This window comes from Vibrio sp. 1401 (assembly GCF_033340295.1).
This window is the reverse complement of sequence record NZ_JAWOWF010000025.1, coordinates 8,088-65,758: the sequence shown is the minus strand read 5'-3', so window position 1 is coordinate 65,758 and position 57,671 is coordinate 8,088. Positions and strand designations below refer to the sequence as shown.

The following is a 57,671-nucleotide window of genomic DNA, read 5'->3' as shown; positions in this document are numbered from 1 at the left end:
ACGACATCAAGACCAGTACGAATACCAGAGTCTACGAAGATCTTAAGATCACCTTTTACCGCATCCGCAATGCTTGGTAGTGCTTTAGCACTTGAAAGTACGCCATCTAACTGACGGCCACCATGGTTAGATACCACAATGCCATCTGCGCCGAAACGTACCGCATCTTTCGCGTCTTCTTCATCTAGAATGCCTTTGATAACCATTGGGCCATCCCAAAAATCACGAATCCACTCAAGATCTTTCCAGGAGATAGAAGGGTCGAAGTTTGCGCCTAACCAGCCGATGTAATCTTCTAGCTTTGTTGGTTCGCCACGATAAGTTGAGATGTTACCTAAGTCGTGCGGTTTACCAAGTAGACCCACATCCAGCGCCCAGCTTGGGTGGCGCATCGCCTGGAATACACGACGCATGGCCGCGTTAGGGCCACTCATACCTGAGTGCATGTCACGGTAACGTGCGCCAGGAACTGGCATATCAACGGTAAACACCAGCGTTGTTACGCCTGCTGCTTTTGCACGCTCAAGTACGTTTTTCATAAAGCCACGATCTTTAAGCACGTAAAGCTGGAACCACATTGGACGTTCAATTGCAGGTGCGACTTCTTCAATCGGACAAACCGAAACAGTTGACATAGTAAATGGGATGCCTTTTTTCTCGGCTGCTTTTGCTGCTTGCACCTCGCCTCGGCGCGCGTACATACCAGTTAGACCAACAGGAGCTAGCGCGATTGGCATTGCCAGTTTCTCACCGAAGATCTCGGTTTCGAGGCTCAAATCTGTCATATCGCGTAGGACGCGTTGGCGAAGAGCGACATCACCTAAATCGTCAGTATTACGCTTCAGCGTGCGTTCGTCGTAAGAGCCGCCATCAATATAATGGAATAGAAACGGGGGAAGCTTGGCTTTCGCGGCAGCGCGGTAGTCAGTAGAAGCTGAGATAATCATAATGGTGTCCTAGCGGTTATTCTAAGCAAAGTTGTGGAGCAATTTGCTCTTTCGTTGAGTCTTCATCGCAAAGCAGTGAAGACATCAAAATGAGTATAGTTACCTATGGTTCACTTACGTTTGAATCGGTGATGTTGGTAACCCATTTACATAATTGGTTGAAAAATTTTATCAAATCACTCAATCAGTTATGCAAACTGGAAAGGGTGACACAGCTGTCGGGGGAATTGATGTAGCAAGCTAAATCAACATGTCGGGGTAGTAGTGCAGACAGCTGTGTCAAATTAGGCAGGGCTGTAAACCCTGCATTTCGCGTTACTTCATTAAGACATCTGTCATTTGGAAGCCATAAATCAGCACCAATCCAATAATGCCTGTCATTACAATGTAGTAGAACGTAGGGATAATCGTCTTACGCAATGTTGCGCCTTCTCGACCAAGCAAACCTACCGTGGCTGATGCGGCAACAACGTTGTGAATCGCAATCATGTTACCTGCGGCAGCACCGACGGCTTGGAGTGATACAACAATCACGCTCGAAATAGACAACGTTTGTGCCACTTCGAATTGGAACTGGCTGAACATCATATTTGATACCGTGTTTGAGCCAGCGATGAACGCACCCAGTGCACCAACGGTGGCACTCAGCGCTGGGAACGCAGAACCAACAAGGTCAGAGGCGAAGTTTGCGGTTGTGACGGGCATACTTGCTAGGTCAGCACCGTTGATGCCTGAGTTGATAAAGATACGAACCATCGGAATGGTAAATACCAAGACAAAACCCGCCCCAATCAGTGTTTTGCTTGACTCGCCAAATGCTTCACGCAATGGCTTTACGCTGCCGCTTTGTAACATTGCAGCAAGTAGTGCGACAAACACCAGAATGCCACCAGGAAGGTATAACGGCTGAATCGCAGCGCTAACGCCAGTCTCACCAAGAATGTTGCTGAACGACAAACTTACGCTTTGTACAAAGCCTTTCAGTTCTGGGCTTACGCGGCTTGCGACGAGAATAACTGCCAGCATTACATATGGAACCCAAGCTTTTACGATGCTCATTGGCTTGCCCGGATTGTCGTTTAGATCGACTTTTAGCGAACCTAACCACTCTGCAGGCCATTTGTCTTCGCTTTCGAAATCCCACTTAGTCTTTGGTACTAAGAAGCCTTTTTTCGCTGCGGTAACAACGATAGACAGACCAACCAAACCACCGATAAGTGAAGGGAACTCTGCGCCCAAGAATACGCCGGTTAACGCGTATGGAACGGTGAAAGAGACACCAGCGAATAACGCAAATGGTAGAATATCCAGGCCTTCACTCCAGCTTCTGTTCTTGCCGAAGAAACGTGTTAACATCATCGCCATTAATACCGGGATCATCGTACCTACGACTGCGTGAATGACAGCAACGTGTGCTGTGATATCTTGCAGGTACATTTCCCACGTTGCACCTTGTGCGGCCAACGACTCACTGATGTTATGCGTGTCTAAACCTTTGTTTACACCTACGATGATAGGCGTGCCTACCGCGCCGAATGAAACAGGCGTAGACTGAATCATCATGCCCATAAGGACAGCGGCTAGCGCAGGGAAGCCGATTGCAACCAGTAGTGGTGCAGCGATTGCTGCCGGGGTACCGAACCCAGATGCGCCTTCAATGAACGAGCCAAAGCACCAAGCAATGATGATGGCTTGTACACGGCGGTCAGCCGAAATATCGGTAAATCCATTACGGATTGTGGTGATCGCTCCAGTGTGTTTTAAAGTGTTGAGCAAGAAGATGGCACCAAACACGATCCATAGAACAGAGACAGTAATGCCGAGTCCTTGGAATACGGAGGCCAGTACGCGATTGGCTGACATATCCCAAAACATAAGTGCGATAGCGACGGTTAGACCGAACGCAACAGGCATGGCTTTTTTAGCAGGCCAGTTGAGACCAACCAATAAGATGGCGGCAACAACAATTGGCGAAAATGCCACTAGGGCAAGTAGGGTTTCACTCATTTGTACATCCTTCGTACGCTGACTTCTCGAACGGTGTCAATCCGCTGTAGAGGTGACTTTTTGTTGTAATGGTTTTGTTAATTTGGCGTGAATTTACTCCTTTATTTTTTGTTGATATAGGGAAATAATGAAAATAATTAATTCCAAAAGTGACATAATGGTATGAGAGCAGACGACTTAATCCTATTTTCTCAAGTAATCGAACTTGGCAGCTTTAGTAAGGTTGCAGAGGCAAATAACCTTACAAATTCGGTAGTTAGCAAAAGAATGGCGAGGTTGGAGGAAGAAATAGGGGCTCAGCTATTATATAGAACAACGCGCAAATTAACCTTGACCGAGGCAGGTAAGGTGTTACTCCACAGTGCTAAAAATGTGAAGCAGGCCACTCAGGAGGCTATGGACGCTGTTGCAGGCTTTGGAGAGAATGTGAGCGGTCATATAAAAATGTCCGTGCCGTGTATCTCTGGAGATTTGATACTTGCTGATGCTGTTGCCGAATTTTGTAACCTTCATCCGGGTCTGACCGTGGATATGTCATTGGATAATCGCTTTGTCGATTTAGTGGCTGATGGTTACGATTTAGTCATTCGAACTGGCTACCTAGCCGACTCCAGTTTGATCGCACGACATATTCTCGATTCCCAATGGGTGGTATGCGCGTCACCTTCTTATATTGCGAAAAATGGGAAACCGATCGAGCCGATTGATCTCACCACGCACAATTGTCTGCAATACGCTTACCAAACCACAGGTGCAACGGATTGGGAGTTTAAAGGAGAAGATGGCAATTACATCGTCAAAGTATCGGGCTGCTTTTCTACTGATAACGCGACCGCATTACGTAAAGCCGCTCTGGGCGGCCATGGTATTGCTTACGTCCCGCGCTGCTTGGTGTATCACGATATTCGTAATGGTCAACTGGTGGATATTTTTCCTGAATTAGTAGGTAAAAAGTTGGGTATCTACGCGGTGTATCCGTTTACTCGTCAACCACCGAACAAAGTGAAGCTGCTTATTGAGCACATTCGTGACCGGTACTTAACGATATCTCATTATTTCTAGGTTCTTCATAGATTTAAAACAATGTCGTTGAAATCAAAATTGGGTGCTCTAAGGTAATCACCGCAATAAAACGATTGAAGATAAACAACTTAATAAAAACAACGGAGTAACACGGACGTTATGCATTACCCAAAAACACGTAAAGATTCTGTCGTGGATACTTATTTTGGTCACGACATTGCCGACCCTTATCGTTGGTTAGAAGATGATCGCAGTGAAGAAACCGCACAATGGGTTTCGGGTCAAAATTCGGTCACCTTCGATTTCCTTGGTCAGATACCGTACCGCCAACAAATCCGTGACTTAGTGGCGAACAGTCAAAACTACGAAAAATATTCCCAGCCATTTGTACGTGGTGACTACACCTACTTCTACAAAAACAACGGTTTGCAAAACCAAAGCGTATTGTATCGACGTAAAGGCGAGGGAGAAGCCGAGGTTTTCCTTGATCCAAATACTTTCTCCGAAGAGGGCACGACCTCTCTTGGCGAAGTCAGCTTCTCTAAAGACTACCGTTTGGTCGCGTATTCCATCTCAGAAGGGGGTAGTGATTGGCGTAAGATCTTTGTCATTGATACGGAAACCAAAGAACAGTTAGAGCCTGAGATTGTTGATGCGAAGTTTACGTCGATTTCTTGGCTGGGCAGCAAAGGCTTCTATTACTCAAGCTACGATAAGCCGCAAGGCAGCGAGTTGTCTGCTCGAACTGAGCATCACAAGCTTTATTATCATGAACTTGGTACCCCTCAATCTGAAGATAAAGTGATTTTTGGTGAGTTGGATACGCAAGTTCATCGTTATGTGTCTGGTACGACGACGACAGATGATCGCTTCCTCATTATCTCTGGCGCAGAATCTACATCGGGTAATCGTCTGTTTTATATCGATTTACAGTCTGACTCCCAAGCAATTGTGACGCTGCGCGATACAACGCAAGGCGACACCTACTTAATTGATAGCCAAGACGCAACCTTGCTGCTTTACACCAACCTAGACGCGCCGAACGGCAAAGTTGTCAGCTACAACACTCAGACAGAACAATGGGCTGACGTGATTGTTGAACAAGAACAGCCGCTAGAAATCAGCAAAGGTGGCGGTTATCTGTTTGCGACTTATATGGTGGATGTGCTTTCTAAAGTGCAGCAGTTTAACTACCAAGGTGAGTGGATTCGAGATGTAGAACTGCCGGGAGAGGGCACGGCTTACGGTCTAGCGGGTAAAAAAGAAGAAACCACGCTGTATTACACCTTTACTAACTACGTGACACCACCGACGATCTTCTCATTTGATGTCGAATCTGGTGCATCGACGCTTTACCAAGAATCAAAAGCGCCGTTCGATCGCAATGAGTATGAGTCAAAACAGGTGTTTTACACCTCAAAAGACGGCACGCAAGTTCCGATGATCATTTCATACAAGAAGGGCATTGCACTTGATGGTAGAGCACCAACCATGTTGTATGGTTACGGCGGTTTTAACATCAGCCTCACTCCAATGTTTTCTGGCAATGTAGCCAACTGGCTAGAGTTGGGTGGTATTTACGCTGTCGCCAACATGCGAGGCGGCGGTGAATACGGTAAAGCCTGGCACAACGCAGGCACTCAGCAGCAAAAGCAAAACGTGTTTGATGACTTTATTGCGGCGGCGGAATACCTGATTGAAAACGACTACACGAGCTCGGATCGCCTAGCGATTCGCGGTGGTTCTAATGGTGGTTTGTTAGTTGGAGCGTGTATGACGCAACGCCCTGAACTATTCAAAGTCGCGCTGCCTGCGGTTGGCGTGCTTGATATGTTGCGTTACCACACGTTTACGTCTGGAGAAGGCTGGAAGTATGACTATGGCACGTCGGAGCAAAGTGAAGCGATGTTCCAATACTTGCTTGGTTACTCTCCTGTTCACAATGTAAAAGAAGGCGTGCAATATCCTGCTACCTTGGTGACAACTGCTGATCACGACGACCGAGTTGTGCCAGCACATTCGTACAAATTTATTGCGAAGCTGCAAGACAAACAGCAAGGCGCTAATCCAGTATTGATACGCATTGATGTCAATGCAGGTCATGGTGCAGGAATGCCGCTGAGTAAGCAAATTGACCTCACCACAGACGTGTATGCATTTACGTTACATAATATGGGTATTGAGTCGATTTAATGCCCTAGTTGTTCGAAGCTTCTGAGAATAAAAAAATGCCGCGACAGTGTCGCGGCATTTTTCATGGTTGGGGGAACTCAATTCATACTGTATGCCAGTATTTGAGCCAGGTTGACTAAGTCTGACTCTTGAACCAACCAGTCTCGGCGGCCAAACCGAAAGGCAGCTACGCCATTCTTAAGACAAGATGAATTTATCACCTTTTCTTAATCCTAGTTTATGAATATGAAACTGTGATGAACCTAAGCCGCATTGTGCTGATTTTCACTGTTTTCAAGATCAAATGAGGCATCTATCAGTTTTTTCGTGTAGTCATTTTTAGGGTTTTGGAAAATCTTTTCGGCCGTACCTTGTTCCATGACCTCGCCCTTTTGCATGACTAGAACACGATCAGAGAGTGCTTTAACTACTGATAGATCGTGGCTAATAAACAAGTAGCCAATATTGTGTTTTTTCTGCAAATCTTTCAGAAGGTCAATCACTGTCAGTTGCACCGAGCGGTCTAATGCAGAGGTTGGCTCATCAAGCAGAATAAACGAAGGTTCAAGGATCAGTGCTCGCGCGATAGCAATACGCTGACGCTGGCCTCCTGAAAACTCGTGCGGATAACGGTTGATGGACGCGGGATCTAAGCGGACCTCACGGAGCACGTCGCGCGCTTTCTGCATACGTTCTTTTTTACTCAACATTGGTTGGTGGACAGTTAATCCTTCTGTGATGATCTCGCCGATAGTCATACGAGGAGAAAGCGAACCATAAGGGTCTTGGAATACCATCTGAACGTCTTTTTTCAGCTCAAAACGTTCTTTGTTTGTCAGCAAGGCCATATCTTGGCCTTTGTATTCTATTTTGCCAGTTGAGGGCAGTAGACCTATCAAAGCTCGGCCGAGTGTAGACTTACCTGAACCGGACTCCCCAACGATCCCGAGGGTCTCTCCTTGTTTAAGCTCAAGAGAAATGCCTTTTACCGCTTCGAAGTACTCATTCTTGCTCGCAATAAAATGCGACTTTACCAAGAATTTGACTCGTATATCGTCGGCCTTTAAAAGCTGTGTAGCACTTTCGCTAATAGGCTCCTTACTGCCTTTAGGAATCGAGTTGATTAGCATACGTGTGTATTCGTGCTTTGGGTCCTCGAAGAGTATTTGCGTTTCGCCTTCTTCGACGACTTCTCCTTTACACATCACAATGACACGGTCTGCAAAGTGTTTTACGACGCCTAAGTCATGAGTAATAAATAGGATTGCCATGCCCATCTGAGCCTGAATTTCTTTAATCAGGTGCAACACTTCTGCTTGAACCGTGACATCCAACGCCGTTGTTGGTTCGTCGGCGATCAAAATATCGGGCTCGTTAATCAGTGCCATCGCAATCATGATGCGTTGCAATTGACCACCAGAAAATTCGTGTGGGTACTTGTTGTACGCTTTTTCTGGGTTTGGCATATGAACCAATTCAAACAGCTCTAACACCTTTTCTTTTGCTGTTCGTCTGTCGACCGGGCGGTGACACATTATGGCCTCAGCGACTTGGATACCCACCCGCATGTACGGGTTTAGTGAGGTCATCGGCTCTTGAAAAATCATGCCAATGCGATCACCGCGAATAATTTGCATTTCACGCTCTGTTTTATCCAAGATGGAGCTACCCTCAAACATGATGGATGAGCTTTCATGCAAAATAGCGTTGTCTGGCAGTAGTTTCATCAGTGCATTGGTTGATACTGACTTGCCAGAGCCAGATTCGCCAACGATGGACAGCGTCTCGCCTGCTTTTAAATCGAAGCTAACATTCTTTACTGCATCGACGATCCCATCGTTTGTCGTAAAGCTGACTGATAGGTTGTTCACCGAAAGAATGGTTTTAGAAGACATCACAGATCCTTGTGGTTGATAAAGCAAATGATACTCAAGCAATGGACAGTACAAACCTAGCTGGCCTCAATGCTTGAGCTTTAGATTAATTATACAGGTGAGAAGGCGAAGCTTTTGCCGAACTCATTGCTTGCAAATGTAAGAACTGCTCATGCGCGCGCGTTACGTGCTCGAGTTCTATCATCCATTGAGCATTACGTTGGGCAGAGCAAAATGCCGCCATGTGAGCTAATAAGTCTTCGCTCTGTTGACCAAGTAGGTGACCTACGCGCTCAATCAGTTCATGGCTCTCTAGCTGCAAAAATTGAAATAGCGCGTAAGTTTGATTGAGTATTGAGAACGCATCATGCTGTAAGCCGAGTTTGTTGAGAATCTCTGATTGCGTCACGCTAGCATCTCTAAGTCCCGTAATGAGACATACAAATTGGCAAGGTTTAGTTTGTGCATTTTCTAGCGCTAAATGAATGTGGTTGGGTAGATTGTTGAGCACGTCGTCATATAAACGATGAGCTTCTGGCCAATGGCCTTGTTCCATCAGTTGCTCCGCTTTTAAGTAGCGCATCCAGCATTGCTCAATATTCATATCCATCTCCACAACATTTGATTTGTTTAGATATTAAATGAAATTGATTATCAATTGCAAGTGCGTGTTAATATCACTTATGTGTTCATAAAATGTCCAATCAATCTAGGGTGGAAGGTAAATCACTTAAAATTAAGCAAATAATCTCTACACTCAAATAACGAAAATAAGAAAAAAGGAAGTGGATATGGCAATACTAAGATTGGAAGCTAAGCAGCTATATTCTGTAGCAGATCTAGAGAATATGCCATGTAAGTCGACCAAGGAGTTACCTCCAATTGATGAAATCGTGGGCCAAGAGCGCGCGCAAAAAGCGGTCGAGTTTGCGATGTCCATCAAAGAGAAAGGGTATAACATCTACGCCATTGGTCAGAATGGGCTAGGTAAACGCACCATGATCTTGCGCTATCTGAATCGTCACCAGCACGATGCAGCAGCCCTGTTTGATTGGTGTTACGTTGCGAACTTTGAGGATACCCGTACACCAAAGGTATTAAAGCTGCCTTGTGGTATCGGAAATAAACTACGTGTTGATATTGAAGCTTTAATGGGCAAATTATTGAATGCTTTACCCCTAGCATTCGACAATGAAATGTACTTTAGCCGCGCTGAGCGATTAAAAAATCAATTGGCAGCTAAGCAACAAAACGAGCTGGATCGTATTAGTCGAGAGGCAAAAGAAAAGGGCATCAGCCTAACACTGACTACGCAGGGGGATTATCAGTTTGTCGCCATGAACGGTGATGAGCTTCATACGGAAGAGTCTTTTGATGTACTAAGCAAAAAAGAACAAGAGCAATTCAGCGATGCTATTGATGAACTCGAAGTGCGATTGCGCTCGATGGTTCGTGAGCTTACGGAGTGGGAAGAGACATACAGCGATAAAATCAAAAAGCTCAATGATGAAGTGACGCTTGATGTGATTACTCACTTCATCAAAAAACTCAAAGTGGATTACGCGCAATATTCCGAAATCAAAACCTACTTAACTGAGCTGCAAAAAGATATTGTTGAAAACGCAGATATCTTCCTTGACCAAAGTGGCGAGCAAGGCGAAATTGCGACGGCATCCTTGGATAAAAAATTGCCACGTCGTTATAAAGTGAACGTCTTGGTAAGCCGTAAAAGCAGCGAATTTCCTATCGTTGTTGAAGAAAACCCCAACTATCATTCACTCTTCGGGTCGATTGAGACTGCCACTTTCAAGGGAACGGTGTTTACCGACTTCTCGCTGATTCGCGCAGGGAGCTTGCATAAGGCGAATGGCGGCGTTCTATTAATGGATGCTCAGAAAGTACTTGAACAGCCTTACGTTTGGGATGGTTTGAAGCGCGCATTGCGTGCTCGTCAATTGAGTTTTACGTCTCTAGAAAAAGAAGTCACATTGACGGGGGCGGTATCACTCGATCCTGAACCGATTCCGCTTGATATCAAAATCATCTTATTTGGTGATTACCGAACTTACCAATTACTCCAACATTACGATCCAGAGTTCAGCGAGTTGTTCCGCGTGACGGCAGATTTCGAAGACGAAATGAAACGTACGCCGGAGTCTGAGCTGCATTACGCGCGCTTTATCTCTAGCGTGGTGCATGACAACAATATGCTGCATTGCGATCGCAAAGCCATTGCTCGAATCATCGAATACAGCTCACGTTTGTCTGGCGACCAATCCAAGCTATCTCTACATTCGGCTAATATCGCCAACTTGCTTCGAGAGTCGAACTACGTAGCTCGTCAAGCCAACTCCAACATGATTCGTATTGGGCATGTTGAAGAGGCGCTCAATAACCAAGAAATGCGAGTAAGCCGATTACGCGATAACGTAATGGAAACCTTTATTAACGGCACAACGCTGATTCGCACCGAAGGAGAAGCCGTAGGCCAAGTGAACGCACTTTCGGTATTGAGCACTAGTGACTACATGTTTGGTGCACCGAATCGCATCACAGCGACGACGTGTTACGGTGATGGGGATGTTATCGATATCGAGCGCAGCGTGGATTTGGGTGGCAGTATTCACTCTAAGGGCGTGATGATTTTGTCTGCCTACTTATCTTCCGTATTTGGTAAAACGGCACGAGTGCCATTAACGACAACCATTACCTTTGAGCAATCTTATGGTGGTGTTGATGGTGATAGTGCCAGCATGGCTGAGTTATGTGCGGTTGTGTCTGCTTTTTCAAAGCAACCAAACCGACAAGACATTGCGATAACAGGGTCGATGAATCAATTTGGTCAAGCTCAGCCTATTGGTGGCGTAAACGAAAAGATCGAAGGATTTTATGATGTGTGTGTAATTAAAGGTCGTCATGACGGGCAGGGGGTCATTATTCCGCGCTCTAATGTTCACAATCTAATGCTTCGTTCCGACATCGTGAAAGCAGTCGAAAAAGGCGAGTTTAATATTTGGGCGATTGACCATGTTACTGAAGCTATCGAATTGTTTACGGGGAAAGTTGCTGGTGAGCCAACTGATGAAGGTTCTTATCCAATCGATACCATTTTTGGTCTTGCTCAAGCTAAGCTCAATTCGTTGAGAAAATAGGCTGAAACCGTCCTAAATGTGAATGTATCTCATCATAAGTGATCATAATTTATCATAACGACAATATCCCGACGCCACTGTCGGGATATTGTCAATAACAGATTGAAAATGGAGAGTTTTTGTACTAGACAAAAGTGTGATCGACCTCTAATATTCGCCACTTGTTTATTCGTCTGGGATTTATCCCGTCGCAAGGAAGCATAGATATTCAAACTGCCGAAAAGTAACGTTGTTATAGGCACTGCTCGAGTTTGTTTGGATATAGACATCACGCATACAACTGAGGCCCTGTCATGCAGTTATCACTGAAAAATTTGTCAGTACGAACGCAAATTTTGGTTCCGGTATTATTTACCGCGATTGTTTTGTTTATTGCTCTTTGGATTACTAAAAACAATCTTCAAGCAGAGCAAGATGTTATTGCTTCCAACCAAGAATCTTTGGTTTTTCACAAAGACACATTGGCGAGTATTGACGACCAAATTTACCCTCTGCGCATAAGCGCGGTTTACGCTATTTACGATGCTTCTCGTCGTGAGAATTTTCTAACCGAATTGAAAGAAGGCTTAAAGCAAGTTGATGCCGATTTAAGCGCAATTGAAGCCCGAAACCTATTCCGTGACGATGCCGTTAAAGTTCGCCAAGCAATTGAATCCTATGTGCGATATTCAGAGCGCTCAGTTGATTTCTTCAACCAATACGATCAAGGTTTGAAATCGGATAGCGAGTACCGTGCATTTGTCAAAGAGTATCGCAATGTTGGCCGAGAAATGGTCCAACAAATTAACACGCTATCAAAGCATGTAAACGAGCAAGCTGAACAATCTACTATCAGAAGTCATCAGCAAAATGAACGTGTGCAAAATAACGCTATGTTGACGGTTTTAGCGGTATTTGCTTTCTCATTGATAGGCGCTTGGTTCCTATCTGGCATGATTGTTACACCAATCCAAAAGCTGCAAGAAGTGATGCGTCAGTTAGCAATGGGTAATCTATCAGTACGTGCAGATGTCGATGGGGACAATGAGATCTCTAAGCTGAGCAAAGATGTAAACCAAACCGCAGAGCAGTTATACAACACTGTGGACCAGTTAACCCGTATTAGTGAGGAAGTTGCATCTGCATCGACCGAATTGGCTGCGGTAATGACGCAAGCGGAAGCGAACGCTCAACAAGAGTTGGCGGAGATCGAGCAAGTTGCATCTGCGGTTAACGAGCTTGCAAGCACTGCGAATAATGTGAGTGATAACGCGACCTCTGCTGACGCAACTGCGCGTGAAGCTGATGGACTTGCTCAATCAGGTTTGGCTATCTTCCAAGAAAGTGCGGAAGCAAGTGCGCAAATGTCTCAAGCATTGAACGATGCAGCGCAAGTTGTTTTGCGTCTAAAAGAGCAATCTGTACAGATCAACGATGTTATTGAAGTGATTCGCGGCGTATCTGAGCAGACCAACTTGCTAGCATTGAATGCTGCGATTGAAGCGGCGCGAGCTGGTGAATCTGGTCGTGGTTTTGCGGTAGTAGCTGATGAAGTACGCATGCTAGCGGCGCGTACTCAAGACTCGACACAAGAGATCCAAACGATCATTGAAGAGCTTCAAGCGCAGTCTGGGCTGGCGAATGACAGTATGCAAGTCAGCCTTGATATGCTTAGCCGCAACAACGAGCTGACGCAACAAGCGAATGAAGCGTTGGTTGGAATTACCGAGTCGGTCGCCAACATCAACGATTCAAACACGCAAGTAGCAACCGCAGCCGAAGAGCAGTCTCAAGTTACTCAAGATATCAATCGCAACGTGGTTAACATGTCGGAGCTTGTAAACCAAAACGTAGCGGGCATCAGCCAAAGTGCAAGTGCGAGTACTGAGCTTTCATTACTTGCAGAGAAGCAGAAAGAGCAATTAAGTTTCTTTAAGCTTTAATTCATCATCTACTTATCAAATCTCTAAATCCCTGAGTGAATGCTCAGGGATTTTTTTGTTTGTAATAATCGGATTTATTATCAATAAGTCTATCTAAAACAGTCAGTTAACAAGATTTTTTTGCGGGCAATATCACGTTTTGTGATATTGTTTTTACATTTTTTTCGTCAATTTTTTTTTGACGCGAACATTTTTTTTAACTCAACCGATAACTTGATGGTTGAGAGGTATTCATATCGTCATTTTAAGTGGTGTTTTCTTCTATAAGTGCTGTTTATTCAACACGTTGCGTGAAAAATAACAGCTGCTACTATGCCGCCAGTTTTCTCGTTGGTACAGAAAAGTCCTGTTTTTCTGGTGAGAAAACACATATAAAACAATGATATGGAAAATAACAATGAAATTAAAAACTTTAGCTGTAGCAGTGGCGCTAATGGCATCAGGATCTCAAGTTGTCGCTTCAGAACTATACAACCAAGATGGCACTTCTCTTGAGATGGGCGGCCGCGCTGAAGCGCGTCTTTCTATGATGGATGGTAAGGCAGAAGACCGTACTCGCATCCGTCTTAACTTCCTAGGCAAACAGGAAATCAATGAAAACCTATACGGCGTTGGTTTTTGGGAAGGTGAGTTCAAAACAAAAGAAGAAGGTGCCGTAGATAACAATAGTGATCTTGAAACTCGTTACGCTTATGCAGGTCTGGGTGGCAAATACGGTGAAGTAACTTACGGTAAAAACGACGGCGCACTAGTGGTTCTTACTGACTTTACTGACATTATGGCTTACCACGGTAACACAGCAGCACTTAAACTGCCTGTTTCTGACCGTACAGATAACATGCTGTCTTACAAAGGCCAATTCGAGCAACTAGCTGTACGCGCTAGCTACCGTTTTGCTGATCGCACAACAGATGCACAAGGCTTTACAGACAACGAGGAAGATGGCTTCTCTCTATCTGGTGTTTACGCGTTTGCTAACACTGGTTTTGAACTAGGTGCTGGTTACGCAGATCAAAACGACAGCGATGAGTTCATGCTGGTAGCTGCATACTCTGTAGGTGACTTCTACTTCGCTGGTAACTACACTGGCGCGGATATGGATGTTGCAGGTAAGACTTTTGATTACAAAGGCTACGAACTAGCCGCTGCTTACACTATGGGTCAAACTGTATTCACTTCTACGTTCAACAAAGGTGAACTAGAAGACGCAGATACTGTAGAAAACCTAGCTGTTGATGTAACTTACTACTTCAAGCCTAACTTCCGTGGCTACGCATCATACAACTTCGATCTAATGGATAACGAAGGCGCGGCTGAAAAAGATGAGCTAGCGCTAGGTCTACGTTACGACTTCTAAGTCATGACTCTTATCTAAGATACTGCCTTATTCTTAGTAAATAAAAACCCCTTACTGAAAAGTAAGGGGTTTCTTGTTTTCTAGCACTTCAAAGCTTCTTGATAAGCGATAGGGGTGATCAAATCTATCTTTTTAGTGTGAGCTTAGTACCATCAAATTTGAGGTGACTGAGGAGGTTTTTAGCGTTGTTTTTACCAACCTCATCAAACTCCATTCCGTAGCGAGCATAGTGCGTTGATTTTTGTAAATTACAAATACGACCTCGCAACGGCGCTAGCATACGACTTTCTCCGGGCATCGTTAGATCCAATGAAACGTGGTCACCAACCTGAAGTGGTCGGCTCATTGGTGATGTTACAAAACGACAGCCACTACGAGATAAATCTCTTATTTCACATTCAGTTCGATAGGCTTCTAAACAAACACGCGCTCTCAAATTTACTTCGTAACGCACTTCTTTGCGAAGCTGAAAGACCTGCATAGTGTTAGGTAGGTCTAGCACCAAAATTGGGTACGGATCGCCTAGTCGATGCTGTAATTGGGCCCGAAATGGGATAACGGCCCCTTCACCTCGATGAGAGTAGGCTTTTACATTGATCCAAAAGCCTTCTTGAAAATAGAACTTCAAGTCTTCATCGGAGATGTTCGGAACCTCTATCAATGCAGTATTATTTGAGTGACAGCCAACAAATGTGCTGGTTGTAATAAACTTTGTACCAACGGGGGTGGTGACGTTTAAGCTCACTTCACTGCCATGTTCGACCATTGCCATTGCATCGGTGCTATTTAATGTACTTGCCTGACGTTCTGGTGCCTTCTTGCTTTGCAGAGGTAGCTTGCCGTCTCTGGCAATTGGGCTCATATTTCTCATTATAATTGTCGTACCTGATGTAAGAAGGTAATCGCGTGAGGCGAAGCAGCACTCTCGCATGGTATCGATTTTATTCAGTGATATAGTTTGATTCAATCAATCTGTAACAAAAATTAGAGAGCAAGATATGCATAAAGTAACTCATGAGACCACGAATAGTACATTCTGGGTTGATTTAGAGCAGGGTTATAAAGCCAAGGTGATTTATCAGCTTAAGGGTAATGTCATGCACATTACATCAACGGTTGTTCCTGAAGCACTGCGAGGTAAGGGGTACGGAAAAGTGATGATGGAAGCGGTGTTGCCAGAAATTGAGTCACTCGGTTATCAAATCAAACCAGTTTGCCCATATGTTATTCACTACATGGAGAAGAACCAAACGTGGTCACATCTGCTCACATGATGAGTAACAACCACCAACGCTACCAAAATATTGGCCAGGAACTCAATCTCGGTAATTACCGCTCTGTAGAAGTCATACAATCGCTATGGGGAGGCTATGGGGAGTTAGTCCGAGTTACTTATTCTACTGGTTCAGTGATCATTAAGCATGTAAAACTCCCTAAGCCTTCAGAGCATCCTAGAGGCTGGAATACGGACCGTTCTCATCAAAGAAAGTTGCACTCTTATCAGGTGGAAGTGAATTGGTATGAGTATTTTTCCGGAGGGGTGGATACTCGCTGCCGAGTACCACAAGGTCTAAAAACGTTCCAATCGGAGAATGAATGGCTCATTGTGATGGAAGATCTCGCCGAGGTGGGCTTTCCAAAAGTCATCACAGATGCACAGCTAGAGCATCTACAAGCCTGCCTCACTTGGTTGGCGAACTTTCATGCGCGATACATCAATGTTCGTTCTGATAAGTTGTGGCATATCGGTACATACTGGCACTTAGCAACCAGACCCGACGAGCTTGAAGCATTGCAAGACACTGAGCTACAAAATACGGCTCAATTGATTGATCAAACGCTTTCGCAAGCTAAGTTTAAAACACTAGTACACGGTGATGCCAAATTGGCGAACTTCTGTTTTGATGAAGAAGAATCAAACGTTGCTGCGGTTGACTTTCAATACGTTGGATGTGGGTGTGCCATGAAAGATGTGGCACTGTTTATGAGTAGTGCCGTTAAGCCAGAACGTTGTGCAGAGATGGAAGTTTGGGTTTTGGATACGTATTTTGCTCAGTTGCAACACGCGCTAATGGGCTATCAACCGAATCTTGACCCTAATGAAGTCGAGCGTGAATGGCGTCCTTTGTTTGCTGTGGCTTGGGCAGACTTTCAGCGATTTGTGAAAGGTTGGAGTCCCGACCACTGGAAGATCAATCCATACACAGAAGCATTGACTCGCAGAGCGTTGGCTTACTTACGAAAGTGAGTCGAAGTTTAAAAAGAAAAGCCTCCAATTAGTAGGAGGCTTTGTTTTATCTTTGGCCTGGTCTGATGCGCGCCATGTAATAGGTATTGATGAATTCACCATCACGGAAGGAACCGTCAATCGCTTCACCCTCAATTTGAAATCCATGCTTTTTATAAAGCCCAATGGCGGCGTCGTTATCGGCATTGACCTCTATCTGAATTCTTCTCACATTTAACCAGTTATCTGCTAGTTCAGTGACTGTTTCTATCAACTTGCTACCAATACCGAGTCCGTGGAAACTATCATGTACTCCGATGCCAAACGATGCCGTATGCATCGTTCTTGGACGTAGAGAGTGGTGAAAGCCAATATTACCGACGACTTTACCATCAATTTCAGCGACATAGCTATAAACACCATCAGGTATGTTTGACAATCTTTCCACCCACATCGCGAGCGAAGGCTTTGGGAGTTGCAGGGTTTCACGTTGTGCTTTTGGTTGTGAATAGATTTCTACGAGTGCCGCTGCGTCTTCGACGGTCGTTGGACGTACGATAATTTCCATGCCTCTCTCCTTCGCTTTTTAGTTTTAATTTTTAATCTAACCACAGTTTTCTTATTTGGATAGTGTTTTTTTATGTTTAATGGATAAATGCCTTTTAAATTAGCTTGTTATGATGTCATTTTTTGAATTTTTAGTAGTGATTTATCATCGAATTGAGCGAGTAGATTGCAAAGGTGTTGAATTATTGTACTGAGAATGGCGCGTACTGCAGAGTATCGTGGTGAATTTCATGTCGCAGTAAATAAACGCATTTAGTCAAACTGTGACGACGGCACTGTGCGTCAGTTGACTTGAATCAATAGAGGATGGGGTTACCTCCTATGAGGTATAGGGAAACGACACGTTTAGGGCTATTTATGCTTAACTTGATAAGGGAGTTTTGTTGAGGAAATAGCATGAAATCCTCTCAGTCTAAAATATCGCAAAGTCGGCGCCGATTTTTGCGTGATACAGCTCGAACTGCGGCTGGTGTTGGCGCAGCTGCGTGTGTATTGGGCTTACAATCGCTACAAAGCCAAGCTCGAGAAACCAAAGGTGTGCCTATTCGTCCGCCTGGTGCACTGCCGGAAGGCGATTTCGAATCAGCTTGTATTCGATGTGGCTTGTGTGTTCAGGCATGTCCTTACGATACCTTGAAACTTGCGACATTACTTTCACCCGTCGCGACTGGCTCACCTTACTTTACTGCACGCGATATTCCCTGCGAAATGTGCGAAGACATTCCTTGTGTTGTCGCTTGTCCGAGTGGGGCGCTGGATCCGAAATTAACCGATATTGATGATGCTCGAATGGGTACAGCGGTTCTTATTGACCATGAAACTTGCCTTAACTGGCAAGGGTTACGATGCGATGTTTGTTATCGCGTTTGTCCGCTGATTGATGAAGCCATCACGTTAGAGATGGTTCACAACGACCGAACCGGTTATCACGCCAAACTTATCCCTACAGTGAATTCGGAAGTGTGTACCGGATGTGGTAAGTGTGAACAAGCGTGCGTGTTGGATGTCGCTGCTATTAAAGTTGTCCCGACGGATTTGGCGAAAGGCAAAGTGGGCAGCCACTACAATTTTGGTTGGAAAGAGATCGACAAACCACTCGAAAATATCCTCCCTAGTGAGACGCCTGTGCCGGAAGGTGCGCTTGAATCGCTAAAAGGAGGTAAGTAATGGCAAAGAATTTAGCTCAAAATGCTGGCAAAGAAGCGCTTGAAAAGCTTGGTTGGTGGCGCGCGCATCGGTTTTTGATTTTACGTCGGCTATGTCAGTTCACCATCATTGCGCTATTTATGGCTGGGCCGACGCTAGGAATTCTAACTGGTAATCTGTCATCAAGTATGTTGCTCGATACCGTGCCGTTAAGTGACCCGTTAATTGTGCTTCAAGCTTTGGCGACAGGGCATGTTCCGGAGTTTAATGCGTTGTTAGGCGTAGTGATTGTCGTGGTGTTTTACGCGATTTTGGCGCCGCGCGCATTTTGTGCTTGGGTGTGCCCGTTGAACATCGTGACAGACTTGGCGGCGTGGTTGCGTCGAAAGCTCAACATTAAAGCGAGCTATCGTTGGTCTCCCGTGATTCGTTATTGGCTGATCCCTGTTTTGATGTTGGGCAGTGCGCTGTCTGGCGCAATTCTTTGGACATGGTTAGATCCAGTGGCGGCACTGCATCGCGGGTTGGTGTTTGGTATGGGCGCAGGTTGGGTGTTGATCGCCCTAGTGTTCGTGTTGGATTTACTCTTGGTTGAGCATGGGTGGTGTGGGCACTTATGTCCACTGGGGGCTACCTATGGAGTGATAGGCCGAAAAAGCCTGTTGCGCGTTACTGCTGTTCGCCGCGAAGATTGCACCAAATGCATGGATTGCTTTTACGTTTGCCCAGAACCAGAAGTGCTTCGGCAGCCTTTGAAAGAGGGAGATCGTCGAGTTATGGATCAAAACTGCATTAGCTGTGGTCGTTGTTTGGATGTATGTCCAGAACATGTGTTTGAATTTAAAAATCGCCTATCAGTAAAAGTCATTGATTAAGCCACTGAGCACATTTACTCATGATTTATTTCTCTTGATACTTGAACATCGCGCTTCGCCAAGGAGTTAAGTGCGATGTTTGTCTTCATAACAATATCCCTCAGCCATATCTGCTTGCTCTGGGCTGAAAATAATAATGATATTGCGAATTTGTTACATTTAAAGCTATGATGATGCCTTCATATTTAAAGGAAACATCATGACTACCTCATCGCACGGCTGGAGAACGCCGCAAAATTTCCTCCTGTTAATTTCCATTATCGTGCCCATTGCTTTTTCTACCTGGATGGCGTTGTTGAACAACTTTGTTATCGAGAAAGCAAACTTTGATGGTGCCGACATAGGCTTATTGCAAAGTGTGCGTGAAATTCCGGGTTTTTTGGCCTTTACCGCCGTGTTTGTATTGCTGTTTATCCGAGAGCAACGCTTTATGCTCGTCTCTTTGGCGATGCTTACGCTTGGTACGGCATTAACAGGTTATTTTCCCACTTTGTACGGTCTACTTTTTACAACCTTGTTAATGTCCACCGGCTTCCATTACTTTGAAACACTCAAGCAGTCTTTGTCTTTACAATGGCTATCTAAAGAAGAAGCGCCAGAAATGCTGGGTAAGTTTATTTCTGTTGGAGCTTTGGCTTCTCTGTTTACCTACGGCGCCATTTGGGTTTCGCTCGAACAGCTCAAACTTGATTTTAAAACGGTCTATTTAATGGCTGGTGGTTTAGGTTTTGTGCTCATTTTGGTGATGGCATTTGCCTTCCCACAATTTAAGACAAAAGTGCCTCAGAACAAGAAGCTCATCCTGCGTAAACGTTACTGGTTATACTATGCGCTTACGTTTATGAGTGGAGCACGCCGTCAAATTTTTACGGTGTTCGCTGGTTTCTTGATGGTAGAAAAGTTTGGTTACTCCGCCGCAGATATTACGTTGCTGTTCCTGATTAACTATGTCTTTAACTTCTTGTTTGCGAAGCGAATAGGCCGTTTTATCGGCGTTGTAGGTGAGCGCAAAGCGTTGATGTTTGAATACGTCGGTTTGATCTTCGTGTTCGTCGGGTACGGTTTGGTGCAAACGGCTGAGTGGGCGGCAGCATTGTATGTTGTCGATCATCTATTTTTCGCGTTAGCGCTTGCGATTAAAACCTACTTCCAGAAAATTGCCGACCCAGCCGATATGGCGTCGACCGCGGGCGTTGCGTTTACGATTAACCATATTGCGGCGGTTGTAATACCTGTTACGTTTGGTGTGATTTGGCTGGTTTCACCTGCTAGCGTATTTTACATCGGCGCTGGCATGGCAGCAGTGAGCTTGCTGTTGTCACTCAATATTCCAGCGAAGCCGGAAGAAGGCAACGAAACTCGCTTGTTGAAGTGGAGTTAAGTTGGCACTCACTATCTAATCATTAAAGCGAATACCTGTAATTAGACTCGCTGAAAAGGGTGCTTATGCGCCCTTTTCTTTTGATCGCAAATAGATAATCCCCCCAATGGTTGTCAATGCATGCTACGTCCGTTAGGGTTTAGAACTAAGTATTTCGAAATAACTTGGGCATAACTGACGCGAAATAATAAGAGGGGAGCTATACAGTGCAGATACATGGCAGAGAGTTGGATTTAGATCTAGGAAGCCGTCACATCGTTATTCAGCGCCGCTATGAGGCGTTAGGTGCTGCAAACGACCTACTCATTGCTATTTGGTTTTTAATTGGTAGTTTTTTCTTTTTGAATGATTCGTTGATTGAAAGTGGTACTTGGCTTTTCATCGTGGGCAGTGCGCAGTTGATCATTAAGCCCCTGATAAAACTGATGAGTTTAGTTCATGTTGGTCGTTTGAATAAGCAACTTTCTGGCACATCAGCGAGCCGCTGAAATTACCGCTTCTTTTGAATACTTGCAAGCAAGAAGCCAGCAGGCAAGTTATCGAGGGGAAAGACGGAAGATAACGTGGTCACAACACTAACCACGTTATGTTCAGTTTGAAGCTTAAGAATTTAAAACGGATACCAGAACAGTTGTGTGTCGATAACACGCTTGCTGATCGCCGCAATCACTATCACCGCAATCCCAGCCATGCAGATCATATCGGCTTTGGTCAGTGGTTTTAAGCTGTACCAAGTGCGAGAGGAGTGGCGGCCAAAACCACGTAGCGTCATCGCGTTTGAGATTTGATCGGCTCGGTCTAAACTAGAGAAAATCAGAGGTCCAAGAATCTTCGCGACGTTCTTCAAACGAGTGAACAACGGAGCCTTCTTGCTCAGTTCTACTCCGCGTGCTTGTTGCGCGTGCATGATGTTAACAAAGTCCTTTTTCACTTCCGGCAAGTAGCGCAGCGTTAAGCTTACGGCATAGGCGATTTTGTAAGGCACACCTAAACGGTTCAAGCTGGCTGAAAACTCTGTCGGATGAGTGGTAAATACAAACACCAACGCGATTGGGAACATGCTGAAGTACTTCAACGTCACTGTTACTAGGTAAAACAATGTCTCTTGAGTGAGCGAGTAATTACCGGGTAACGAGAGTAAAACCGTTGATGAGCCCATGAACTCAGTACCTTGTTGCGGCGCTAACGCGAACATAAACAGGGCATTGATCAGTAATACCGTGCCTGTACCGAATAACAGCGGTTTGTAGACATGAAAGGGCACTTTGGTCATTTTCAATAAGCCTAAACCAAGCACGATCAACAGCGCGATGATTCGCAAGTCAAATGTGGTCAATACCACCGTTACCCAAGCAATGAAAAGCAAGAACTTAGTAATGCCATTCAACTTATGAAGTGGTGATTGGGTATCGATGTAGTTGATACCAAACTTCATCTTATTGTCTTTCATGCCACCGCTTTCTCTAGTTGGTTTACGTCGTCGCTTTTTTGTTGGCGGTGCGCTTTTTCTGCATTGATAAAATGCTGCATAAAGCCATTGGTGTCTTCGATGCCAACTTTCGTAGCCAACTCAAACAGACTTGTTGTGGTGAGGTTTGCTTGGTCTAGTAGCTCTGGACTGCTGAATACCTGCGTCATTGGTGCATCCGCGACTAATTTACTGTCTGCAATCACGATAGAGCGCGTGGTGTATTCCAGCACTAAATGCATGTCATGAGAGATGATCATCACGGTTACGCCCAACTCGCGATTGAGCTTTTCGATGAAACTCAGCATAGACGTGTAATTTCGATAGTCCTGACCTGCCGTCGGTTCATCAAGGATCAGAAGCTCTGGTTCCAAGACCAAAAAAGACGCAATGGTTACGCGCTTTTTCTGGCCATAACTCAATGCTTCGATTGGCCAGTGACGGTATTTGCTCAAACCGCACAGCTCTAGGACTTCAAGTACTTTAGCTTCTATTTGTTTCTCTTCAACGCCACGATTACGGAGGCCGAAGGCCACTTCGTCGAAAATCATGTGATGGGAAATCATGTGATTCGGGTTTTGCATCACCACACCCACTTTCTGGCTACGCTCGAAGATGGTCAGTTCGTTAAGATCTTGACCATTCATGCTCATTGAGCCGCTATCCGCTTCAATAACGCCCATAATCAGTTTGGTGATGGTCGATTTACCCGATCCATTTTTGCCAAGTACAGAGACAAACTCGCCACGCTTGATGTCAAAACTCACGTCTTCTAACGCGTTTTTCTCACCGTCGTAAGAATAGGTGAGGCCACGGACTTCAAGCAAAGTCTCGGCTGGCGTTTTAGGTGGTTGTGCTGTTGAACCATCAAACCATGCTTGCATTGCTGGTTTATATAGCTCCAATGGTAATGTAGTTAAGCTAGAAGGTTTTGCATCGCCCTCAATCGCGCAGCCTGCTTCTTTCAGTGCTGAAATATAAAGCGGTTCGCGGATGCCGTAATCTTCTAGCAGAGGCGACGCTAAAATTTCATCTGGCGTTGTATCGGCAATGATTTTGCCGTTTTCCATCAAGATAATACGGTCAACTGAGCAATGCAGAACGTCTTCAAGACGATGCTCAATGATTACGATGGTTTTGCCCGTTTCGCGGTGTAGATCATCGATGATCTCGATGGTTTTTTTACCCGTTTTAGGGTCAAGCGCAGCTAGTGGTTCATCAAACAAAAGGATATCGACGTCATCGACGAGAATGCCCGCCAAAGAAACACGCTGTTTCTGCCCGCCAGATAAATCGTGGGGAGAGCGATCTAACATCTGTTCCAAGTCGACCATTTTGGCCGTGGCTTTGACCAATGGGTACATGTCGATATTTGAAGTTAGCTGGTTTTCCAGCGCAAATGCAATGTCTTCGCCAATGCTCAAACCGACAAATTGGCTGTCCGTATCTTGCAGTACGGTGCCAACTTGCTCAGTGTATTGGTGCATGTCGAAAGGGGCGGTGTCTTGACCATTGATGGTCAATGTTCCACTGGTTTCCCCTTTGATTGCGTGTGGGATCAGTCCGTTAAGACATTGCCCAAGGGTAGATTTACCACTACCACTTGGACCGATAATGACGATTTTCTCTCCTTTCTCTATCCTTAGATTGATATTTTTTAGCGTCGGTTTGTCCAGCGACTCATATCTAAAAGAGAAGTTAGAAAATTCGATTGTCATTCGACATTAAGCCTCTGTTAAGTTACGGCTTTGCTTGTTACGTTTAGCGACAGATTTAAGAATGAAGAAGCCAACAATAGCAATAAGAATGGTGTTACCGATCGCGATAATAGAAAGCTGGGTAAACACTTTAGTGAACGGTTCTGCGTATAAAATCGTGTCGAGGAATGCAGAGCAACCGTAACCAAATACGTTGCCTAATAGCGCAAGTACTACGAATAACGCGAAGTCTTTCATATTGAAATCACCTTTCTCCAAACGGTAGCGCGTTAGAGAAGGGAATAGACCGATAATCAAACCAACAATACCTGAACCAAGTACCCAAGTGAGCCATACGCCCCAACCTGCAAATAGGTCAGTAACCCAGTGACCAATAAAACCAACCAAGAAGCCAACAAGTGGTCCAAATAGTACTGAGAACAATGCTAATACTGCCATTGCTGGTTTTAGCGTTGTGTTTGCAAACACAGGGATGCCAAACATAGGTAAGCCGCCGATACCGTAAAGAGCAGCACCGATTGCAATAACCACAACAGTTTTAGCGGAAAGATTCATAGATAACCTCAGTTCAATAGTCGATTTTAAAGAACGTTTAATTGTTTTGTCGGAAAGCGTTAGTTATTTGATTGTGTAACATATATTCAAAACAACCAAGCTGCTTATTGTTTGCTCTATTTTTCTTCAGGAAATGTGTGATTTGATTCACGCATCCCTTTGACTGGCTTTGGTTTTAGCAAGCATTAAAAATAAGGCGCGCATTATACAGAATATTAATAAAAGTGGGAATGCTATCTATCTGGATGGCTAGAATGAATCAGGGGCTGATCGTCAGCCCCTGATTACACTGTTTGATGTTATTTTTACCGATAAATGAATGCGCTATATGTTCATTAATGGTCGAGGTATAAATAGTTCTGCCAGCTCTTCATACGAATAAGAACTTTGCGCATCACTGATACGTGAGTAAAGCTGTCTGAATAAACTGCAACTTCAACCGCAGTACCCATTGGTAGGTGGTATCCACTCAAGTCGTCGGTAATTTTCAGCTTCGCAAAAACACGTCCGCTCGTGCGCAAGGCATCAGTCCCAAGCAGAGCGCCTCGCGCTTGAATTTGGCTTTCACCAATGGCTGGAATCACGTCAATGACTTCGCCACGGAACACTTTGCCCGGAATTGCGCGGAACATAAATTCTGCTTCAAAGCCTGGCTTCAAGCGTTGTAATGAGTTCTGTCTGAATGCCGCGGTGTACGTAATGTCTTCGGTATGTACGAAGGTCATTGCCGGGGCAAGTGGCAACGGCACAGCCATAACACCAGGACGCAAAGCCAATTGCGTAACGTAACCATCGGTTGGCGCACGAACTACGGTTTGCTCTAGGTTAAACTCTGCTTTACGCAGCTCGGCAAGAAGTTGCGCGACTTGGGTATTTTCGCCTCCGATTTCAGAGTCCAGAGCGATTTGCGCTTGTTCTTGTTGCAAAATCGCAACGTCTAACATGGCTTCTGCCGCTTTATACGCTTGGCGTCGAGTATCCAAATCTTGTTCAGTAAACGCGCCACGATCAAAGCCCCTTTGATATCGGCTGAATTCCCTTTGTGCTTTATCTCTGTCCGCTTGCGCTTTCAATACAGCAGCTTCTGCCTCTCTTAGATCCGACTCTAAGCCCAACGCACCTTGGCTTGCTTCTTTGACTTTCGCTTCCAGGCGAGCAACTTCTGCTTCAAAAGGCACAGGATCGATTTTGAAAAGAATATCGCCCGTTTTGAGCGGTTGGTTGGCCTGGACTGGCACTTCCACCACGCGGCCACGCACGCCAGAGACGATAGGCGTAGTCGGGAACACTTGGTTACCCAATTGAGTAAATGGGTGGTTGTAGTTCATAAGCAGCACGAGTGTGCCCACTAACACTACGCCGCCAAGTACGGCGGTTGGAACGGTCCATTTGTTTAGAGGAATATTGAAAATTTTAAAAATGGCAATACAAAGAGCTGCGTAAGTCAGAATCAGCAATAAGTCCATTATTCGTCCTCTTTACTTTGTTCAGGCAAAGGCTTTTGCTGAATCTTTTGTTGTTTCAACATCGATACTTCGTTTTTGAGTTCGTTGACTTCATCGATGAGTTCTTCAAGGCGGTGATGAATGTCGTGTGTTTCTTGTTCTAGTTGTTTAAAACCCCAGCCGCGTTCCTTGCGCCATAATGTTGCCCAGATCCATAAAAATGGCCACAGCGCATGCAAAGTGAAAAGGCTGACCCAGCCAGCGTAGTGAATTGCGTCTTGGTGCGGGTGCTCTCTCTCTTTGGCGATTTCATATGGAATATCATGAATGACAATGATTCCGTAAAAGATCACTAAAGCAACGAAGATGAGTAACCCAAGTGCAAAATAGTCTAGAAACATCTTACCTACCTGTGCTTATTGCGAAATGGAAAATCTACGTAAATTAACAATTTAAGTATTTGTCTTAACTACAGATGAATCAAGCGGTTTTTATGTAGGAATTATGTTTATGCGATGTAAGTATCCACTGATGTTTATTGGCAGTTAAGGTGTTGCTGAGTACTTATTTAAACAAACAGTGAAGTGATTGAGGAAGGATAAGTAAAAAGTATAACAAAGCCCCAGATGTCAACCGGGGCATGGTTTAAAGTTCGGTACAGACTTGGTTTCTGCCGTTGGCTTTGGCGCGATAAAGAGCTTTGTCTGCACGATAAAAAGTTCGCTGAGTATTCTCGCCTTCTCGATGCAAGGTAATCCCTATGGATACGGTCAGCCCCCGTTCACCAAGAATATCGTCCCAACCATATTGATAAATCCGTTCACGATAATTCTCGGCATGCATTTCTGCGCGTTCCAGTTGGGTATTCTCAAGGATCACGAGGAACTCTTCACCACCAAATCGTACGCACGATGCGCCTTTAAATCTGAAGTAGGACGCCAGTTCCTGTGACACACTTTTGATCGCTTTGTCGCCCACCAAGTGGCTTAGTTCGTCATTGATGGATTTGAAGTGATCGATATCGATGACCATCAATGCAAATACAGTATCGTGCAGAAGTAGATCTTTTAGTTTAACTTCTAACCAGCGTCGGTTGTGTAAAGACGTAAGTGGATCGGTAAAGACGTCCTGCTGTAGCTGAGCAACAGTATTTTTATGCTGCTTGGTGGTTTCTTTTAGTTCTTTGTTTTCTAGCTCTGACAAAATGAGTTTGAGTTGTAACTCAAAGCGTGAAAGTCGGCGTAGTTGAGCAGACCCTAACTCACCGATCGGAATATGTTTTACAAGATCAGATTCGATTCTATGCGCTTTTTTTTCACAATTTAATGCTTCTTGATACAACCCTTGAGAGGCGTAAACTTGACTCATCGCGTTATAAAAATGCTGAGTAACGATAGGAGATAGCTGCTTTTGAATCCTTTTACTGATGGAGTCCAACGTTAAATTAGCTAAAGAAGTGTGCCCTACACCGTTTAGACAATACGCAGTCTCAATTTTGACCATCGTGGATAACCAGTATGTCGTGGCACTACCCGTTGTATACTGAACATTCGAAATAGCCAGCAACGCATTGGGGTAGTCTTCTTGCAGACGATGTAATTTGGCTCGGTAGAGGTGAATTTGCGCGGCGAGGTTTTTATCACTGACGAGAATGCTCAGTTCTTCACATTCACTCAATAGCTCTTTGGCGTCTGCGGTACGGTTCAAGCTGATATAACAGGCAAGCATGTACAGCTTGTAACGAAGGCGTAGGGATCGACTGCCAATAGCGTGATCGATAGCATCTATTTTTTGATAATAACGTAATGCACGTTGGTGATCCCCATAGGCATCGCACAAATTACCCATTCCAATAATGGCCAATACGTACTCATCAATATAGCCGTACTCGACGGCGATATTGGTTGAAGCAACATACTCGGTTAATGCCGCATTGTAGTCACCTACTTCAACTAAACGCTCACTCAAGCTTGCTTTCACAGAAAGAATATCTTCTACATCCTCTGGTAAAACAAGCAACTCAAGCGCTTGTTTCAATTCACTAATGCTGTCGTTGAGCTGTTTGATCTCTCTTCGATACTCGGCGCTAATGATATAGCAATGCGCTTTCTCTCGGTTTGTTGACGCAATATGTAACCCTATGTGTTCCCATAGCGTAATCGCTTCTTCACCTGAAACGGAAGAAGGATCGATACCTGCGTCAGTCACCTTGCTAAGCAGTTGTTCCATTCTTCATTACCTCAATATAACTTTCTTCGAGCTGTTCTAACGTGAATGGGAAGGTCAGGATATCTTGCAAATACAGTATCGGTTTAGGGCCTTTGATTCCGCGTCGCTTCCATGGATAGATGTCTAACATCGCTTGGACAGTGCGGTAGACCTCTTCTGCTGCTTGACCTTTTTCTGCAATTAACATTGCTAGCCTGTTACTGGAAATTCTCGAGATGAGGTCGCTGGAGGTTGTCAATGCATGAACGAGCTCGGTACAAACATCGAGAACTTCGGGGTTTGAATGCTGAATCATAATGATGGCGTGGTTAGAGCGTTTGAGCTCCGTTTTAAACAAAACTAACTGTTCCCACCAGTAGGTCTCAGAAACGACATTAGAGAACTGTTTTTCAGGGTCGTATTCGTGTTGAGAGCGAATATGATTGATCAGCTTACGTGCTCGCTGCTCTAGTTGGCGTTTAGAGCCTCTTGCTTTATCCATGCTGATTCGGTGAGTTTGTTCTTTGAGCATTTTGAGTGCGTGCTTACGGTATTTCTTGAACGCGTTAAACGCAGACTCAAAGTCTCCTTGTTCTTCAGCGACTCGTGATTGTTGGAAGCAAATTTGGCTGAGTAGCTCACCGTGGTCGAAACTGAGTGCAGACTCTTCTGCTGCAAGTAGCAACTTGGCAGCGCTGTCTGTATTTTGGCGCAAAAGCTCAAGTCTTGCTCGGCTAATAAAAGAGTGTGCTTTCATCCAAACGAGATCATGCTCAATGGCGAGCTGGTGGGCTTTTTGGGTGGCTTCTTCGGCCGCATCAAGGCGTTCTAGTCCAAGCAGTGCTAACCCTTTAAAGTCCCAGATCTCGGCTTGCCACGTACTGTCATCATGATCTTTTAATACTTCGGTTGCTCCATCCAGTACCGTAAGCATCTCGACAAACTTATTTAGTAAGTAATAGTCCCAAGCTAATAGGATGCGCGCTTTGCCTTCTAACCAAGCAATACGAACATTGTTTGCCACTTTAACGGCTAACTCATGAGTTGAAGCGGCAAGTTGGTGTTCATTAGTGATGCGCCATACATTACCAAGCCCAATTAGAGATTCGATTTGAATTTCAACATCATCAACAAGAGCAGATTGTTCGAGCGCATTAATCCAATATTGTTGCGCGGAATAATACTTTGCTTGGCCCCAATATTGGAGTGCAAAAAGATGGAGAATTTCCGGGAGATGATCGTCGGTTTCAAGCTGTGTTTGTTTGCTGTAAGCGTCTTTGACGAGTTTTAAGCCTTGTCGGTAATCCATTAGGCACCAACAGCATTGCGCCATGATGAGTAAGGCTTTGATCTCTCCGTCCACAAATAAAATTTGTTCCGCGCGGATACGATATTGCTGCGCAATATTAAAGGTATGTTTAGGGGCCGATTTTATTTGGCCTTTAAGCTTAGTGAGATCATCTTCTAGCTGAATTTGGTTTTTATCCAACGTTCACATCCATGACTATCGAACTGGAAATCACACCTAATATTAAGTGGTTAGATGCATGTTTCTTTACCAAAGCGATGCGGATAACGTTTTGGTAAACGATCAGGGGCCGTAATGTATACCGTTACAACCCCTAATTACTACATCTAAATTACCAATAGAATAGCTACGATAGGAGCTGTTTGATTGTCAAAGGTGCATCAGAGACTTCTAACCTTTGTGCAGCGGTAAGACCTTGTTTATCCTGATAGCACAAATTATGCCAAGCTCTGAATATATCTAAAAGAGGTAAAATACCAGCAGGTCGTAATTTGCGACGTGGCTCGTTAATGAAGCTTTCGAAAAGAATCTGAAAGCGGTTTTGATAAAACTTCACATGACGAGTTGTCGCAACGTTAAACCATTTTTCAGGCTCATTTTGATCGCCAGCGAGGTAGCAAATGCCTTTGTGGTTTTCGTTTTGACTAGAGATTGCCCAACGATCGCGCCACCAACTCATATAGGCGATATCGACTTTGCCAAAGGGAGTGCTCATGTCCCAACTAGCGTCCTCTTCTACGTACATCAAGTCGACACTTTTCTCTTTAATACGAGGTAAACAAACGCTCAGTGCAGCTGAACGTAGTAGGGGATCTTGAGGCATGTATAGAGATACACGTTTGTTTGGGCAGCACATATCAAGTACGTGCAAATAGTGTGCATACGAGGTGTATGGCGGACGGACTAATGCCCCTTTTGAAGGGTAATGAAATACAGATAGATTACCAAGAGGGTCTTCTACGTTACCGCGAGCCAAAATTGTTTGGTATTTTTGGTCAATTCGCTCTCTGAGGTGATAAGAAGGTTCCGCAAGCGGCTCACTTGCTTCCGCTACATACTCCTGGGAAACAAAACGAGACACCTCATCGTAAGGATTATGATCGAGCGTTGCGATTGGCTCTTCATCAGCGGAATAATTGACGTGCTGGCAAAGAATATAGCCAGAATGCGCTTCGCCAGAAACAATCCAATACACACCATTATTGCTGTTCGGTTGCAATGCAATATAGTTTGAGGCCAATTCATAATGCGTTGCGTGGTTTACCCAGCGCGCATCAATGGTTGCCAGCTTGCGGCGGCAGCGGCTAGCTATATGGTCAACATGATCGTAAAAGGTTTTTGGGTTAATACTAAGCTTGCGGCAGATTTCTCGTACGGAATATCCCGTAAACAATAAACCCATCAAGTTCTCTTGAAATTGAAGCTTCTTGTTGGCACCAGACCACTTGTCGACAAAGGTACTTTGACACACTTTACAGCGGTAACGTTGGCGATCGCCACTGTAACCGAAAGCGTGATAGAGGTGTTTGTGAGTGTGGACAGAAAGTCCAAAGTTGTCGCAATCATCATTACGGCAAGCAGGCAACCCGTCACTGTGGACGTGCCGCAGGCGATGAAGTTCGTTCACGACATCGCGATTATTAAGTAAGGGGGGGAAAGCTCCACATTCACGGCATACCATCGCCGGACGCTTAGGGTTCGCATGTTGCAGAACGTAACGCTTTGCATCACTCAATCCAAAGTTGTCACACGCCAATGTTTTACAAAAGTTGAGTTGTAACCCATCTGCGTCTTTTGGCAGTTCGCCGTTAGACACAATCGCCCCCTCGGGATAATTCGGGCAGCCAGCATAACTCTGGCTGCAAATTATTACTTACTATTTGTTCTTAGATGTTGATTGCAGTTTCTAGTGCAACTTTCATCATGTCGTTGAACGACTTCTGACGCTCTTCTGAGCTTAGTTTTTCACCACGGATGATGTGGTCAGAAACTGTCAGGATAGTCAGTGCTTTCGCGCCTAGGTCAGCTGCTACGCCGTAGATACCAGCCGCTTCCATGTCTACACCTAGGATGCCTAGTTTTTCCATCTTCTCGAAGATGTCTGCTTCTGGTGTGTAGAACAGGTCTGCAGAGAATACGTTACCTACTTTTACAGGCACTTCCTGAGCGCGCGCTTGGTTAACTGCTTCTTCTAGAAGACCGTAATCAGCGATTGCTGCGAAATCGTGGTTGTTGAAACGGATACGGTTAACTTTAGAGTCTGTAGAAGCACCCATACCGATAACAACGTCCATTAGTTTCACGTCGTCACGTACTGCACCACAGCTACCTACACGGATAACGTTTTTCACGCCGTATTCAGCGATTAGCTCGTGTACGTAGATACAGCAAGACGGGATACCCATGCCGTGGCCCATTACAGAAACTTTTTTGCCTTTGTAAGTGCCAGTAAAGCCGAACATGTTGCGAACGTCACAAACTTGTTTCACATCTTCTAGGAACGTTTCAGCGATGTATTTAGCGCGCAACGGGTCGCCTGGCATTAGAACTGTTTCAGCGAAATCACCTGGTTGTGCGTTAATGTGTGGGGTTGCCATAAGTGCTCTCCAAAGTTTTGTTTTGATAAAACGCCTCTATTATAGAACGCTATTACCAATTCTGTTGAACTTGTTCGTTTTCGTTGAGGCAATAATATCGGGACGTACAGTAGCCCCTTGAGAGCTTAGTCACAAAAACCACGCATTTAGAAACTGCAACTACTATTGATAACCAAATCTGTTGAAATCAAAAGAGCAATCGATTTGCTTTTGAGCAGTTTGTCGATTGCGCGCACAAATTCTTTGTTTTTGGGCCAAACTTTTTTCTGACAGCTGGTTGATCGAAATACTTTCGAGTGAAGTAAAACGATTAAATTGTACAACTTATTTTCTTGTACAATCTGGAAAGGCTTGCTATAAGTTATACAACAAAACTTTTTGTATAGGGATGCGTCATCATGGAATCTTCAATCAAAGTAGGTATCAGTTCGTGTGTTTTGGGTGAACGAGTGCGTTTTGACTCTGGTCATAAGGTGAGCAACTTTGTGACTAAAGAGCTCAGCCCGTATTTTGACTTTGTTTCGGTATGCCCTGAAGTCGGCGTAGGTATGCCAGTACCCCGTCCAACAATTCGTCTTGTTTCTAATGAAGAGCGTGTTGCATTGGTTGAAACCAAAAATCCAGAAAATGATCATACCGACAATATGCTCACTTACTCGGCCAATAAAGTAGATGAACTTCAAAGCGAGCAGCTTTGTGGTTACATCGTTTGTGCCAAGTCACCAACTTGTGGCATGGAGCGAGTCAAGGTTTACAGCAAGAACAGTGCTGCGAAAGAAGGTGTTGGCTTGTATACACAAACATTGATGCAAAAAATGCCTTGGTTGCCTGTTGAAGAGGATGGCAGACTTAACGACCCTGTATTGAAAGAAAATTTTATTACTCGAGTATTTTGTCTAAATGACTTTTACGGCTCGATGGATGGTGAGCCTACTCGTGGCAAAATCATCGACTTTCATTCGCGCTACAAACTGACGTTAATGGCACACCACCCAGAGTCATACCGCTCCCTTGGCCGCTTAGTCGCTGATGTCGCTAATTATGAAATTGAAGACTTTTACCAAGAGTATCGTTTAGGACTTATGAAGGCGTTAACGAATCGGGCTAGCCGCAAAAACAACACAAATGTGTTGATGCATTTACAAGGGTACTTCAAACGCTCACTAACTAAAGAAGAAAAAGAAGAGTTAGCGACAGTGATTCACGACTACCGTATCGGAATGCTGCCTCTGCTAGCACCACTTACATTGATTAAGCATTACTTAAATACTTACCCAGACGAGTATTTAGCAAAACAGAAGTTTTTAGAACCGTATCCGCAGGAGATGAGATTACGCTATGGTTTGTAGTTCAGAAGAAAAACTATACGCGATCCGAGATGTCGCAGAAATCACGGGTGTAAAACCAGTTACGCTGAGAGCTTGGCAACGAAGATACAACTTGATCCAACCTCAGCGAACTGAAAAAGGACACAGACTTTATCGCCAGCAAGATCTCGATACGATTCGCGAAGTCCAGAGCTGGCTCGCGAAGGGGATTTCGATTGGTAAAGTGAAGGGGCTGCTAGGAAAAAGCGCCGATGTCGAAGTCAAAAACGAGGTTCGCACACTCGAAGAAGTTGAAAACATGCTGCTTGCGCTGTCTACCCTGAATCGAGGAAAAGCAGAGAGTTTACTTGCCTCTGTTCTTAAAGAGTATCCACTAAAACTCGTTATTGATCAGTTTATTAGCCCAGTATTTGATGCGCTAGACATGGTAAAAGGATCGCTGCGATCTTTACAGGTAGGGTTATTTCAGACTTGTTTGATCACTCGACTTGCCCTTGTTATCGATTCTGAAAACAAAGCCGCTTCCAAAGGAAAGTGTCTGCTCATTAGCTTTGAACAAAACAGAGAGTCTGAGAGTTGGATTCAAGCAGCGAAGCTTTGCGAACAAGGGTATCACACGACTTTGATCGATAAGGTTGATGATGTTTCTGGTCTACTAGATCACGAGGTCGTTGAAAATGGTTCGTTTATCTACCTTTTCTCCAACAAAGCGCTAGCTGCTAAACAAGTAGCGTCCATCAAAATGCTTCACGCACAGTTAGGTGATCGGATGGGGTGCTCTGAAGTGATAGAGAAATTACACCTAACTTAGTAGACAAAAGATAGGAGCTACCATGGTTTTAGTATGGTTTCGACGTGACTTACGTGCGTTAGACCACACGGCACTCAAAGCGGCGTTGGATTCAGGTCAGCCTGTTGTCGCTTGCTTTATCGCGACGCCAGAGCAATGGCGGGAGCATCACATGGCGCCGATGCAGGCAGACCTCATTGCTCGTCGCTTAGCTTGTCTTAACGAGGAGCTTGAAAGCCTTAATATTCCTTTTTTGTACAAAGAGGTGCCGTCGTTTTCCGATTGTACAGATGTGATTAGTGGGTGGGCGGAAACACTTGAAGCCACGTCTGTTATGGCAAACATTCATTATGAGGTGAACGAACGAGAGCTGGATACACAAGTAAGTGAAGCGTTAGCTTCTCACGATATCGAATTTGAACTGTTTCATGACAAATGTGTGCACGCGCCAACGACGGTTCTTAATAAGCAAGGCGAATATTTTAAGGTATTTACGCCATTCAAGCGTGCTTGGTTAACGCAGTTCCATATGCCGACGGTAGTAAAACCTCACGAGCAAGCGCCACTCAATAAAAAGGTACTCGAACAATTAGAGTCGGCTCGATTTAATTCAAGCTTCACATTTAGCTATCCTCGAGAATCCAGTGAAGACTGGCTGGCTTCGACTAATGATATTTTGAAGCAGCTTAGGGAATTTGCACGGGAGCGCAGTGACGCGTATCAAAGCGAGCGAGACTTTCCAGCTATTGATGGCACTAGCCAACTGTCTCCATACCTTGCGATTGGCGCGCTATCACCAAGGCAGTGTATTGCTCGTTTGTATGCTGAAAATCAACAAAATGACCTTACAGAAGGGAAAGCAACTTGGCTAAGTGAGATCATTTGGCGTGAGTTTTATCAGCACCTATTGGTTTTCGAACCAAAACTCGTCAAAGGCAAAGGATTTATCGATTGGGAGGATAAAATCCAGTGGTCCTATGATGAGAAAGCCTTTGAGCGATGGAAGACAGGAACAACAGGATACCCAATCGTTGATGCAGCAATGCGTCAGCTCAATCAAACAGGCTGGATGCACAACCGATTACGTATGATTGTCGCGAGCTTTCTTACCAAGGACTTACATATTGATTGGCGATGGGGAGAAGCGTACTTCATGAGTAAGCTGGTGGACGGCGATTTTGCAGCGAACAATGGTGGCTGGCAATGGTCTGCCTCTACGGGCTGTGACGGGCAGCCATACTTTCGTATTTTCAACCCGATAAGCCAAGGCGAAAAGTTCGATGTTAATGGTGAATTTGTGCGCCACTGGGTACCAGAAATCAAAAGTGTACCGAACAAATACATCCATAAACCTTGGACTTGGGAGGGCTTTTCTTTACTGGAATATCACAAGCCGATGGTTGATCACAAGACAGAAAGAGAGATAACCTTACAGCTCTTTAAAAGTGCCAAGGAATAGAGTGAAATGCTTAGCAAAAAGCGATCAATGAGTTTCGCAAAACGTACCCTGCTATCTGTGTCGTTATCTTTAGTGAGTGGTCTATCATTCGCTAAGATGTACGAATTACCAGAGGATGGAAGCCGTTTAATTGGTCGCCTTGAAAACCACGTCGTTCAAGAAGGCGAAACCATGGCAAATATCGCTAAGCTCTACGATGTGGGTATGCTAGGTTTAATGGCCGCAAACAAAGGCGTGGATCCCTTCTTACCAGAAGAGGGGCATGTTCTTACTATTCCGACACAGCTAATCCTCCCAGACGTACCTTATAAAGGTATCGTTATTAATCTAGCCGAGCTGCGCTTATATTACTTTCCGAAAGGAGAGGATATTGTCCATGTATTTCCTGTCGGAATTGGCCGAATAGGGCGCGATACCCCAGTAATGACAACGCGTATCAGCCAAAAACGACCGAACCCTACATGGACTCCTCCAGCCTCTATTCGTGCCGAGTACAAAGCAAAGGGCATTGACCTACCAGCCGTTGTTCCTGCGGGGCCTGATAATCCACTTGGTATGTTTGCATTGCGTTTAGCTTACGGGAATGGCGAATACCTAATTCATGGTACCAACAAGGACTTTGGGATTGGTATGCGAGTCAGCGCGGGTTGTATTCGTATGGACCCAAGTGACATTGAGTGGTTATTTGACAAGGTTCGTAACGGCGAAGACGTTAACATCATTAACCAGCCTATCAAAATGACACTTGAGCCTGACAGAAGTGTGTTCTTAGAAGCACATGAGCCTTTGACTCGTAGTAATGGCGAGAAAGATGAACTGAAAGTGCCGAAAGAGTTAAAGTGGTGGCTGGATGAATTCGGTATGAAAAACGTGAAGGCTAAAGCAGCAATCGCTGCACAGAATGGGGTTCCTATCGAAATAACCGCGCCTTAACGGGCGTTAAGACGCGGTATTAAATCTTACTTAGTGTAAGACTGAGCGATGTTATCGATACGCTCGTTAGCACGCTCAGCTTCTTCTTGAGCAGCCATTGCTGCTGCGCCTGATTTTTGAACGTCAGATTGAAGAGCTTGTACGTCTTGGCTTAGTTGGCTAACTTGGTTGCTTAGTTCGTCTAATTTTGCTGCATTTGCTGTAGCTGCGTCATCAGAAGAAGCACAACCGGCTAGTAGAAGTACTGAAGTTGCTGCAGCTGCGATCAACGTTTTGTTCATATAAGAACTCCTTGCTTATAGTGAAAGTCTCGCCACTAACTATTATTTTATACAGTAGCGAGGTTAAATGTGGTTACATTTTATCAGTACATGATGTAGCAAAAGTCAAAAAAACCCAAGAATTTCATGGAGTACCTGACGTCAACTTTTACCTGAACTTAACAAAGTTTAACTACCTATCCTTTATTTCGTTCTCACAACAGTTTTCATAGCAGGTGTATTTGCCACGTTCCTGATATCAATAATTTAGACGATATTGACACAAATGAAAGTTTATTGGCCCAAATAACTGCTATTTAAGTCGTTTTGTTGATGGATAGAAGGCATATTTGAACGGCTTTTCTCTAAACTTCCTGTCCAGCTGCTCATCAAAAAGGCTAGTCTTTACTCTGAACTGAGCCACAAATGATGTTTTACCGTTACCACCGGGAATTAGTTTGTGTGATCTCTATCTATACTCCTATGATTTGCGGTATTATACCGAGCTTTATTTTTTTGCTGCGTTAGAGCGGAAACGACACTACAGAGCGCTCAGACGCTGACTGATTTATTGGAGAATACTTTGCAATTTAAAGATCTAGGCCTAGACAACCGATTGTTGAAGAACCTAAAACACTACGATTTTAAAAAAGCGACTGACATTCAGCAGCAGGCGATTCCTGTTGCGATTGCAGGCAAGGATCTATTGGCATCTTCGAAAACAGGTTCGGGCAAGACTTTGGCGTTTGTATTGCCAATGCTTCATAAGTCTTTAAAGACAAAATCGTTTTCTGCGAAAGACCCTCGCGCGGTAATCCTTGCTCCTACTCGTGAGCTAGCGAAACAAGTATATGGTGAGCTTCGTTCTATGCTAGCTGGCCTATCTTATGAAGCAGCACTGATTTTGGGTGGTGAGAACTTTAACGATCAAGTAAAAGCTCTGCGTCGTTACCCGAAATTTATCGTGGCGACACCAGGACGTTTGGCTGATCACTTAGAGCACCGTTCGCTTTATCTGGATGGTTTGGAAACGCTAATTCTGGACGAAGCAGACCGTATGTTGGATTTGGGCTTTGCACCAGAGCTTCGTCGCATTCATAAAGCAGCCAAGCATCGTCGTCGTCAAACGTTGATGTTCTCTGCGACATTAGATCATGCAGACGTCAATGAAATCGCGGCTGAAATGCTCAATGCGCCAAAGCGAATTGCTATCGGCGTTTCTAACGAAGAACATAAAGATATCACGCAAAAATTTTACTTGTGTGATCACCTAGATCATAAAGAGGCAATTTTAGATCGTGTTCTTTCTGAGGCTGAATACCGTCAAGTTATTATCTTTACGGCAACGCGTGATGATACTGAGCGACTAACAGAAAAGCTGAACGAAAAGAAACTGAAGGCTGTAGCACTAAGTGGTAACTTGAACCAGACTCAACGTAACACCATTATGAGTCAGTTTGAGCGCGCAGTATTTAAGATCCTTGTAACGACTGATGTTGCTTCCCGCGGTTTGGATATTGCAACTGTGACACACGTCATCAACTTCGATATGCCAAAGCATACCGAAGAATACGTACACCGAGTTGGTCGTACTGGTCGTGCTGGAAATAAAGGGGATGCAATCTCTCTTGTTGGTCCAAAAGACTGGGATAGCTTTAAACGTGTAGAAGCATACCTACAACAAGATCTTGAGTTTTCATTGTTCGAAGATTTGAAAGGTAAGTTTAAAGGCCTTAAGCCACCTAAACCAGATTTCCGCAATAAGAAAGCGACCGCAAAGAAAGCTCGCCCTCAAGCGAAAAAATCGGCGAAAAAACCAGCTAAGCGTGACAAGAGCTTCTACAAAAACGTATCTGTGGGTGATGATGTCTTCATCCCTAAGAAAAAACCAGCGGCACCGAGCTCTGAAGAGTAAAAGCTGCTGTAGTTTCCCATTGATTTTAGTTCTTAAAAATCCGAGTGTTCGCACTCGGATTTTTTATGTCTGTCGCTAGGTGAAATAGCGTCTTTCCATACTCACTCGTTAGTCAGCTTTTATATCTGTCTGGTTGTATATAAACAGCATAGAACGCTAATTTAGGAAGTTATTAAGTTTTATAACCTCGGTCAAAGCAAACGTTTTTCCTCACACACTAGATAAAAATCTCATATGATTATGAAAATGATAATTGATCTCATTTTTATTTAAGGGCAGAATACGCGCCATTGTATTAATCCTATAAATGAATTCGCTCTCTATATGAAATTTACTCATGTTTTTTTAGGGCTCATAATTACCTCTAGTTCTGGCTTTGCTGCTGATGATTTCAACTGGCTTCGAGATGATGCTCGTAAAGATGAGCGAGTTCTTACCTACCTAACAGAACAAAACCACAAAACTGAACAGCACCAAAAAAGTTATCAGACGTTGACAAAAAACCTACTAACGCAGTGGGATACCATTGTGGCAGACAAAGGTGATAAGCCATGGTCGATCGTGAGTGGAAGAGAGTGGACGCTAATGCGTCGCGATGGTCGTTACTTACTATTATCCCGTGCGAGTCAACATGCACCAGAAAACGTGGTGTTCGATTTCGATGAACGACAATCTGCGCATCAGTACTACCAACTTGGTCAATGGCAAGTGAATGGTGACACGCTCCTTTTCACGGAAGATATCGACGGCAGCGAACAATATCGTGCTGTGGTTGTTGATTTACTCTCCGGTCAATCTACGGAACTGGCGACGCACGTCGATAGTGGCGTATTGTTGTCACCTAACGGGAAAGTGGCATTCCTCGTTGCAAAAGAAAAGCGCACCCAGCGACCTCATCAGATCTTACGTATCTCCACTGAATCTTTGGCAAAAACAGTCCTATGGAATGAACCCAAGTCAGATTGGTTACTTTCTTTCTATCGTGCGGCAGATAGCCGTTATGCTGTGCTGCAAAGCAACAACGAGTCAACAACAGAGCAGAAGCTTGTCGACCTAGAAACGGGCACTGTCTCAGATTCATTGCGAAAGCCTGAAGTGGGTGTGGAATATTACGCGGATGTGGCGAAAGGTTATATTTATCTTAAAAGCAACCTGGAAGGAAAGTTCGCCCTTTACCAAGCCGAACTCGCACCGCTTGGCGCAACATGGCAACGCTTTACCAATCCTCGTGAGCCGCTTGAACAGTTCTACCTTTATGATGCAGGAGTTGTGGCACTTAGTAAGCCAAACAACTTGTCGACATTGACGGTGTATTCTTACCAAGGGCAGGAAAAAGTGATACTGCCATTGGAACACGATGGTAATGTCGCTTGGCTAAGCACATTGGGCGATTTTGAATCAAACAAAATTCGTATCCGAAGCATGTCGATGACTACGCCTCCTCAGTGGGAAGAGTTCGATGTAAAAACGCTGAATAAATCCTTGTACTCTCAAGATGCTTACCAAGACTTTGATAGTCAGCGTTATGTATCCCAACGTATTTTTATTAAGCACGACGGCGTTTCTGTCCCGGTCTCTTTGGCGTATCGCAAAGACAAATTGCACCCACAATCTCCTGTGATGATTTACGGTTACGGCGCGTATGGTTTTACGATGAAACCGTACTTTATGCCTCAGGTTATCAGTTTACTCGACCAAGGTGTGATTTACGCTATCGCCCATGTCCGTGGCGGTGGGTACTTTGGCGATGAATGGCACGAGCAAGGCCGTGGTGTGCGAAAAGCCAATTCTATTGGTGATTTTGTCGCGGCCGCGAAGGCGCTGCAAACATTCGAACGTGGCAATAGAGAGGTTTTCGCCATCGGTTCTAGTGCTGGTGGTACGTTGGTGGCCGGAGCGGTTAATCAAGATCCTAAATTGTTTTCAGGTGTCGTACTTAAAGTGCCTTTTGTTGATGTGGTTGCAAGTATGTCGGATACCTCACTTCCGCTTACCACACAGCAGTATGGCGAATGGGGTAACCCAACCAAACCTGAACAATTGGCGTTAATGAAGGCGTACGATCCGATTCTCAATATCCATAAAAACGCTTACCCACCCATGTTGGTTCAAGTCGGTTTAATTGATCAGCGCGTGCCATATTGGGAAGGCGCAAAGTATCTGGCTAAAGTTTCAGCGTTAAGTGAGCACAACGGGCCGTACTTGTTGCAAACTGATTTTAATTCGGGCCACCAAATGGACCCACGACAAGCGCAAGAACAACAAGCAAAAGAATACGCATTTCTACTATCACTCATTAAAACATCTAAAGCGGAGCAGTAAATGAAGCTTACCCCAGTGTCAGCGGCAGTACTTTCGGTACTTGCTGCCAGTCAAGTGCACGCCGAATCTAAGGTTTTCTCAATGGAAGAGGTGGTGGTAACCGCCAATAAAATCGATCAGCCATTGTCAAAAGTGGCAGGTAGTGTCGCGGTTATCACAAACGAGCAAATCGAAGAAAGAGGCGAGACCGAGCTATATGACGTGCTGCGTAACGAACCTGGTGTAAGTGTGACGGGCGGTGCAGGACGTCCGCAAAACATTACCATCCGTGGTATGACGGGTAACCGCATTATGATCGTTCGTGATGGCATTCGTTCTGCGGATGGCTTCGGTGCGAATGACATTAATGATGCAGTTGGGAGAGATACTTTTGATTTATCCAATTTTGAATCGCTGCAAATCATTAAAGGGGCAAGTTCTTCGGTGCATGGCTCTGGCGCGATCGGCGGTGTGGTGATTTTAGAATCCAGTCAGCCGGGTGATTTCTTAAAAGACAAAGACTTCTACACCGATGTTTCCGGTACTTACACCGATATCAGCAACAAGTACAAAGGCACGAGTAATCTAGCTTTTCGTTCCGGTGATACAGAGAGTTTGTTTAACGTTTCATACTGGCAGGGGCAAGAGACACGTAACTTTGATGAAGATTTGTATAACCGCGACCTAGATGGTTACAGCGGTGCTTATACGATCAACCACTTTTTCAATGAAGAGGTGATGTTGAAAGCCAAAGCGGAACTCTACACCCAGAATCAAGAGCGTTTGGAGGGTTCACCGTCCATTCAACCTGATGGCATCTGGCATATTGAAGACTTTGCTGAGGATGAAACCACAGAAGAGTACAGCGCTTATATTGGTGCAGAGGTGACTCCGATTAATCCAACTTGGTTCGAAGAGTTGGATACCAAAGTTTACTGGCGTCACACCGAAGTGGTGGAAGACACCAACCGTTTAATGCGCCAAGTGGATCACAATGGTTTGATCACCAAGCGTCGCGAGCTGGAACACAAAACCTTCATTGACGAAACAATTGGCTTCCGTGGCGATTTCACTAATACGATTTATGCAGCAAATGCTGAGCACCAATTGGCTTACGGTGTCGAGCTTTCTACTGACTATTACGAACGCACAGATAGCGACTCCAAGATTGATTGGAACGGAGTAACACCTTCGACCAAACAACCTTTCGCTCCTGCTCGTGCTTATAACATTGGTTTGTACGTTCGAGACATGGTGGAACTGGATAAATGGACCATCACAGGTGGCCTACGCTTTGATGCGCACCGTCTCACGCCAGACGGTGCGGGTGAAGTGGGCGGCTTCCCATTAAAAGACATGGATAGCTCAGAGGTATCTCCAAGCCTGTCGGTTTCTCGTGAAATGTTTGCCAACAACATTGCTTATGTATCTTATAACCATGGTTACCGTGCTCCGGAATACGATAAAGCGTATGGCTTCGTAAGCCACGACTTTGTGCCGCTCACGCCGTTTGTAATTGCACCAAACATGGATCTAGAAGCTGAAACTTCCGACTCATTTGAAATTGGTAACAAGTTCGATAACGGTCGTGCGCATGTCTATGCGTCTGTGTTCTACAACAAGTTTGAAAACTTCATCGATGTTGTGACCACAGGCTTTGACTCAAGCACTGGTAATTACATCAAACAGTACCAAAACCTTGATGGCGTAGAGACTTATGGCGCAGAGCTTTCTGCGGGGTACGCGCTCACCAAACAATGGGACATCAGCACTAAGTTTGGCTACGTAGATGGCAAAGACGCGGAAGGCGAATACGTTCGAAGCATTACGCCATTCGAAGGTAATGCTCAACTGAAATACGCCAACCAAGACTTCAACGCTTACGTGGCTTGGAACTGGGCCGCTGCCATGGATCGCGTTCCTAAATGCCAGACCACACTTGGTCTAGCGACAGAGTGTGCGCAGACAAGCGCGTGGAATACGTTTGATCTTGGCGCAACTTACTACGTTTCCAAAGACCTTCGTGTTAGCGCAAATATCGTCAACCTGTTCGACAAAGAGTACATCCGATACCAAGACGTAGCGGGTATCGCTGAGGAAAGTAAGCGTTACTCAACTGAGCCTGGGCGCTACTTCACGCTGACTGCAAAATACGAATTCTAGGACGAAATCATGAAGCTAAAACCATTGGCGTTTTCGCTGCTTATTGCTTGTACCCCTGCGGCGCAGGCTGCAGAGTGGGATTATCCCGCAACGGACTCTGTGGTAACGAATGAAGCGCAAGCGAAAACTTATCTAGACAGCCACTACTCAGAAGCTGGCGAGTTTAAGTTCCGTTACAAAACCCAGTCTCAGCTTGGTGAGCATTACAATTTTGATGTTTGGGTAAACGGTGAATATCAAGCACAGCGCACCCTCGTAGTAACAACCGATAAAAATCATCACGTTGTGCGAGTGTTTAAGAGCCTTGAAGATACGATCATTCGCAACGGTAAACCAACGGTTGCAATGGAATTGGAATCACCTCGCCAACTGCAAGCACAAGAGCCACCTGCTTTGAGCTCTGGAAGTCTGGTTAATGTTGAGGTTTCTTTATTCAACCCAGATCTTCGCACCATGCAACAGCAAGCGGCACCAGAATCGACGTGGTCAGCACTGTCCGATTACCCTCAGCCGATCGAGTACGTCACCAAGTCGATCGAGGTTTTAAAGTCCGGCGGTAAGTTCTACCTCTCTAACCCAAGATTAAAGCAAGTGGATGCGACGGGTTTATTTGCAGCCCCTGCACCTGGTGAAGCGCCTGTACTCGATACGTTGGACTTCCTCAGCGCAGAAGGGGTTCAAGCATTTGACAGTGTTGATGAGATGCAAAGCACCGAGTTTGGTGACAATGCGTTCCCACAGTTGATGGCTTTTTATCATCTTGATAGCTCGATCCAATATCTGACAAGCCTGATTTACGACTTGTTTGACGAACCGCTTCGTTTTGATGCTCGCGGTTTATCAAAAGATAACTCTACTTACTATTACGGTCCGAAAGCACTCATGCTGGGTGTCGGTGGTGTTTCTCCGGATGCAGTCGATGCTGATGTAGTGATACACGAACTTGGGCATGGCATTCATTACCAAATCGTACCGGATTGGGCGTACGGTCACACTGGTGCTATCGCAGAAGGTTTTGCTGATTACTGGGCAGGCAGCGCGAGCTACCGCACTCAATATTTGGATGCTTCGCGTCGTGGTCAAGAATTCGAGTTAGATACGGTGTTCAACTGGGACGGTGTGTTCGGAACACGCAAAACAACTCGTAGCTTATGGAACCAAAGAGCGCGTTACTTCGAGGGCTCAGAGTATCCAGCGCACGTTAGCGTAGGTGGTGAACTAGGCGACGAGCTATGGTCAACGCCACTGTTTCAAGCGCTTAAAGCATCGGTTGAACGATACGGTGATGATACCGATAACGTGTTCCGTGAGTTTGACGCCATTGTACTTGAAGGCATGTACGGCATTGGTCGTGGCGTGAAAATGCATGATCTGGCGGAATCGACCGTGTTTGCCGCAAACACCTTGTTCCCAAATAAAGATTACGCCCAATTCCTGACGGACAGCTTCAACAAACACAACTTACTTAAAGCCCCTCTTCGTGTTCGCTATGACGCTCGATACATCGGACAAGGTGAAGACGTTGGTGTGAGTCTGAGCCAAACTGGCCGCGAAGCGAGCATCAAAGGGCAATGGCAGCTAAACAACGCATCCGTTTTCGACTTTGATGAAACGCTTTCTGATTCGACCTCTATGAAGGTGGGGTTACCAAGCGGTCTGACGTGTGGCACGCAATTCGATTCCTCTATTTCATTGGATTACCAATTTGCAGAAGGTTTAAAGACTCACCAGTGGAGTGAACAGGTGATGCTGGTTAATGGTACGCCAGAGCTTGATATCCAGCCTCAATCAGTGAATTCCGCTTTGCCAGAGCAGGGCGACAGGCTGTTCTCTCAGACGCTATCGGACAAGTCACTCACGATTGATGATTCGTTTGCGGTTTACCTGAACATCGAACATGACTCACTGCAGGATCTGCAAGTGACGCTTGTGTCTCCACAAGGCAAATCGGTCGTGCTACTTAGTCATCAATCAAGCAATACCAAAGGATTTAAAGGTTACTTCACCGCTCAGTATGACGAGGAGTTACGAGCACTTGTCGGTCAACCGAGTTGGGGTACTTGGCGTCTCGAAGTGTCTGACCGCGTGTCAGGGAATTCTGGGGTGTTGAAAGAGTGGGGTGTGAGTCACTTTGCTCAGTATCAGTGTAGTGCTGATACCACTAAAGAAAGCAGTGGCGGTGATTCAGGTGGCAGTGGTTCGCCTTGGACCTTGTTAGGACTTGTCCTGCTTTCAATGGTGAGAGTGATTCGCTCTCGTTAATTAAAATCAAAAGAAGATAAAATCTATGAAGTTTCAATATTCTTTCGTTGCTATGTCACTAGCCCTTGCTGGCTGTGGCGGAGGTTCTGGTGGTGACACGTCGGCACCGACCTATGATGTAGCTGGCACCATCGTTTCTGCAGGTACACTTCTTGATACGCCAGTATGTATCGATTTAAACCAAAACTACGTTTGTGATTCCACTGAACCGAGTGCTAAAACGGATAATGCCGGTAAATTTAGCCTGACTTCAAGCGACAAAAACGTACTAACCAGCACCATTCTTGCTCAAGTTGATCAAGGTTCAAACCAAACGTTGCGTCTTGCGGCTCCGGGTCAAAATTTAGCAACGGGTAACACGGTCAATGGTGTAACAACGTTGCTCGCGGGTCTTGTAATTGACGGTAAAACCGTTGCTCAAGCTGAAGAGATTGTGAAAGCGCAACTCGCCGATGCCGGCGTTTCTCTTTCTGGTACGGTGATGTCTAACGCAGAAGCTAGCGAGCTAGACAAGCTAGAGCAAAACACGGTTGTGCTATTAGCTGCGATGCAACCAAAGCAAATGATCAAAGGCGTAGCGCTGCTTGCTCAAAATCTTAGCTTTCAAGGTAAATCGTTGGCCTCTGATCTTCTGTCTGAAGCGGAAGTAAGTGCATTTGCTGAAGAAATTGTAGCGGTTGCTGAACAAACGGTTGGTAGTAACGATACGGGCGCCGTTCTTTATTTTGCTGAAGGAGCAGCAGACGTTGCTGAGGTTCAAGCGTCTTACCCTGGTCAAGATGCAGAATACGGCTTCGACAAAGAGGACAAGCAAACGTCGACAGGCGCTGGCTTTAAGTTCGTTAAGCTAGATTCACAAGGTGCAGCTTTAGCTGCAGATGCGACTGAGTGGGCTTGTACTATGGACGAGCGTACTGGTCTTGTTTGGGAAAACAAAAGTGCGGATGCGAGCTCAGTTCAATTTAAAGATCGCCTATTTGCGTTTGAGTCTGAAACATTTAAGCCATTTAGCAAAGATGTAGAGCTTGCAGGTTGTAAAGACGCTGGTGATGAAGTTTGTACCACTAGCCAATATGTTCAGTACATAAACAAACAATCGTTATGTGGAATCACTGGTTGGCGCTTGCCTACTTACCGTGAGACTTATGACTTACTAGACTTTGGTGAACAAACACTGTTTGCTCCGAACGATGAATATGCAAAATACAACGTCTATGGTTTTAATGTTAAATACTTTCCACAGCAAACCATAGGTAGCCCTTATTTAGGATATGGTGCATTTTGGCATAGCGATTTTAAGTTTACGAATGCATCATCACAACTTATTGATGGCGAGATTTATTTCCCTGCGATTGTCTCCCGGGGCAAAGATAGAGGCACTATTTCATACGTCGAGATTCGATCAAGCAACACAAGTGCGGGTGCCGATGATTCTTACCAATTCCCAATCCGTCTAGTCGCAGTTAAGGGGCAATAAGATGAAGAAATTAATAACTGTACTATCTCTTACTTTGGCTTCTCAAACTGCAATAGCTGCACAAGAGTGTTCTACTGACTTTGCTAAAACGGCACCTAACACGCGTTATACATATTCTGAGAGCGGTACCGTAACTGACCTGAAAACAGGTCTAACATGGATGCGCTGTCCAGTTGGTATGACATGGAATGTAGGAAACCAAGAATGCCAGGGGACGCGATCTACAATGTCATGGCAACTCGCTCTCTCCACAGCCAAACAAATTCGTAATAAGGACGGCAACCATCCTCTTCACAATTTTGCTGACAAAAAAAAATTGGCGACTAGCAAATATCAAAGAGCTAGTATCTCTAACTGAGCGAGCTTGCCACAGCCCAGCCATAAATAGTACAGGGTTTGCTAGCGGCTATAGTCTGAAAGATGGAGATGATGTTCTAGGGCGTTATGTCTGGAGCAACACACCTAATGGCGACGGTAAGCATGTTGCAACTTTTGATACGACTAATGGTGAGGTTTTCAATAGAGATCCGTTAAACTCAAGTTTCAAAAGCTCTCTCTTGTTAGTGACAGATGAATAATAATTATTACGTTAATAAGGGTTGATAGCTTTGCCTTTATGATAGGCTCCGCCAGTGCGGAGCTTTTTCTTTTCTAACCTTTGGAACTTATCGTGTTGAGCAGAGTATTTAAACTTGGAACTGCTTAAGCTGATGTTTTTGGTTTTCTGCTAAACCAGACAACTCTTGCGCTGCCGCGGCTGATTGAGTGATACCAGTGACGTTCTGGCTCACTAGTTCATAGATGTTCGTTAAGTTGTTGTTGATATCAGCCGTGACCTGCTTCTGCTTTTCTGATGCGGTTGCAACTTGAGTGTTGATTGAGTTCAGATCGGCGATAGCATTACTGATATTAGCAAGTGATTGGCTAACTTCTTGTGTCAGAGCTTGGTTGTCTGACAACATGGCTAAGCTGGAATGCATACTTTCATTTGCATGACCAGATTGTTGCTGTAGCTCTTCTATAATGGTTTGGATCTCTTTGGTGGACTCCTGAGTTCGCGCTGCCAGCATACGTACTTCATCGGCGACTACCGCAAAGCCTCTGCCACTTTCGCCCGCCCGTGCAGCTTCAATCGCTGCATTCAGTGCAAGTAGATTCGTTTGCTCAGAAATACCTTCAATCACTTCGATCACGCGACCAATGTGTTCTGATTGATCTTTTAGCGAAGTCACGACGGCAGCGGCTTCGTTAAGTTGTTCCGCCATCTTTTCACTTGCGCGAGTACTTTCCCCAAACATGCTTATACTTTGTGAGGTTAACGTACGTGCTTGATTTGATGCACTATCGGCTTCTTGTGCATTGGTCGATACTTCAGCTGCGGTCGACTCTAGCTGATTGATCGCCGAGGCTACTTGCTCAACTTCTTGCTTTTCTTGATCCGAGTTGACGCTGCTTTGAGTCATAACAGTTGCTAACTCGGTTGATGCTGATGCCACATCTTCACTAATGCGAACCAATGCGCTTACAGTTTCACGCAGTTTTTCTATGGTCTGGTTTACATCTCGAGCCAGCTGAGACACTTCGTTTTTCCCGATGGCTTCGGCCTTAACTAGTAGGTTTCCCTTCGCGACTTCCTGCATCGTTACTTGAAGGTTACGAATCGGCGCAACGATGTAGCTGGCGAGTACCCAACTAATAAGTGAAGCGGCACTCAAGATCACCGCAAGCGAGACGGCGCTGTAAGTGAGCGTGGTTGAATGTTGTTCGCCATTCGTTTCGACTTCATCGGTGACGATTTGATTCAATTGTTTAGATAGTTTGTCGATGGCGTTGATCATCGCTTCGCCAGCTAATCGATACTCAGCCATTGCAGATTCGTACTTTTGATTGAAATCAGAGGTGGTGTAATCAGAAGAGTGTTTAGTGGTGAGCAGAGGTGTCATGGTAACGCGAGTGAAATCAACATAGTGATTCATGGCCTTACGCATAGCATTGACTTCATTTTGAACGCCAGGGAGATTGTCTATGGAGTTAAGAAAATCGCGGTTTTTGTTTTGTCGCTCAGAAAGCTCTTGGTTGAGAGACTGAACATCTTCGGCTCTAAATAGACTATAAATGGCTTTGATGCGCATGGCGTAAGTGTTGTCTACGATGCCGCTAAGTTCCTCTTTGTGAATGATTAGCTTATGGGTGGAAGCCGAAACCTTATTGAATGCTTGATCGAGTTTACCGATTCCGACACTCAGTCCAATGATGAGTAATATAACTGTGAATAGAACAGGCAGAAAAACCTGAAGTTTAATAGAAAGCGTACTAAGAAATTGACGCATGAGATTGACCCTCTATCGGTTTGATTATTATCTTTTTTATAAATAAGCATTTCGATTTTAATTGTTATATTTGCCAAATCAATGAGTTACTCATATCTAATTGTTATGAAATGTACCAAAATCGATGGGGTTATCATCTTGAACATGAGGCAACGTTATAAAAACGTTACGTTCAAATTGAGAGAGGGATAAGTCGCGGAATTAATAGTTAGAAATGACAACGTGTCATAGAGGGTTCAACTAAGTGAAACACAACTGTCATATTCAAATTCTAAAGTGAGCACCGTTCAAGTGAAACACAACGGCAATAAAGCCACTTAAGGAAATTGTGATGAAAAAGACAGTAATCGGTGCAATAGCACTTCTAGGCGCAATGGCAGTGACTCCTGTTTCTGCTAAAGAAACTATCTCTGCAGTGGGTTCTAGCAGCGTAACTCCACTGATGGAAGTTTTCTCTGAAACGTACATGAAGAAGAACCCTAACGTATTTATCGAAGTTCAAGGTCCTGGTTCTTCAGCTGGTGTAAAAGCAGCGAAAAATGGTTCAGCAGACCTTGGTATGTCTTCTCGTAATCTAAAAGACTCTGAAAAAGAATCAACACTAATCGAAGAAGTGGTTGCTCGTGATGGTATCGCAGTGGTTGTTAACCCACAAAACAAACTGCCAGGTCTAACAGCCGAGCAAGTGACTGCAATCTACAAAGGCGGAGTATCAAACTGGAAAGAAGTCGGTGGTGCAGACAAGCCAATCGTAGCCATTACTCGTGACACGGCTTCTGGTACTCGTGGCGCATTTGAAGACATCATGTCTCTAAAAATGAAGATTTCTGGTAAGAAAGTATCAGCTATCTCTCAACGTGCTCAAGTTGCAAACGGTAACGGCGCACTGAAAACAATGGTTGCATCTAACCCATACGCAATCGGCTACATTTCTCTTGGTACTGTAGACAACACTGTTAATGCGCTAGCAATCGACGGCGTTGATGCAACGGTAGCTAACGTTAAAAACGGTTCTTACAAAGTAGCGCGTCCATTCCTTGTTCTTTACAAAGAAGGCAAGCCATCAACAGAAACGCAAAAATTCCTAGACTGGATGCTAACTGACGAAGCGCAAGCGCTAGTTGACCAAAAAGGTTACATCTCAGTTAACTAATCCCATCGGGACTCTAAAGTTTGCTCAGCCCAACGTTTAGGGCTGAGCCTTTTCTATCCATTGTGTTCAACGGCATTGCCCAGAACCGTGAGATTTTTAAATGACCATCGCAACAAATAGTGAAAAGCTTATGAATACTGACGCTAGAGCTATCAGCAAGTCAGGCCTACGCGAGAAGCGTCGTGTAGACTGGAAAGAGCGCATCTTCCACGGCTTGTTCCTAACGAGTGCCGTAATCGGCATTGTTTCATTGGCCGTTATTGCATACTTCATCGTTCGAGAGAGTATTCCGGCATTCCAAGAAGCAGGCGTATCGGGCATTGTCTTAGGACAAAACTGGTTACCACCTGCGCTTTACGGTGTCGCCACCATGATTGTGGCATCTATCGTATCGACGGCTGGTGCTGTCATTGTTGGGGTTCCAATTGGTGTTCTGACCGCCATTTTTATCGCTGAAATCGCACCAAAGCGATTAGCAGACATCATCCGTCCAGCGGTTGAGCTGCTAGCCGGTATTCCTTCAGTGGTCTACGGTTTCTTCGGTCTGGTTATTATCGTTCCATTGATTCAGAAGGTATTTGATGTACCTGCAGGTAACACTATCTTGGCCGGTATTATTGTTCTTGGTGTGATGATTCTACCAACAGTAATTACGGTTTCTGAAACGTCTATTCGCGCTGTCCCTCGTACTTATAAAGAAGGTTCTTTGGCACTGGGCGCATCGAAAATCTACACCATCTTTAAGTTGCTCGTTCCAGCGGCTCGCTCAGGCATCATGACAGGTGTGATACTGGGTATCGGTCGTGCGTTGGGTGAGACCATGGCGATTATCATGGTTATGGGTAACGCGCCGGCAATGCCAGAAGGCATCTTGGATTCGGCTCGTACACTAACTGCAAACATCGCTATTGAAATGTCTTACGCAAGTGGTGTTCACGCGAACGCACTTTACGCTACAGGTGTAGTACTTCTGGTCTTCATCATGTCGTTGAACGCTGTACTACTGTACCTAAACCGAGAAAAAGCGAAGTAATCGCTCGTTAAAGGTGACTATTATGGATCGCGCAAAACTGAAAAAAGCACGCCAGTTCAAAGATAATGTCTTTAACGCATTTGTCTGGATCTCGGCAGCACTAACGGTAGGCTTTTTGTTCTGGATTATCTGGTACATCCTATCAAACGGTCTACAACACGTAGATTGGAACTTCATTACTGATAACTATACGCGCACAGGTGAAGAGCATGGTATCTTCCCAATGATTGTGGCGACCATTTACATGGTTATCGCTTCTATCGCAGTGGCAGCGCCACTCGGTATCATGACGGCAATCTACTTGACCGAATATGCGAAAGTGGGCAGTCGTTTGGTGAAAATCATCCGATTCTGTACCGAGTCATTGGCGGGTATCCCGTCGATCATTTTCGGCCTGTTTGGTATGACTTTCTTCGTGGCGATTCTTGGCCTTGGTTTCTCAATTCTGTCGGGTGCATTGACGCTAAGTATCCTAATCCTGCCAGTTATCATCCGTACAACGGAAGAAGCGTTGATGGCAGTACCACAAACGTACCGTGAAGGCTCTTATGGCCTCGGTGCTTCTAAGATTTACACTATCTGGCGTTTGATTCTTCCGAGCGCAATGCCAGGTATCTTAACCTCGGTCATTCTAAGTATTGGTCGTGTCATTGGTGAGTCTGCTCCAGTATTCCTGACAGCAGGTATGGTTGCACGTATTCCGGATTCTTTATTGGATTCAGGTCGTACGCTAACCGTTCACCTATACAAACTGACTACCGAACTGTTTACCGTTGAAGAATGGAATCAGGCTTACGGTACGGCAACAGTGCTCATCGTAGTTGTTCTCTTGATCAACATGGTAACGAAACTGATTGCTAGACGTTTTAACACCGCAACTTACTAACAACACTAATTAAGAACGCACGTTAAAAGACACGAATTCAAGAATTAAGAGATTAAGACAATGAACAAATTTGATATTGAAAACCTAGACCTATTCTACGGTGACAACCAAGCACTGAAATCGATCAACTTACCAATTCCAGTTCGCCAAGTAACTGCACTTATCGGCCCGTCAGGTTGCGGAAAATCAACGCTTCTACGCTGTTTGAACCGAATGAATGATCTAATCGAAGGCGTGAAAATTACAGGTAAATTGGCGATGGACGGCGAAGATATTTACGGCAACATTGATGTTGCTGACCTTCGCATCAAAGTCGGCATGGTATTCCAAAAGCCAAACCCATTCCCGATGAGCATTTACGAGAACGTGGCTTACGGCTTACGTGCTCAAGGTATCAAAGACAAAAAGACAATTGATGAAGTGGTAGAGCGTTCGCTGCGCGGTGCTGCACTTTGGGATGAGGTGAAAGATCGCCTTAAATCACACGCATTCGGTCTTTCTGGTGGTCAGCAGCAACGTTTATGTATTGCACGTACAATCGCGATGGAGCCGGATGTGATTCTGATGGATGAGCCAACGTCGGCACTTGACCCAATTGCGACACACAAAATCGAAGAACTGATGGAAGAGCTAAAGAAGAACTACACCATCGTTATCGTGACTCACTCAATGCAACAGGCGCGTCGTATCTCTGACCGCACTGCGTTTTTCCTAATGGGTGAACTGGTTGAGCACAACGATACGCAAGTGATCTTTAGCAACCCTCAAGACGACCGTACTCAAGGCTACGTAAATGGTGATTTCGGTTAATCCACCGTATTTACAAGCATAACTAAATAACTATAAGCGATGGTAACTTTGCCCCTCTTGATGAGGGGCCTTTTTCTTTTTAAGTCGTAGGCTTAAAACATCTACCAACACAAAAATCTTGTAAATGAGTACAACTTTCCTCCCCAGTTTATAAAGCATGTAACTTATGTGAAACATGGCTTTAAAAGTGCTGAAGAGCTCTCGAATGTAACACTAAGTCTGATAATTTTGCGAATGACTTAACAGCTCAAATTTGAACGTATTGATTGCATATCATGGCCTAAGTAGTTTTTTATCGAGGATAAAAAAGTAGATTAGGTTGGTAGGGTGAGTTTAAGAAGTTTTACAAGAAAAGTGTCTTCAACGAGGGATCATCGGTTGCTAGCGGAGGCAATCTTTGATCATTTAGAGAGTCTGTTCTCCCCTCAAGCCCTCGCTATTTTTGAAGATCCTTCAATTAACCCTCGTCATTCGATGAGCTTCTCTCGCGGAGAGCTTTACCCAACCCAAAACTATCCTGAGACATTCTGGGAGTGGGCAAGTCAGTTTGACACCTCTGAAAGCATCATACCTCTGGCGATCAACACTTGTAACTGGAATCACACCCGAGATTTAGGCGGTGATAGTTACATCATGATGCTCGACAACACGCCTATCAAACGTACCTACCTACTGATTCAATCTGTACATGCTCGCACGGCACATAATATCTATGAAGAAAGTTACGACGCAATGCAACTCGCAGCGGCGCGTTGGCAATGTATTCGTGCTGAAAAAAATGCCTCGAAAGAGATCAGGCACAGAGATATTCGTGAAGCGCAATATGTTGATGAGATTAGCCAACGCGAGCGCTTTATCGAAAATATGAAGTTAGTTCAGCAAGTTGCACTCGAAATCTCTAATCCTGATTCTTTAAAGGACTTGTACTACAAAGCCGTCGAAGCGCTACGTGAACGACTTGGGTTTGATCGCTCTACACTGATGCTTCTCGATATGAAAAAGCGCAGCTTCAGTGGTACATACGGCACGGATGAGTCAGGAATTACGATTGATGAATTTCACACACAATACGATTTACACCAACTTAGCGAGGAGTATATCACCGCGTTATCTAGCCTTGAGAGCAACTTAGTGATTGTAGAAGACGCGCCAATATACACAGCAGGCAAGGTCATCGGGCAGGGCTGGAATGCGATGTTGATTTTACGCGATGGCAATGAACCGTTTGGGTGGTTCGCGCTAGATAACTTTATTCATCGTAAGCCGATAACGGCATATCAAAAACAGATGTTGGACTCGTTTGGTTCACTCTTCTCTCAAATTTACATTCGTAAGCGCCAAGAACAAAACGTACGCATGCTGCATTCAAGCATGGTTGAGTTATCACGTTGCACTACTGTCAGTGGAGTATGCAAATCGGCCGTCACTTTCGCCATTAAAAATCTTGGTATTGATCGAATGGCGGTATTTTTAACTGATGAAAATTGCTCTTACATGCAAGGAACGTGGGGTACCGATATTCAAGGTAATGTGGTGGATGAATCTTACTTCTTTGGCGAAACCCAAGATTTCTCTCTTATAAATCTGGCTCGCTCAATGCCAAACGAAGTCGCATTTGAAGAATCAGTGCCTATTTATCATGACTGTAATATTGTTGGCTTTGGTTGGGCTGCGATGACGGTATTGACTTCAAATAGCAGTGGTCCTATCGCCTTTATCGCTGTTGATAATTTGCTGACACGTGCGCCCTTAACTTCTCAGTTACGTGAAGTGATTCGTATGTTCGCGTCCAGCTTAGCTGAAGTATTGCAACGTACTCAAGCTCAAGAGGCGATTCGCGAACTAAACGAAAACTTAGAGCTGGAGGTTCAGAACCGAACAAAAGAGTTAGAGGAAGCCAATCGACAGCTTGAGGTACTTTCTAAGCTCGATCCTTTGACGCGTCTTGGTAATCGCCGCATGTTAGAACATGTGATGCAAAAATATTGTGCCCTAGAGTATGAAGACGACATGTCGTTTGGCCTGATCCTGATTGATATTGACCATTTTGGCTTATTCAATAATCACTATGGTCATCTCGAAGGCGATATCGCATTGATGCGAATTGGCTATATCTTGGATCATCATACCAAAGGTGAAGATGAAGTTTTTTGCCGTATCGGAGGTGAGGAGTTTGCATTGCTCATGATTGGTTCTGAGCAAGAGGAGGTTCGACTGAGAGCAGAGTGCATTCGTCAGTGCATCGAGGGCGAGGGGATAAAGCATCGACATAACCCAGAAGGGGAGTTACTTACCGTTTCAGTCGGTTACTCCTGTTATAAAGCGAAAGGCAAAGACTTTAATTTCGACCATTTATATCAGTTGTCGGATAAGGCACTCTATCAAGCGAAGAATCATGGGCGAAATTGTGTAAGGCGATACGAATACGAGCCCCAAGTGTTTGTTGAGTGAGTGATGTTCATAAGAGCAACTTGATAGGGAAGGGGGCGGCGGTTGGTGCTCTAGATAAAACCGCTAAAGCAAATTTGGCCGGATAAGAGAATTGGCAGCTCATGAGAGCTGCCATTGTTATCTAGTTATTTATAGCTTTTCGAGCTGGTGGTCGGTTTTTGTTACGTTTGCTTTGCCAAGGTTTTGAATTTTCGCTAGCAGCGAATCAGGGCTCCAAGGTTGTTGGTTAGCACTAAAATACGCTTGATTCATGGCATTAAGCTCTTGCTTAATTGCTTGTACGTCGCCAGGGTTTAGCCTGTCTTGATGAGTGGTTAAATACTCATTTACAGAGCGTTCAATTTTCGCAGCATCGCCCTCTTCGATGACTTTTTTTAGCGCGTCGATGCAAAGTGGTTGTTCAGTATTTGAAACCGTTCCACTCGCTGTTATTGACCGCTTTTTCCATGCCCAAATAGCGATTCCCAATGTCATTATCCAAAGCCCTAGGAAAACAAAGGTTAATGTTCGCCAGAGACTGTTTACATCGCCGCTTGATTCAGGACTAGGGGCTGACACTAAAGGCGCTGAAAGAGGCGATTCCGGCAACGTGATTAGCCCAGTGTCATTTTTCTCTACGTCTAATGTTAGCTCTGGTAACGTTGTTTTCTTCGCTTCATCATTTTGACTGTCCCACCAGTTCAAGTCGTATCCTGGTAAGGTATATTTCCCGGCCTCTGTAGGAATAATGACTTGCTTCACCGTCATGGTAACGGTGCCATCTCTCGCGCTATCGAACTTAGGTTGTTCGGGATACACGCGCAGTGAACTCGGGTAACTAATATTGACTCGTGGCAGATATTCGGCTTGTGTACCGCGAGCCTTAACTTGAATGGTTCGAGTGAGTGAAGAGCCTTGTTTTACTGTGTTGATCGCGTTAGTCGACAGTAGATTACCTTGATCGTCTTGCCAGCTCTGTGTCATTTCTAACGCTGAAGCAGGAAGCCATTCACCTTTAAATTCGCTCGGAATCGGTTTGACCGTGATTGGCATGCGTTCCGCTTTGGTGTTGATAGGCATTATTTTGGTTGAGCCCGTCAAGCTGTCGCCATAAATATAAGAACCGGTCAGTTTAGGACCTATCAAGGTATAAGTGCCTGATTGATTGGCCGTTAAGCGAAACGACTGCTCTATGACCGCTACTTCTAACCCATTTAAGATCTTCTGTCTTTGTTGTAAGCCACCCAGTGCCTCAAGCTTCATGCCTTTAATCTGCGGAGGTACTATTTGCGGGTTATCTAGGCGTCGAGTGTCCGCTTTAATTAGAAGTTGTATACGTAATGTTGCAGATTGCTGAGGGTAGAGCGTACTGTTGTCGACCGTAATATTGAAGCTAAATAGATCATCAAGATTGGGGTCTGTTTGGCTCGCGTTGACACGCAGTTTGATCGGCTCCGTTCTCATACCATCAGCGGAAAAACTTGGAATAGTCAGAACACCTTCTTTCATTGGTGCAATTGAGATACTCCACTCGGTACGCACTGATTTTCTTCCGTTAATGTTATTGCTAGAGCGGCCATAACGAGGTTGACCTAAGAAGAAGTCTTTCTCTAGAACATTGAAGTCGATTGAGTCTGAGCTGAGCTCAGTATCTGAAATGATTCTGAGGTTAATCACTTCATTCTTGGCTACTTGTGTTTTATTCACACTAGCTTGAAGTGTCTGTGCCATCACCGAGAAACTGGATATTAGGCTGGCCACAAAAATAAAGACCAGTTTTACGCCTTTGTTCATCACAGGCTTACCACTCCTTTTGAGATTGTTGTGGAGGTTGTTTTTGTTGCGCTTGAAGTTGCATTTGCGCACGGATCAAAAAGCTTGGGTCGCGAGCACTTTCTACTGCTTCTAGTCGACGAAACTCAGGATCATCCTGATGCATTTTTTCGGGATGCGCTTTAGCCTGTATTGGTTCACCTTGATCCTTCACTTGCTTGTCATCTCGTTGCGGTTGATGTTGTTCCGTTTTTTGTTTTTCTTTTTTATTTTCAGAATCTTGCTGATTTTGTGACTGTTGTCCTTGCGCTTCTTTCCCTTCGTTTTGAGACTTTTGTTGCTGTTGCTGTTGCTGTTGCTGTTGCTGTTGCTGTTGCTGTTGCTGTTGCTGTTGCTGTTGCTGTTGCTGTTGCTGTTG

The 57,671-nt window shown here is 44.9% G+C and carries 43 protein-coding genes and 2 pseudogenes (1 of these 45 only partly in view); 26 read left to right on the top strand and 19 right to left on the bottom strand.

The window, feature by feature from the left end:
- Both lldD and R7Z77_RS14040 read right to left on the bottom strand, forming a co-directional pair.
- Positions 1-947: the 5' portion of an FMN-dependent L-lactate dehydrogenase LldD gene (gene lldD / locus R7Z77_RS14045; RefSeq protein WP_005383962.1), read on the bottom strand. It extends 193 nt beyond the left edge of the window; 947 of the gene's 1,140 nt are visible here — the first part of the coding sequence; its start codon is at positions 945-947; its stop codon lies off the left edge, out of view.
- Positions 948-1,262: 315 nt separating this feature from the next.
- On the bottom strand, positions 1,263-2,954 hold the full coding sequence (locus R7Z77_RS14040; RefSeq protein WP_005375111.1) for an L-lactate permease: 1,692 nt from the start codon (positions 2,952-2,954) through the stop codon (positions 1,263-1,265).
- Between the two features lie 162 nt (positions 2,955-3,116).
- Here R7Z77_RS14040 and R7Z77_RS14035 point away from each other — a divergent pair, with 162 nt between their 5' ends.
- Together R7Z77_RS14035 and R7Z77_RS14030 are read left to right on the top strand one after the other, a co-directional pair.
- Positions 3,117-4,016 carry a LysR family transcriptional regulator gene (locus R7Z77_RS14035; RefSeq protein ID WP_005375112.1) on the top strand — a complete coding sequence of 300 codons (900 nt, stop codon included), beginning with the start codon at positions 3,117-3,119 and terminating at the stop codon, positions 4,014-4,016.
- A 120-nt stretch (positions 4,017-4,136) separates the two neighbouring features.
- Positions 4,137-6,170, top strand: a complete 2,034-nt coding sequence (locus R7Z77_RS14030) for a prolyl oligopeptidase family serine peptidase (RefSeq protein ID WP_064354920.1) — start codon at positions 4,137-4,139, stop codon at positions 6,168-6,170.
- A gap of 242 nt (positions 6,171-6,412) precedes the next feature.
- On the opposite strand, the gene R7Z77_RS14025 is transcribed toward R7Z77_RS14030, so the two are convergent.
- Together R7Z77_RS14025 and R7Z77_RS14020 are read right to left on the bottom strand one after the other, a co-directional pair.
- Positions 6,413-8,044, bottom strand: a complete 1,632-nt coding sequence (locus tag R7Z77_RS14025) for an ABC transporter ATP-binding protein (protein WP_064354919.1) — start codon at positions 8,042-8,044, stop codon at positions 6,413-6,415.
- A gap of 85 nt (positions 8,045-8,129) precedes the next feature.
- A complete protein-coding gene (locus R7Z77_RS14020) occupies positions 8,130-8,627 on the bottom strand; it encodes a hypothetical protein (RefSeq protein ID WP_017635485.1) in 498 nt (165 codons plus the stop codon).
- A 187-nt stretch (positions 8,628-8,814) separates the two neighbouring features.
- Between R7Z77_RS14020 and R7Z77_RS14015 the strand changes: the two genes are divergently transcribed.
- The 3 genes from R7Z77_RS14015 to R7Z77_RS14005 all read left to right on the top strand — a co-directional run bounded on the left by R7Z77_RS14015 (position 8,815) and on the right by R7Z77_RS14005 (position 14,454).
- On the top strand, positions 8,815-11,175 hold the full coding sequence (locus tag R7Z77_RS14015; protein WP_005375118.1) for a Lon protease family protein: 2,361 nt from the start codon (positions 8,815-8,817) through the stop codon (positions 11,173-11,175).
- A gap of 293 nt (positions 11,176-11,468) precedes the next feature.
- Positions 11,469-13,097 (top strand): methyl-accepting chemotaxis protein, encoded by a 1,629-nt coding sequence (locus R7Z77_RS14010; protein ID WP_042521649.1) that lies wholly within the window; start codon positions 11,469-11,471, stop codon positions 13,095-13,097.
- Between the two features lie 397 nt (positions 13,098-13,494).
- The gene (locus R7Z77_RS14005) at positions 13,495-14,454 is read left to right on the top strand and encodes a porin (protein ID WP_064354918.1); all 960 of its coding nucleotides are present in this window, start codon (positions 13,495-13,497) and stop codon (positions 14,452-14,454) included.
- A gap of 124 nt (positions 14,455-14,578) precedes the next feature.
- Here the strand turns inward: R7Z77_RS14005 and R7Z77_RS14000 are convergent, their stop codons facing one another.
- Positions 14,579-15,325 (bottom strand): flagellar brake protein, encoded by a 747-nt coding sequence (locus R7Z77_RS14000; RefSeq protein ID WP_042521645.1) that lies wholly within the window; start codon positions 15,323-15,325, stop codon positions 14,579-14,581.
- Positions 15,326-15,452: 127 nt separating this feature from the next.
- Here R7Z77_RS14000 and R7Z77_RS13995 point away from each other — a divergent pair, with 127 nt between their 5' ends.
- Together R7Z77_RS13995 and R7Z77_RS13990 are read left to right on the top strand one after the other, a co-directional pair.
- Positions 15,453-15,728 carry a GNAT family N-acetyltransferase gene (locus R7Z77_RS13995; protein WP_005375124.1) on the top strand — a complete coding sequence of 92 codons (276 nt, stop codon included), beginning with the start codon at positions 15,453-15,455 and terminating at the stop codon, positions 15,726-15,728.
- The gene (locus tag R7Z77_RS13990; RefSeq protein ID WP_213967617.1) at positions 15,725-16,702 is read left to right on the top strand and encodes a phosphotransferase; all 978 of its coding nucleotides are present in this window, start codon (positions 15,725-15,727) and stop codon (positions 16,700-16,702) included. Before R7Z77_RS13995 ends, R7Z77_RS13990 begins: the two co-directional genes overlap by 4 nt.
- A gap of 46 nt (positions 16,703-16,748) precedes the next feature.
- On the opposite strand, the gene R7Z77_RS13985 is transcribed toward R7Z77_RS13990, so the two are convergent.
- Positions 16,749-17,249, bottom strand: coding sequence for a GNAT family N-acetyltransferase (locus R7Z77_RS13985; protein ID WP_017820512.1), 501 nt, complete (start codon positions 17,247-17,249; stop codon positions 16,749-16,751).
- A 395-nt stretch (positions 17,250-17,644) separates the two neighbouring features.
- On the opposite strand from R7Z77_RS13985, the gene napG reads away from it, so the two are divergent.
- The 4 genes from napG (at position 17,645) to R7Z77_RS13965 (ending at position 21,138) form a co-directional block, all read left to right on the top strand.
- Positions 17,645-18,415 (top strand): ferredoxin-type protein NapG, encoded by a 771-nt coding sequence (gene napG, locus R7Z77_RS13980; RefSeq protein WP_005383947.1) that lies wholly within the window; start codon positions 17,645-17,647, stop codon positions 18,413-18,415.
- Positions 18,415-19,269 (top strand): quinol dehydrogenase ferredoxin subunit NapH, encoded by an 855-nt coding sequence (napH, locus tag R7Z77_RS13975; protein ID WP_017635480.1) that lies wholly within the window; start codon positions 18,415-18,417, stop codon positions 19,267-19,269. The genes napG and napH overlap by 1 nt, the downstream gene beginning before the upstream one ends.
- Before the next feature lie 199 nt (positions 19,270-19,468).
- Positions 19,469-20,650, top strand: coding sequence for an MFS transporter (locus tag R7Z77_RS13970; protein WP_005375129.1), 1,182 nt, complete (start codon positions 19,469-19,471; stop codon positions 20,648-20,650).
- 206 nt (positions 20,651-20,856) lie between these two features.
- Positions 20,857-21,138 (top strand): YrhK family protein, encoded by a 282-nt coding sequence (locus R7Z77_RS13965; protein ID WP_025768568.1) that lies wholly within the window; start codon positions 20,857-20,859, stop codon positions 21,136-21,138.
- A gap of 122 nt (positions 21,139-21,260) precedes the next feature.
- Here R7Z77_RS13965 and R7Z77_RS13960 read toward each other — a convergent pair whose 3' ends face one another.
- From R7Z77_RS13960 to deoD, 9 genes are all read right to left on the bottom strand, one after another.
- On the bottom strand, positions 21,261-22,100 hold the full coding sequence (locus tag R7Z77_RS13960; protein WP_064369635.1) for an energy-coupling factor transporter transmembrane component T family protein: 840 nt from the start codon (positions 22,098-22,100) through the stop codon (positions 21,261-21,263).
- Positions 22,097-23,836 (bottom strand): ABC transporter ATP-binding protein, encoded by a 1,740-nt coding sequence (locus tag R7Z77_RS13955; protein WP_064369636.1) that lies wholly within the window; start codon positions 23,834-23,836, stop codon positions 22,097-22,099. Before R7Z77_RS13955 ends, R7Z77_RS13960 begins: the two co-directional genes overlap by 4 nt.
- A 6-nt stretch (positions 23,837-23,842) precedes the next feature.
- A complete protein-coding gene (locus R7Z77_RS13950; RefSeq protein WP_005375133.1) occupies positions 23,843-24,391 on the bottom strand; it encodes an ECF-type riboflavin transporter substrate-binding protein in 549 nt (182 codons plus the stop codon).
- A gap of 335 nt (positions 24,392-24,726) precedes the next feature.
- Positions 24,727-25,857 carry an HlyD family secretion protein gene (locus R7Z77_RS13945; protein ID WP_005375134.1) on the bottom strand — a complete coding sequence of 377 codons (1,131 nt, stop codon included), beginning with the start codon at positions 25,855-25,857 and terminating at the stop codon, positions 24,727-24,729.
- Complete coding sequence (locus tag R7Z77_RS13940) at positions 25,857-26,237, bottom strand: DUF3302 domain-containing protein (RefSeq protein ID WP_005375135.1); 381 nt, start codon at positions 26,235-26,237, stop codon at positions 25,857-25,859. The genes R7Z77_RS13945 and R7Z77_RS13940 overlap by 1 nt, the downstream gene beginning before the upstream one ends.
- A gap of 244 nt (positions 26,238-26,481) precedes the next feature.
- Complete coding sequence (locus R7Z77_RS13935; RefSeq protein ID WP_213967601.1) at positions 26,482-28,065, bottom strand: GGDEF domain-containing protein; 1,584 nt, start codon at positions 28,063-28,065, stop codon at positions 26,482-26,484.
- Positions 28,049-29,533: a hypothetical protein gene (locus R7Z77_RS13930; protein WP_005375137.1), complete on the bottom strand. Its 1,485-nt coding sequence runs from the start codon at positions 29,531-29,533 to the stop codon at positions 28,049-28,051. The genes R7Z77_RS13935 and R7Z77_RS13930 overlap by 17 nt, the downstream gene beginning before the upstream one ends.
- A 166-nt stretch (positions 29,534-29,699) precedes the next feature.
- Complete coding sequence (locus tag R7Z77_RS13925; RefSeq protein ID WP_005375138.1) at positions 29,700-31,169, bottom strand: hypothetical protein; 1,470 nt, start codon at positions 31,167-31,169, stop codon at positions 29,700-29,702.
- Between the two features lie 70 nt (positions 31,170-31,239).
- Positions 31,240-31,950: a purine-nucleoside phosphorylase gene (gene deoD, locus R7Z77_RS13920; RefSeq protein ID WP_005375140.1), complete on the bottom strand. Its 711-nt coding sequence runs from the start codon at positions 31,948-31,950 to the stop codon at positions 31,240-31,242.
- Positions 31,951-32,348: 398 nt separating this feature from the next.
- Between deoD and R7Z77_RS13915 the strand changes: the two genes are divergently transcribed.
- The 4 genes from R7Z77_RS13915 to R7Z77_RS13900 are packed head-to-tail and all read left to right on the top strand — an operon-like array spanning position 32,349 to position 36,460.
- Entirely contained in the window at positions 32,349-33,299 is a 951-nt protein-coding gene (locus tag R7Z77_RS13915) for a YbgA family protein (RefSeq protein ID WP_053350049.1), read from the top strand.
- A complete protein-coding gene (locus R7Z77_RS13910) occupies positions 33,289-34,089 on the top strand; it encodes a MerR family transcriptional regulator (RefSeq protein ID WP_033906723.1) in 801 nt (266 codons plus the stop codon). Before R7Z77_RS13915 ends, R7Z77_RS13910 begins: the two co-directional genes overlap by 11 nt.
- A 22-nt stretch (positions 34,090-34,111) precedes the next feature.
- Positions 34,112-35,527 (top strand): deoxyribodipyrimidine photo-lyase, encoded by a 1,416-nt coding sequence (phrB, locus tag R7Z77_RS13905; protein WP_213967602.1) that lies wholly within the window; start codon positions 34,112-34,114, stop codon positions 35,525-35,527.
- Between the two features lie 6 nt (positions 35,528-35,533).
- Positions 35,534-36,460, top strand: a complete 927-nt coding sequence (locus R7Z77_RS13900) for a L,D-transpeptidase family protein (protein ID WP_025768560.1) — start codon at positions 35,534-35,536, stop codon at positions 36,458-36,460.
- A gap of 26 nt (positions 36,461-36,486) precedes the next feature.
- Here R7Z77_RS13900 and R7Z77_RS13895 read toward each other — a convergent pair whose 3' ends face one another.
- Positions 36,487-36,741, bottom strand: a complete 255-nt coding sequence (locus tag R7Z77_RS13895) for an Lpp/OprI family alanine-zipper lipoprotein (protein WP_005375145.1) — start codon at positions 36,739-36,741, stop codon at positions 36,487-36,489.
- 550 nt (positions 36,742-37,291) lie between these two features.
- Between R7Z77_RS13895 and R7Z77_RS13890 the strand changes: the two genes are divergently transcribed.
- The 6 genes and pseudogenes from R7Z77_RS13890 to R7Z77_RS13865 all read left to right on the top strand — a co-directional run bounded on the left by R7Z77_RS13890 (position 37,292) and on the right by R7Z77_RS13865 (position 47,416).
- Entirely contained in the window at positions 37,292-38,635 is a 1,344-nt protein-coding gene (locus R7Z77_RS13890; protein ID WP_017820508.1) for a DEAD/DEAH box helicase, read from the top strand.
- A gap of 324 nt (positions 38,636-38,959) precedes the next feature.
- Positions 38,960-40,957, top strand: coding sequence for a prolyl oligopeptidase family serine peptidase (locus tag R7Z77_RS13885; protein WP_213967603.1), 1,998 nt, complete (start codon positions 38,960-38,962; stop codon positions 40,955-40,957).
- Complete coding sequence (locus R7Z77_RS13880) at positions 40,958-43,099, top strand: TonB-dependent hemoglobin/transferrin/lactoferrin family receptor (RefSeq protein ID WP_186585112.1); 2,142 nt, start codon at positions 40,958-40,960, stop codon at positions 43,097-43,099.
- Between the two features lie 9 nt (positions 43,100-43,108).
- Positions 43,109-45,361, top strand: coding sequence for a proprotein convertase P-domain-containing protein (locus R7Z77_RS13875; protein ID WP_186585114.1), 2,253 nt, complete (start codon positions 43,109-43,111; stop codon positions 45,359-45,361).
- A 25-nt stretch (positions 45,362-45,386) separates the two neighbouring features.
- On the top strand, positions 45,387-46,838 hold the full coding sequence (locus R7Z77_RS13870) for a DUF1566 domain-containing protein (protein ID WP_171344174.1): 1,452 nt from the start codon (positions 45,387-45,389) through the stop codon (positions 46,836-46,838).
- Position 46,839: 1 nt separating this feature from the next.
- Positions 46,840-47,416, top strand: a pseudogene (locus R7Z77_RS13865) (DUF1566 domain-containing protein).
- A gap of 108 nt (positions 47,417-47,524) precedes the next feature.
- Here the strand turns inward: R7Z77_RS13865 and R7Z77_RS13860 are convergent.
- Positions 47,525-49,168 (bottom strand): methyl-accepting chemotaxis protein, encoded by a 1,644-nt coding sequence (locus tag R7Z77_RS13860; RefSeq protein ID WP_318136715.1) that lies wholly within the window; start codon positions 49,166-49,168, stop codon positions 47,525-47,527.
- A gap of 331 nt (positions 49,169-49,499) precedes the next feature.
- Here R7Z77_RS13860 and R7Z77_RS13855 point away from each other — a divergent pair, with 331 nt between their 5' ends.
- The 5 genes from R7Z77_RS13855 (at position 49,500) to R7Z77_RS13835 (ending at position 55,501) form a co-directional block, all read left to right on the top strand.
- A complete protein-coding gene (locus R7Z77_RS13855) occupies positions 49,500-50,321 on the top strand; it encodes a phosphate ABC transporter substrate-binding protein (protein ID WP_213961264.1) in 822 nt (273 codons plus the stop codon).
- A gap of 100 nt (positions 50,322-50,421) precedes the next feature.
- Positions 50,422-51,354, top strand: a complete 933-nt coding sequence (gene pstC / locus R7Z77_RS13850) for a phosphate ABC transporter permease subunit PstC (RefSeq protein WP_005375154.1) — start codon at positions 50,422-50,424, stop codon at positions 51,352-51,354.
- A gap of 22 nt (positions 51,355-51,376) precedes the next feature.
- Positions 51,377-52,240, top strand: a complete 864-nt coding sequence (gene pstA / locus R7Z77_RS13845) for a phosphate ABC transporter permease PstA (RefSeq protein ID WP_005383923.1) — start codon at positions 51,377-51,379, stop codon at positions 52,238-52,240.
- A 60-nt stretch (positions 52,241-52,300) separates the two neighbouring features.
- Positions 52,301-53,050: a phosphate ABC transporter ATP-binding protein PstB gene (gene pstB, locus R7Z77_RS13840; RefSeq protein ID WP_005375156.1), complete on the top strand. Its 750-nt coding sequence runs from the start codon at positions 52,301-52,303 to the stop codon at positions 53,048-53,050.
- Between the two features lie 327 nt (positions 53,051-53,377).
- Positions 53,378-55,501, top strand: coding sequence for a GGDEF domain-containing protein (locus R7Z77_RS13835; RefSeq protein WP_049812045.1), 2,124 nt, complete (start codon positions 53,378-53,380; stop codon positions 55,499-55,501).
- A gap of 129 nt (positions 55,502-55,630) precedes the next feature.
- On the opposite strand, the gene R7Z77_RS13830 is transcribed toward R7Z77_RS13835, so the two are convergent.
- Together R7Z77_RS13830 and R7Z77_RS13825 are read right to left on the bottom strand one after the other, a co-directional pair.
- Positions 55,631-57,277, bottom strand: coding sequence for a BatD family protein (locus R7Z77_RS13830; protein WP_169644579.1), 1,647 nt, complete (start codon positions 57,275-57,277; stop codon positions 55,631-55,633).
- 4 nt (positions 57,278-57,281) lie between these two features.
- Positions 57,282-57,671 (bottom strand): annotated as a pseudogene (locus tag R7Z77_RS13825) (hypothetical protein); the annotation flags it as partial.

Coding starts and splice junctions, on each gene's coding strand:
- R7Z77_RS13895 (WP_005375145.1), bottom strand. CDS start 36,741: ATGAACAAAACGTTGATCGCAGCTGCAGCAACTTCAGTACTTCTACTA.
- R7Z77_RS13945 (WP_005375134.1), bottom strand. CDS start 25,857: ATGGACTTATTGCTGATTCTGACTTACGCAGCTCTTTGTATTGCCATT.
- pstA (WP_005383923.1), top strand. CDS start 51,377: ATGGATCGCGCAAAACTGAAAAAAGCACGCCAGTTCAAAGATAATGTC.
- pstB (WP_005375156.1), top strand. CDS start 52,301: ATGAACAAATTTGATATTGAAAACCTAGACCTATTCTACGGTGACAAC.
- napG (WP_005383947.1), top strand. CDS start 17,645: ATGAAATCCTCTCAGTCTAAAATATCGCAAAGTCGGCGCCGATTTTTG.
- R7Z77_RS13960 (WP_064369635.1), bottom strand. CDS start 22,100: ATGAAAGACAATAAGATGAAGTTTGGTATCAACTACATCGATACCCAA.
- R7Z77_RS13860 (WP_318136715.1), bottom strand. CDS start 49,168: ATGCGTCAATTTCTTAGTACGCTTTCTATTAAACTTCAGGTTTTTCTG.
- R7Z77_RS13990 (WP_213967617.1), top strand. CDS start 15,725: ATGATGAGTAACAACCACCAACGCTACCAAAATATTGGCCAGGAACTC.
- R7Z77_RS13885 (WP_213967603.1), top strand. CDS start 38,960: ATGAAATTTACTCATGTTTTTTTAGGGCTCATAATTACCTCTAGTTCT.
- R7Z77_RS14020 (WP_017635485.1), bottom strand. CDS start 8,627: ATGAATATTGAGCAATGCTGGATGCGCTACTTAAAAGCGGAGCAACTG.
- deoD (WP_005375140.1), bottom strand. CDS start 31,950: ATGGCAACCCCACACATTAACGCACAACCAGGTGATTTCGCTGAAACA.
- R7Z77_RS14030 (WP_064354920.1), top strand. CDS start 4,137: ATGCATTACCCAAAAACACGTAAAGATTCTGTCGTGGATACTTATTTT.
- R7Z77_RS13935 (WP_213967601.1), bottom strand. CDS start 28,065: ATGGAACAACTGCTTAGCAAGGTGACTGACGCAGGTATCGATCCTTCT.
- R7Z77_RS13900 (WP_025768560.1), top strand. CDS start 35,534: ATGCTTAGCAAAAAGCGATCAATGAGTTTCGCAAAACGTACCCTGCTA.
- R7Z77_RS13875 (WP_186585114.1), top strand. CDS start 43,109: ATGAAGCTAAAACCATTGGCGTTTTCGCTGCTTATTGCTTGTACCCCT.
- R7Z77_RS13855 (WP_213961264.1), top strand. CDS start 49,500: ATGAAAAAGACAGTAATCGGTGCAATAGCACTTCTAGGCGCAATGGCA.
- R7Z77_RS13955 (WP_064369636.1), bottom strand. CDS start 23,836: ATGACAATCGAATTTTCTAACTTCTCTTTTAGATATGAGTCGCTGGAC.
- pstC (WP_005375154.1), top strand. CDS start 50,422: ATGACCATCGCAACAAATAGTGAAAAGCTTATGAATACTGACGCTAGA.
- napH (WP_017635480.1), top strand. CDS start 18,415: ATGGCAAAGAATTTAGCTCAAAATGCTGGCAAAGAAGCGCTTGAAAAG.
- R7Z77_RS13995 (WP_005375124.1), top strand. CDS start 15,453: ATGCATAAAGTAACTCATGAGACCACGAATAGTACATTCTGGGTTGAT.
- R7Z77_RS14040 (WP_005375111.1), bottom strand. CDS start 2,954: ATGAGTGAAACCCTACTTGCCCTAGTGGCATTTTCGCCAATTGTTGTT.
- R7Z77_RS13880 (WP_186585112.1), top strand. CDS start 40,958: ATGAAGCTTACCCCAGTGTCAGCGGCAGTACTTTCGGTACTTGCTGCC.
- R7Z77_RS13910 (WP_033906723.1), top strand. CDS start 33,289: ATGGTTTGTAGTTCAGAAGAAAAACTATACGCGATCCGAGATGTCGCA.
- R7Z77_RS13870 (WP_171344174.1), top strand. CDS start 45,387: ATGAAGTTTCAATATTCTTTCGTTGCTATGTCACTAGCCCTTGCTGGC.
- R7Z77_RS13985 (WP_017820512.1), bottom strand. CDS start 17,249: ATGGAAATTATCGTACGTCCAACGACCGTCGAAGACGCAGCGGCACTC.
- phrB (WP_213967602.1), top strand. CDS start 34,112: ATGGTTTTAGTATGGTTTCGACGTGACTTACGTGCGTTAGACCACACG.
- R7Z77_RS14000 (WP_042521645.1), bottom strand. CDS start 15,325: ATGAGAAATATGAGCCCAATTGCCAGAGACGGCAAGCTACCTCTGCAA.
- R7Z77_RS13940 (WP_005375135.1), bottom strand. CDS start 26,237: ATGTTTCTAGACTATTTTGCACTTGGGTTACTCATCTTCGTTGCTTTA.
- R7Z77_RS13915 (WP_053350049.1), top strand. CDS start 32,349: ATGGAATCTTCAATCAAAGTAGGTATCAGTTCGTGTGTTTTGGGTGAA.
- R7Z77_RS13970 (WP_005375129.1), top strand. CDS start 19,469: ATGACTACCTCATCGCACGGCTGGAGAACGCCGCAAAATTTCCTCCTG.
- R7Z77_RS14035 (WP_005375112.1), top strand. CDS start 3,117: ATGAGAGCAGACGACTTAATCCTATTTTCTCAAGTAATCGAACTTGGC.
- R7Z77_RS14015 (WP_005375118.1), top strand. CDS start 8,815: ATGGCAATACTAAGATTGGAAGCTAAGCAGCTATATTCTGTAGCAGAT.
- R7Z77_RS13950 (WP_005375133.1), bottom strand. CDS start 24,391: ATGAATCTTTCCGCTAAAACTGTTGTGGTTATTGCAATCGGTGCTGCT.
- R7Z77_RS14010 (WP_042521649.1), top strand. CDS start 11,469: ATGCAGTTATCACTGAAAAATTTGTCAGTACGAACGCAAATTTTGGTT.
- R7Z77_RS14025 (WP_064354919.1), bottom strand. CDS start 8,044: ATGTCTTCTAAAACCATTCTTTCGGTGAACAACCTATCAGTCAGCTTT.
- R7Z77_RS14005 (WP_064354918.1), top strand. CDS start 13,495: ATGAAATTAAAAACTTTAGCTGTAGCAGTGGCGCTAATGGCATCAGGA.